This is a genomic window from Aquamicrobium zhengzhouense (assembly GCF_016124105.1).
In the GTDB taxonomy this organism is placed as follows: domain Bacteria; phylum Pseudomonadota; class Alphaproteobacteria; order Rhizobiales; family Rhizobiaceae; genus Aerobium; species Aerobium zhengzhouense.
Window position 1 is genome coordinate 55,730 of sequence record NZ_JADGMQ010000003.1, and the last position, 49,695, is coordinate 105,424.

General features: G+C 58.5%; 66 protein-coding genes (2 of these 66 only partly in view). 20 read left to right on the forward strand and 46 right to left on the reverse strand.

Features of this window, described 5'->3' with window-relative positions; translation table 11 throughout:
• From IOD40_RS06280 to IOD40_RS06295, 4 genes are all read right to left on the reverse strand, one after another.
• A protein-coding gene (locus tag IOD40_RS06280; protein WP_198475475.1) for a peptidylprolyl isomerase crosses the window boundary here: on the reverse strand, window positions 1-516 show its 5' portion. Its footprint begins 414 nt before the window's first position; 516 of the gene's 930 nt are visible here — the first part of the coding sequence; it begins with the start codon at window positions 514-516; its stop codon lies off the left edge, out of view.
• Window positions 517-600: 84 nt separating this feature from the next.
• Window positions 601-2,931 carry an LPS-assembly protein LptD gene (locus tag IOD40_RS06285; RefSeq protein WP_198475477.1) on the reverse strand — a complete coding sequence of 777 codons (2,331 nt, stop codon included), beginning with the start codon at window positions 2,929-2,931 and terminating at the stop codon, window positions 601-603.
• A 77-nt stretch (window positions 2,932-3,008) separates the two neighbouring features.
• Window positions 3,009-4,091, reverse strand: a complete 1,083-nt coding sequence (lptG, locus tag IOD40_RS06290) for an LPS export ABC transporter permease LptG (protein ID WP_198475479.1) — start codon at window positions 4,089-4,091, stop codon at window positions 3,009-3,011.
• Window positions 4,088-5,290 (reverse strand): LptF/LptG family permease, encoded by a 1,203-nt coding sequence (locus IOD40_RS06295; RefSeq protein ID WP_198475481.1) that lies wholly within the window; start codon window positions 5,288-5,290, stop codon window positions 4,088-4,090. Before IOD40_RS06295 ends, lptG begins: the two co-directional genes overlap by 4 nt.
• Before the next feature lie 300 nt (window positions 5,291-5,590).
• On the opposite strand from IOD40_RS06295, the gene IOD40_RS06300 reads away from it, so the two are divergent.
• On the forward strand, window positions 5,591-7,084 hold the full coding sequence (locus tag IOD40_RS06300; protein ID WP_198475483.1) for a leucyl aminopeptidase: 1,494 nt from the start codon (window positions 5,591-5,593) through the stop codon (window positions 7,082-7,084).
• A gap of 13 nt (window positions 7,085-7,097) precedes the next feature.
• Window positions 7,098-7,547, forward strand: coding sequence for a DNA polymerase III subunit chi (locus IOD40_RS06305; protein WP_198475485.1), 450 nt, complete (start codon window positions 7,098-7,100; stop codon window positions 7,545-7,547).
• 25 nt (window positions 7,548-7,572) lie between these two features.
• Here IOD40_RS06305 and IOD40_RS06310 read toward each other — a convergent pair whose 3' ends face one another.
• The 3 genes from IOD40_RS06310 to IOD40_RS06320 all read right to left on the reverse strand — a co-directional run bounded on the left by IOD40_RS06310 (window position 7,573) and on the right by IOD40_RS06320 (window position 10,944).
• Window positions 7,573-9,459, reverse strand: a complete 1,887-nt coding sequence (locus tag IOD40_RS06310) for an ABC-F family ATP-binding cassette domain-containing protein (RefSeq protein WP_198475487.1) — start codon at window positions 9,457-9,459, stop codon at window positions 7,573-7,575.
• A gap of 70 nt (window positions 9,460-9,529) precedes the next feature.
• Window positions 9,530-10,315 carry a hypothetical protein gene (locus tag IOD40_RS20295; protein ID WP_198475489.1) on the reverse strand — a complete coding sequence of 262 codons (786 nt, stop codon included), beginning with the start codon at window positions 10,313-10,315 and terminating at the stop codon, window positions 9,530-9,532.
• A 161-nt stretch (window positions 10,316-10,476) separates the two neighbouring features.
• Window positions 10,477-10,944, reverse strand: a complete 468-nt coding sequence (locus IOD40_RS06320) for a MarR family winged helix-turn-helix transcriptional regulator (protein ID WP_198475491.1) — start codon at window positions 10,942-10,944, stop codon at window positions 10,477-10,479.
• 88 nt (window positions 10,945-11,032) lie between these two features.
• Between IOD40_RS06320 and IOD40_RS06325 the strand changes: the two genes are divergently transcribed.
• Together IOD40_RS06325 and IOD40_RS06330 are read left to right on the forward strand one after the other, a co-directional pair.
• Window positions 11,033-12,115: a WD40/YVTN/BNR-like repeat-containing protein gene (locus IOD40_RS06325; protein WP_198475493.1), complete on the forward strand. Its 1,083-nt coding sequence runs from the start codon at window positions 11,033-11,035 to the stop codon at window positions 12,113-12,115.
• Window positions 12,115-12,381: a MoaD/ThiS family protein gene (locus IOD40_RS06330; RefSeq protein WP_198475495.1), complete on the forward strand. Its 267-nt coding sequence runs from the start codon at window positions 12,115-12,117 to the stop codon at window positions 12,379-12,381. The genes IOD40_RS06325 and IOD40_RS06330 overlap by 1 nt, the downstream gene beginning before the upstream one ends.
• Before the next feature lie 2 nt (window positions 12,382-12,383).
• Here the strand turns inward: IOD40_RS06330 and IOD40_RS06335 are convergent, their stop codons facing one another.
• Entirely contained in the window at window positions 12,384-12,896 is a 513-nt protein-coding gene (locus tag IOD40_RS06335; RefSeq protein WP_198475497.1) for a DinB family protein, read from the reverse strand.
• A gap of 117 nt (window positions 12,897-13,013) precedes the next feature.
• Here IOD40_RS06335 and ndk point away from each other — a divergent pair, with 117 nt between their 5' ends.
• On the forward strand, window positions 13,014-13,436 hold the full coding sequence (ndk, locus tag IOD40_RS06340; protein WP_198475499.1) for a nucleoside-diphosphate kinase: 423 nt from the start codon (window positions 13,014-13,016) through the stop codon (window positions 13,434-13,436).
• A gap of 89 nt (window positions 13,437-13,525) precedes the next feature.
• Here ndk and IOD40_RS06345 read toward each other — a convergent pair whose 3' ends face one another.
• From IOD40_RS06345 to uvrC, 4 genes are all read right to left on the reverse strand, one after another.
• Complete coding sequence (locus IOD40_RS06345; RefSeq protein ID WP_198475501.1) at window positions 13,526-13,996, reverse strand: molybdenum cofactor biosynthesis protein MoaE; 471 nt, start codon at window positions 13,994-13,996, stop codon at window positions 13,526-13,528.
• A 1-nt stretch (window position 13,997) separates the two neighbouring features.
• On the reverse strand, window positions 13,998-14,252 hold the full coding sequence (moaD, locus tag IOD40_RS06350; protein ID WP_198475503.1) for a molybdopterin converting factor subunit 1: 255 nt from the start codon (window positions 14,250-14,252) through the stop codon (window positions 13,998-14,000).
• Window position 14,253: 1 nt separating this feature from the next.
• Window positions 14,254-14,835, reverse strand: coding sequence for a CDP-diacylglycerol--glycerol-3-phosphate 3-phosphatidyltransferase (gene pgsA, locus IOD40_RS06355; RefSeq protein WP_198475505.1), 582 nt, complete (start codon window positions 14,833-14,835; stop codon window positions 14,254-14,256).
• A gap of 96 nt (window positions 14,836-14,931) precedes the next feature.
• On the reverse strand, window positions 14,932-16,914 hold the full coding sequence (uvrC, locus tag IOD40_RS06360) for an excinuclease ABC subunit UvrC (RefSeq protein WP_407649108.1): 1,983 nt from the start codon (window positions 16,912-16,914) through the stop codon (window positions 14,932-14,934).
• Between the two features lie 181 nt (window positions 16,915-17,095).
• Between uvrC and IOD40_RS06365 the strand changes: the two genes are divergently transcribed.
• From IOD40_RS06365 to IOD40_RS06375, 3 genes are all read left to right on the forward strand, one after another.
• On the forward strand, window positions 17,096-17,863 hold the full coding sequence (locus IOD40_RS06365; protein ID WP_198475509.1) for an SDR family NAD(P)-dependent oxidoreductase: 768 nt from the start codon (window positions 17,096-17,098) through the stop codon (window positions 17,861-17,863).
• Window positions 17,860-18,225: a dihydroneopterin aldolase gene (locus IOD40_RS06370; protein ID WP_198475511.1), complete on the forward strand. Its 366-nt coding sequence runs from the start codon at window positions 17,860-17,862 to the stop codon at window positions 18,223-18,225. Before IOD40_RS06365 ends, IOD40_RS06370 begins: the two co-directional genes overlap by 4 nt.
• Window positions 18,226-18,439: 214 nt before the next feature.
• Window positions 18,440-19,099 (forward strand): outer membrane protein, encoded by a 660-nt coding sequence (locus IOD40_RS06375; protein WP_198475513.1) that lies wholly within the window; start codon window positions 18,440-18,442, stop codon window positions 19,097-19,099.
• A 58-nt stretch (window positions 19,100-19,157) separates the two neighbouring features.
• Here IOD40_RS06375 and IOD40_RS06380 read toward each other — a convergent pair whose 3' ends face one another.
• From IOD40_RS06380 to IOD40_RS06395, 4 genes are all read right to left on the reverse strand, one after another.
• Entirely contained in the window at window positions 19,158-19,757 is a 600-nt protein-coding gene (locus tag IOD40_RS06380) for a glutathione S-transferase family protein (RefSeq protein ID WP_198475515.1), read from the reverse strand.
• Between the two features lie 34 nt (window positions 19,758-19,791).
• Window positions 19,792-20,448 (reverse strand): ribonuclease T2 family protein, encoded by a 657-nt coding sequence (locus IOD40_RS06385; protein WP_198475517.1) that lies wholly within the window; start codon window positions 20,446-20,448, stop codon window positions 19,792-19,794.
• A gap of 11 nt (window positions 20,449-20,459) precedes the next feature.
• Entirely contained in the window at window positions 20,460-20,894 is a 435-nt protein-coding gene (locus IOD40_RS06390; protein ID WP_198475519.1) for a hypothetical protein, read from the reverse strand.
• A gap of 84 nt (window positions 20,895-20,978) precedes the next feature.
• Window positions 20,979-21,830 carry a 23S rRNA (adenine(2030)-N(6))-methyltransferase RlmJ gene (locus tag IOD40_RS06395; protein ID WP_198475520.1) on the reverse strand — a complete coding sequence of 284 codons (852 nt, stop codon included), beginning with the start codon at window positions 21,828-21,830 and terminating at the stop codon, window positions 20,979-20,981.
• A 74-nt stretch (window positions 21,831-21,904) separates the two neighbouring features.
• Between IOD40_RS06395 and IOD40_RS06400 the strand changes: the two genes are divergently transcribed.
• Entirely contained in the window at window positions 21,905-24,052 is a 2,148-nt protein-coding gene (locus IOD40_RS06400; protein WP_198475522.1) for a molybdopterin oxidoreductase family protein, read from the forward strand.
• Window positions 24,053-24,089: 37 nt separating this feature from the next.
• Here the strand turns inward: IOD40_RS06400 and purN are convergent, their stop codons facing one another.
• Window positions 24,090-24,788: a phosphoribosylglycinamide formyltransferase gene (gene purN / locus IOD40_RS06405; protein ID WP_198475524.1), complete on the reverse strand. Its 699-nt coding sequence runs from the start codon at window positions 24,786-24,788 to the stop codon at window positions 24,090-24,092.
• The gene (gene purM, locus IOD40_RS06410) at window positions 24,785-25,849 is read right to left on the reverse strand and encodes a phosphoribosylformylglycinamidine cyclo-ligase (protein WP_198475527.1); all 1,065 of its coding nucleotides are present in this window, start codon (window positions 25,847-25,849) and stop codon (window positions 24,785-24,787) included. Before purM ends, purN begins: the two co-directional genes overlap by 4 nt.
• Window positions 25,850-26,041: 192 nt before the next feature.
• On the opposite strand from purM, the gene IOD40_RS06415 reads away from it, so the two are divergent.
• From IOD40_RS06415 to hdaA, 3 genes are read left to right on the forward strand one after another with little or no spacing between them, the layout of a single operon-like run.
• On the forward strand, window positions 26,042-26,584 hold the full coding sequence (locus tag IOD40_RS06415) for a CDP-alcohol phosphatidyltransferase family protein (protein WP_198475529.1): 543 nt from the start codon (window positions 26,042-26,044) through the stop codon (window positions 26,582-26,584).
• Complete coding sequence (locus tag IOD40_RS06420; RefSeq protein WP_233713878.1) at window positions 26,571-27,701, forward strand: AI-2E family transporter; 1,131 nt, start codon at window positions 26,571-26,573, stop codon at window positions 27,699-27,701. Before IOD40_RS06415 ends, IOD40_RS06420 begins: the two co-directional genes overlap by 14 nt.
• A gap of 24 nt (window positions 27,702-27,725) precedes the next feature.
• Window positions 27,726-28,403: a DnaA regulatory inactivator HdaA gene (gene hdaA, locus IOD40_RS06425; protein WP_210336813.1), complete on the forward strand. Its 678-nt coding sequence runs from the start codon at window positions 27,726-27,728 to the stop codon at window positions 28,401-28,403.
• On the opposite strand, the gene IOD40_RS20300 is transcribed toward hdaA, so the two are convergent.
• The 4 genes from IOD40_RS20300 to IOD40_RS06445 all read right to left on the reverse strand — a co-directional run bounded on the left by IOD40_RS20300 (window position 28,392) and on the right by IOD40_RS06445 (window position 32,374).
• Window positions 28,392-31,139 carry an ATP-binding protein gene (locus IOD40_RS20300; RefSeq protein ID WP_198475531.1) on the reverse strand — a complete coding sequence of 916 codons (2,748 nt, stop codon included), beginning with the start codon at window positions 31,137-31,139 and terminating at the stop codon, window positions 28,392-28,394. The genes hdaA and IOD40_RS20300 overlap by 12 nt on opposite strands.
• A complete protein-coding gene (locus tag IOD40_RS06435; protein WP_198475533.1) occupies window positions 31,136-31,372 on the reverse strand; it encodes a hypothetical protein in 237 nt (78 codons plus the stop codon). Before IOD40_RS06435 ends, IOD40_RS20300 begins: the two co-directional genes overlap by 4 nt.
• 17 nt (window positions 31,373-31,389) lie before the next feature.
• Window positions 31,390-31,779: a response regulator transcription factor gene (locus tag IOD40_RS06440; protein ID WP_198475535.1), complete on the reverse strand. Its 390-nt coding sequence runs from the start codon at window positions 31,777-31,779 to the stop codon at window positions 31,390-31,392.
• Between the two features lie 208 nt (window positions 31,780-31,987).
• Entirely contained in the window at window positions 31,988-32,374 is a 387-nt protein-coding gene (locus tag IOD40_RS06445) for a hypothetical protein (protein WP_198475537.1), read from the reverse strand.
• 163 nt (window positions 32,375-32,537) lie between these two features.
• On the opposite strand from IOD40_RS06445, the gene IOD40_RS06450 reads away from it, so the two are divergent.
• Both IOD40_RS06450 and IOD40_RS06455 read left to right on the forward strand, forming a co-directional pair.
• A complete protein-coding gene (locus IOD40_RS06450) occupies window positions 32,538-32,873 on the forward strand; it encodes a hypothetical protein (RefSeq protein WP_198475972.1) in 336 nt (111 codons plus the stop codon).
• A 72-nt stretch (window positions 32,874-32,945) separates the two neighbouring features.
• Window positions 32,946-33,938 (forward strand): YihY/virulence factor BrkB family protein, encoded by a 993-nt coding sequence (locus tag IOD40_RS06455; protein WP_233713879.1) that lies wholly within the window; start codon window positions 32,946-32,948, stop codon window positions 33,936-33,938.
• Here IOD40_RS06455 and IOD40_RS06460 read toward each other — a convergent pair.
• On the reverse strand, window positions 33,935-34,957 hold the full coding sequence (locus IOD40_RS06460; RefSeq protein WP_198475539.1) for an ROK family protein: 1,023 nt from the start codon (window positions 34,955-34,957) through the stop codon (window positions 33,935-33,937). The two genes, IOD40_RS06455 and IOD40_RS06460, sit on opposite strands and share 4 nt — an antisense overlap.
• A 184-nt stretch (window positions 34,958-35,141) precedes the next feature.
• Between IOD40_RS06460 and IOD40_RS06465 the strand changes: the two genes are divergently transcribed.
• A complete protein-coding gene (locus IOD40_RS06465; protein ID WP_198475541.1) occupies window positions 35,142-35,438 on the forward strand; it encodes a SemiSWEET family sugar transporter in 297 nt (98 codons plus the stop codon).
• Between the two features lie 67 nt (window positions 35,439-35,505).
• Here IOD40_RS06465 and IOD40_RS06470 read toward each other — a convergent pair whose 3' ends face one another.
• The 23 genes from IOD40_RS06470 to IOD40_RS06575 form a co-directional block, all read right to left on the reverse strand.
• Window positions 35,506-35,661 (reverse strand): hypothetical protein, encoded by a 156-nt coding sequence (locus IOD40_RS06470; protein WP_198475543.1) that lies wholly within the window; start codon window positions 35,659-35,661, stop codon window positions 35,506-35,508.
• 324 nt (window positions 35,662-35,985) lie between these two features.
• The gene (locus IOD40_RS06475) at window positions 35,986-37,101 is read right to left on the reverse strand and encodes a hypothetical protein (protein WP_198475545.1); all 1,116 of its coding nucleotides are present in this window, start codon (window positions 37,099-37,101) and stop codon (window positions 35,986-35,988) included.
• Between the two features lie 264 nt (window positions 37,102-37,365).
• Window positions 37,366-37,599 carry a hypothetical protein gene (locus IOD40_RS06480; RefSeq protein ID WP_198475547.1) on the reverse strand — a complete coding sequence of 78 codons (234 nt, stop codon included), beginning with the start codon at window positions 37,597-37,599 and terminating at the stop codon, window positions 37,366-37,368.
• A complete protein-coding gene (locus IOD40_RS19860; protein ID WP_210336814.1) occupies window positions 37,596-37,901 on the reverse strand; it encodes a hypothetical protein in 306 nt (101 codons plus the stop codon). The genes IOD40_RS06480 and IOD40_RS19860 overlap by 4 nt, the downstream gene beginning before the upstream one ends.
• Complete coding sequence (locus IOD40_RS06485; protein WP_198475549.1) at window positions 37,898-38,470, reverse strand: hypothetical protein; 573 nt, start codon at window positions 38,468-38,470, stop codon at window positions 37,898-37,900. Before IOD40_RS06485 ends, IOD40_RS19860 begins: the two co-directional genes overlap by 4 nt.
• Entirely contained in the window at window positions 38,463-39,050 is a 588-nt protein-coding gene (locus tag IOD40_RS06490; protein WP_198475551.1) for a hypothetical protein, read from the reverse strand. Before IOD40_RS06490 ends, IOD40_RS06485 begins: the two co-directional genes overlap by 8 nt.
• A complete protein-coding gene (locus IOD40_RS06495) occupies window positions 39,043-39,774 on the reverse strand; it encodes a Lar family restriction alleviation protein (protein WP_198475552.1) in 732 nt (243 codons plus the stop codon). Before IOD40_RS06495 ends, IOD40_RS06490 begins: the two co-directional genes overlap by 8 nt.
• Window positions 39,761-40,198 carry an HNH endonuclease gene (locus IOD40_RS06500; protein ID WP_198475554.1) on the reverse strand — a complete coding sequence of 146 codons (438 nt, stop codon included), beginning with the start codon at window positions 40,196-40,198 and terminating at the stop codon, window positions 39,761-39,763. Before IOD40_RS06500 ends, IOD40_RS06495 begins: the two co-directional genes overlap by 14 nt.
• Window positions 40,198-40,359, reverse strand: coding sequence for a hypothetical protein (locus IOD40_RS06505; protein ID WP_198475556.1), 162 nt, complete (start codon window positions 40,357-40,359; stop codon window positions 40,198-40,200). Before IOD40_RS06505 ends, IOD40_RS06500 begins: the two co-directional genes overlap by 1 nt.
• Window positions 40,356-40,874, reverse strand: a complete 519-nt coding sequence (locus IOD40_RS06510) for a hypothetical protein (protein ID WP_198475558.1) — start codon at window positions 40,872-40,874, stop codon at window positions 40,356-40,358. The genes IOD40_RS06505 and IOD40_RS06510 overlap by 4 nt, the downstream gene beginning before the upstream one ends.
• Before the next feature lie 2 nt (window positions 40,875-40,876).
• Window positions 40,877-41,290, reverse strand: a complete 414-nt coding sequence (locus tag IOD40_RS06515) for a single-stranded DNA-binding protein (protein WP_198475560.1) — start codon at window positions 41,288-41,290, stop codon at window positions 40,877-40,879.
• Between the two features lie 10 nt (window positions 41,291-41,300).
• Complete coding sequence (locus tag IOD40_RS06520) at window positions 41,301-42,035, reverse strand: hypothetical protein (RefSeq protein ID WP_198475562.1); 735 nt, start codon at window positions 42,033-42,035, stop codon at window positions 41,301-41,303.
• The gene (locus tag IOD40_RS06525) at window positions 42,032-42,718 is read right to left on the reverse strand and encodes a 3'-5' exonuclease family protein (RefSeq protein ID WP_198475564.1); all 687 of its coding nucleotides are present in this window, start codon (window positions 42,716-42,718) and stop codon (window positions 42,032-42,034) included. Before IOD40_RS06525 ends, IOD40_RS06520 begins: the two co-directional genes overlap by 4 nt.
• On the reverse strand, window positions 42,715-42,894 hold the full coding sequence (locus tag IOD40_RS06530) for a hypothetical protein (protein WP_198475566.1): 180 nt from the start codon (window positions 42,892-42,894) through the stop codon (window positions 42,715-42,717). The genes IOD40_RS06525 and IOD40_RS06530 overlap by 4 nt, the downstream gene beginning before the upstream one ends.
• Window positions 42,891-43,211, reverse strand: a complete 321-nt coding sequence (locus IOD40_RS06535) for an Arc family DNA-binding protein (RefSeq protein WP_198475568.1) — start codon at window positions 43,209-43,211, stop codon at window positions 42,891-42,893. The genes IOD40_RS06530 and IOD40_RS06535 overlap by 4 nt, the downstream gene beginning before the upstream one ends.
• An 85-nt stretch (window positions 43,212-43,296) precedes the next feature.
• Window positions 43,297-43,527 carry a hypothetical protein gene (locus tag IOD40_RS06540; RefSeq protein WP_198475570.1) on the reverse strand — a complete coding sequence of 77 codons (231 nt, stop codon included), beginning with the start codon at window positions 43,525-43,527 and terminating at the stop codon, window positions 43,297-43,299.
• Window positions 43,524-43,730: a hypothetical protein gene (locus IOD40_RS06545; protein WP_198475572.1), complete on the reverse strand. Its 207-nt coding sequence runs from the start codon at window positions 43,728-43,730 to the stop codon at window positions 43,524-43,526. Before IOD40_RS06545 ends, IOD40_RS06540 begins: the two co-directional genes overlap by 4 nt.
• The gene (locus IOD40_RS06550; RefSeq protein WP_198475574.1) at window positions 43,730-43,978 is read right to left on the reverse strand and encodes a hypothetical protein; all 249 of its coding nucleotides are present in this window, start codon (window positions 43,976-43,978) and stop codon (window positions 43,730-43,732) included. Before IOD40_RS06550 ends, IOD40_RS06545 begins: the two co-directional genes overlap by 1 nt.
• A gap of 1,665 nt (window positions 43,979-45,643) precedes the next feature.
• On the reverse strand, window positions 45,644-46,096 hold the full coding sequence (locus IOD40_RS06555) for a hypothetical protein (RefSeq protein WP_198475576.1): 453 nt from the start codon (window positions 46,094-46,096) through the stop codon (window positions 45,644-45,646).
• Complete coding sequence (locus IOD40_RS06560) at window positions 46,089-46,556, reverse strand: Panacea domain-containing protein (protein WP_198475578.1); 468 nt, start codon at window positions 46,554-46,556, stop codon at window positions 46,089-46,091. The genes IOD40_RS06555 and IOD40_RS06560 overlap by 8 nt, the downstream gene beginning before the upstream one ends.
• A 379-nt stretch (window positions 46,557-46,935) precedes the next feature.
• Window positions 46,936-47,172, reverse strand: a complete 237-nt coding sequence (locus IOD40_RS06565) for a hypothetical protein (protein WP_198475580.1) — start codon at window positions 47,170-47,172, stop codon at window positions 46,936-46,938.
• A 71-nt stretch (window positions 47,173-47,243) separates the two neighbouring features.
• The gene (locus IOD40_RS06570; RefSeq protein ID WP_198475582.1) at window positions 47,244-47,456 is read right to left on the reverse strand and encodes an Arc family DNA-binding protein; all 213 of its coding nucleotides are present in this window, start codon (window positions 47,454-47,456) and stop codon (window positions 47,244-47,246) included.
• A gap of 416 nt (window positions 47,457-47,872) precedes the next feature.
• Window positions 47,873-48,280, reverse strand: a complete 408-nt coding sequence (locus tag IOD40_RS06575) for a helix-turn-helix domain-containing protein (RefSeq protein WP_198475584.1) — start codon at window positions 48,278-48,280, stop codon at window positions 47,873-47,875.
• A gap of 86 nt (window positions 48,281-48,366) precedes the next feature.
• Between IOD40_RS06575 and IOD40_RS06580 the strand changes: the two genes are divergently transcribed.
• From IOD40_RS06580 to IOD40_RS06595, 5 genes are all read left to right on the forward strand, one after another.
• Window positions 48,367-48,600 (forward strand): hypothetical protein, encoded by a 234-nt coding sequence (locus IOD40_RS06580; RefSeq protein WP_198475586.1) that lies wholly within the window; start codon window positions 48,367-48,369, stop codon window positions 48,598-48,600.
• Entirely contained in the window at window positions 48,597-49,070 is a 474-nt protein-coding gene (locus IOD40_RS06585; protein ID WP_233713880.1) for a Cro/CI family transcriptional regulator, read from the forward strand. The genes IOD40_RS06580 and IOD40_RS06585 overlap by 4 nt, the downstream gene beginning before the upstream one ends.
• Window positions 49,067-49,195: a hypothetical protein gene (locus IOD40_RS20195; RefSeq protein ID WP_267905065.1), complete on the forward strand. Its 129-nt coding sequence runs from the start codon at window positions 49,067-49,069 to the stop codon at window positions 49,193-49,195. Before IOD40_RS06585 ends, IOD40_RS20195 begins: the two co-directional genes overlap by 4 nt.
• A 99-nt stretch (window positions 49,196-49,294) precedes the next feature.
• Window positions 49,295-49,669, forward strand: a complete 375-nt coding sequence (locus tag IOD40_RS06590; protein WP_198475588.1) for a hypothetical protein — start codon at window positions 49,295-49,297, stop codon at window positions 49,667-49,669.
• Window positions 49,666-49,695 carry the start of a hypothetical protein gene (locus IOD40_RS06595; protein ID WP_198475590.1) on the forward strand. 243 nt of this gene lie beyond the right edge of the window, so only the first 30 of its 273 coding nucleotides appear in the window; its start codon is at window positions 49,666-49,668; its stop codon lies beyond the right edge, outside the window. Before IOD40_RS06590 ends, IOD40_RS06595 begins: the two co-directional genes overlap by 4 nt.

Genomic DNA, 49,695 nt, shown 5'->3' on the forward strand with positions numbered 1-49,695 from the left:
TTCCGTTGCGCTCGGTTTGCTGCCACCCTGTTGAAGCATGCGCTGTACGGCGTCTTGCTCGCTAACTCTGCCCGCCTGGGATCGCTGAGCCATTACCTGAGACCAGCTCATCTGCGCGCGGATGAAGTCGCGGAAATGCGTTCTGGTGACGCCGGCCTGGTTCAGGACCTGGTCCATCTGCGAGGCGGACATATTGTTCGAACGCGAGAAGCGCTCGTACGCGCTAGCGACCATCTCATCGGAAATGTTGATACGGAGACGCTTCGCCTCGGCCATGCGAACCGCCTGGTCAATCATCTCCTCGGCAGCCATTTGCTGCAGATTTCCGCGACGGTTCTGCAGGCGAAGAAAAGCTGCGCGACGCTGGATGTCGTAGCTCGTAACAGGCTGGTTGTTGACGATGTAGCGGATCTCGCTCGTCTGCGCCGCTGCCGTCGCCAATGGGGCAGCGACACCGGCGGTTGCAAGCGCCAGAATCAAGGTGGAGGTGCGCACGACGCTGCGGAGCGTTCTCATCCGTTTAGTCTCCTGTGGTGCCAGACGCGGAGGATTTTCATCCCTGACGGCTATGTGCGGCAAAAGCGTGACGTACCGTACGGGTCAGTTCTGGCTTATTCCCGTCGATGTCGCAAAATCGCCCAGAGTACGCAAGGAAATTTGGAAGCCTACCGTCCGTCGCTTGTCGCTGGTGTTCTCTCTGTTCACATGCTCTGCAGCGGTGAAGGCGTATGAGAAGCATTCGTCGTCATAGGCGAAGCCAATGGCTTTGCTGACCATCACCTCATTGGACACATCGTAGGTGCCGCTGCCGAATACGCGCCAGTTTTCATGGACACGCACCGAGGCCGAGCCGCGAATCTCATGCCGATCGTCAGCGAAGCCGTAGTCGGGCTGCTTTTCGATGAATGAGTAAACAGCCGAGACGGAGACAGGGGTCGAGGTATATCCAGCGGTTAGGTCCGTACGGCGGACCTCGAAGGTGTCTTCATCAAGACGAGCACCAACGCTGGCATTGAAGCCGACGGGACTGACGACGCCGAGCGAGGCGACATAGTCGGAACGGTCAGACTCCAAACCGGACGCGGCGCCGACATTCACGAAGTCTGCGGATGCGTAAGGATTTCTTCCAGCGAGATGGAACGATTGACCGACGAGACCGTGTGCAGACCAGCCATTCGCGAAATTGCCCGAATAGCGGAGCCCCAAATTAGCGCGCACGCCGCCTTCAACGCGATCATATCCGGAGAATTTGTCACGCTCGAACAAATTTGAAGCGTCAAACACCATGCTCTGGGCGTCTTCGTTCGGAATTCCAAGACGTGACGCATGCTGTTCGTTCGGACGTGCGAAGATCTGGGCCATCGGCTCAAGCACGTGCGTGGAGCTGGTGGTCGAGAACAAGACTGGCCAGCGCGCTTCAAGACCTGCCGTCGCCATCGTGCGATAGTAGGCCGAGCGCACGTCGGACGCGACGCCTAGCTCGCCAATCCTTGCTAGTGAATCACCCTGAAAATCGACGCCAATTGCATCGCCGCGCGCATGCAGCAATGGCGTAAGCATCAGTCCGCCTTGCGTCACGAATGAACGCTTCCACTCGGCTTCGGCGGTGACGCGGCCTGACCAGCCCTCGATGCCGGCAAGGCGTCCGTAGGTTGCGCCTTCTGCTGGTGTCGCAAAGTCGGAAAGCCGCCGGTAAAGGCTCTGAGTATTGATGTCGATCGACAATTCGCCGCCGGCAATGCTCTGATCCGGAATGTAGGAATAGTCGAATGAGGGGAATACCCATGGCTGACGAGCGTCGCGTGCGTCGGGGTTGGGGACGCCGTTCTCGCGATCGAAGTTTGCTTCCTGCTCCTGGACGTCAAACTTGTAGCCGCGCAGGTCGAAGTAATTGCGGCCGTTGAGCCCCGTCAGATAGACTTGGTTGGTCCGGCTATGCTGATGATAACCGTCGATGCCGTAGCGATAGGCGAAGTTCTTGTCAGTTTGCGCCAGGACATCCCAGCCAACAACCCACCGAGAATTGAGCTGGAACGTACCCGTCGAGCCGATCATCGCGCGGGTGGTCTCGTTGTCGGAGCTCAGGTTCGCCGGAATCGACTTGTAGAACTCCTCAGGGCTCCGCTGGCGAATACCCGCGACGGTGATGGAGTACTCGCCATTATCGAACTTCTGGCGCCATTCGGCACTCGCCATGAAACCCTGCTTGGAATACCAGGCTGGTTTGAACGTGACGTCAGCTGTCGGCGATACAGCCCAATAATAAGGAACTTCTACGCCTGAGCCCAATCTGCTGCCGGATTTGAAACGCGGAAACAGGAAGCCAGACTTCTGCTTGACAGTGGGGTCTGCGATCTCAAAGGCGGGCAAGAACGCCAGCGGCATGCCGAACATTTCGAACCGAGATTTCTCGAACCGAACCGTCTTCGTCTTACCGTTCCAAATGATCTTCTGCGCCTTGATGCGCCAGATCGGTGGCTGATCCGGCTTTTCCTCGCAAGGCTCGCATGCCGTGTAAACGCCACGGGTGAAGGTCGTGATATTGCCTTCTCGTCGATCGGCGTTTTCTGCTGCGAAATAGGTGTTGTCCGCCGTCTGCACGCGGAGCGCATTGACGAAGCCATCGCGGAAGTCATCCGTGATGTCGATTTCGTCGGAATAAAGCTTGGTGCCATCCGGAGAGACGATCTCAACCTGGCCACTGGCAATCAAGCGCGCGGTTCGCTGATTGTACGCTACCCGCTGCGCAACGAGCCGGTAGCCGTCATAGTCGATCTGCACGCCGCCTACGGCAGTGACCGTCGCCTGGTCGTTGTCATAGACGATGGTGTCAGCCTCGAGCAGCATCTCGCCATTTGTCGAGACGCCTGCCGCTTCGGCCAGATCAATGGATTGAGCAAAAGACGATTCGGTGAAGGGCACGTACGCCATGATGCATACGAGCGCGGTCGCTCCCCATAGGTGCAACCTTCGAGCCGACCTGCGGTTCGCCGCCAGCGCGCCCCTCACTAGCCGTCCTCCCTGTACAAGAGAAAAGTCACCCCAAAAAAACCTGCAACTATGACCGGAAACCAAGCAGCAGCCAAGGGCGGCACGAATCCGGCGCTTCCAAACGCTTGTACCAAAACAGAAACGACATAAAGCAGAAAGCCGGCGAGGACGCCACCCAGAATTATGGTGGCGGACTGTCCCATCCGCGCAAATCTCATGGAAACGGTAGCTGCAATGAGAGTCATGGTTACCAGTAGCGCAGGAAGAGCTGCGAGTGAGTGGAAATGCATCGCAAACGCATCGGCCGATAGACCAAAAGTGCGTGCCGCGGCGATTTTTCTAGGCAGTTCGTAGAAGGGGATCGTTTCCGGATTCGCAAGGCGCTCAAGAACGAACTCAGGCGTCAGGTTCGATGGGACCTGAATCGTATCAATGCGTTCTGGCAGGCCACCCTCGCCATAGCGGGTGGCGTTCCTCAGTTCCCAATGTCCGTCGCGCAGATACGCAACTTCAGCATCGATACGTTCGGAGATGCCTCCATCCTCACCAATACGCAGGAACGTCGCGCCTCGCAGCTCCAGGCCGAGATTGAGAACGGATTGTGATCCGATGATCGTCTCGCCTTCACTCGTCCGCTGTTTGATCCAGGGGGTATCGGGCATCGCAGTCGGCTGGGTGCCGCGCAAGCCAGCCTCGATGCTTTCGCTCTTTTCCACGCCGTAAGCGGCGAGAGGATTGAGGAGCGCTAGAGTCAGGACGCCGCTGAAAAACGCGGCAAGGCCGATCGGGAACAGGAATTGCCATGCCGATATGCCTGCCGAACGGGCGACCACGAGTTCATAGCGGCGGTTCAATGACACGAGCGTCACGATGCCCGCGATCAGGCAGATGAAGGGAACGGCCTGCTGCATGATCATCGGCGTCTGCAGGCCCGCAAATGCCAGCGCATGGGACGCGCTATAATCAGGTAAACCGCCCGCGCGCCCGGCGAACTCGGTGAAGCTGATGATGAAGACCAGTGCCGCCACCCCCGCGAAGAACCAGAAGGTGATCGATAGGTAGCGCATGAAGAAATAGCGGCCGAGGGTGAAGCCGATCATGACCGACCTCCGGAAGGCGGCGTCCCGCCATCAGCTGTCGCCAGACGACGTGTCAGAAGACGGCGCTGCCAGCGGCTCCATAAATTGGCGATTCGTTCCGTCACAGTTGTTGGCAACTCCATGACGCGGTTGGTCACGATGAAGTAAATCGCCACCGCCGAAGCAAGCAATGGCACCGCGTAGATCCCGAAGGTGAGCGAGGGGTCCTTTGATATCCGATTTTCAAAGTAGAAGCCGCCCCATCTGATGGCCATTGCGATGGTCATGGTGGTCAGCAGGGGATGAATTCGGGACTCTCGGAAAGATCGGGAGTCGCCTGCTACTGCAAGGCCAATCAATGCGAAAACCATCGGATAAAGCCACTCGGTCATGCGACGATGCAATTCGGCGCTGAAGGAGAGGGGGCGCGACTGGAAGTAACTGTCATTGGGATCGGGTGAGAACAGGTAGGCAAGCGGCCGATCCTTGGGTGACAAGGTAGGTTCAGCGCTCCCTGTCTTGAACTGGGAAAGGTCGAATGCGTATGATTTGTAACGGATGACGGAGACGCCGTCGGCTGTCTTGCGGTGAACAACACCGTCCTGCATCACCAGAACCTGCTCTTCGCCAAGCTCGACCATCATGCCGTTCTTGGCGTAGTAGATCAGTTCGACGCTGTCCTCGCGGGCATCTGCAACGAAGATGCCGCCCAGCATGCCGCCCGGCAGACGTTCTCCAATCTGGATATGCAGTCCGTCGTCGATCTTTTGGAAAGAGCCTTCCTGAATGATCGTTGAGATCAGATCAGCGCGCGCCTCGGCCACCAGATAACGGATACGCTCGCGCGCAGAGGGAACGATGCCATTCTGAATGGCGAACGATGCCAAACACGCGAAGATTGCCAGCAGCAGCATCGGCCGCATCACGGTGATACGGGGGCTGCCAGCTGCGCTGATCACGATCAGTTCAGAATCGGTATTCATCGTCGTCAGCGTCTGCGCGACAGCAATTCCTACCGCGAAGGGGAGGACGATCGGAACCACGGAAGGCAGCACGAGAGCGGCAAGCTCAAGGAACGTCGCAGCCGATTGTCCGCTGGTCGTGACGATGTTGAGGCGTGCAAGAATCTGCGTGGTCCACACGATCGCCAGAACCCAGACGAGGGTTGCGGCAAAGATCGCGACGGCGCGGCGTAATATGTAGAACTCGACGACTTTCATGCGTCGCGATAATCCAGTTCATGCTGGCGGAAACACGGCAAGCAGCGGGCATATTGCATGTTCCCGCGCATGTGCGTTCCGACCTTGAAAGACGCCCGACACCCAGTACCTCGCCAAGGTGATAGACTTTGGCGAATAAATTGCCAACAAACAAGGTTAACGGAACAGTCCGCGCTGTTTGCATTCACAGGCTTGAGCCGGGCTTGCCAAACGTGTTCAAAAGGCGACTATCGCCGCAGCCCGTCGCCTTTGCGAGTTCGGGAACTGCTAGCCAGATCATGTGTCCAGACAGGAATTCTCATGTCCATCCGACCGACAATCTCGTTTTCAAAGACCTCAACACCGAAGCAGGGCAGCGTCATCGTGCTCGCAACGGATGGCGCAAAGCTTTCCGAGGCGGCCAAGGCAGCGGATCCATCCGGCGTTCTGGGACGCGCAATCGAGGTCGCGGAGTTCACTGGCAAGCTAGCGGGCTCGGTTGAGGTTCTTGCACCACACGGCTTCGATCTTGACCGTGTTGCGGTGGTTGGTGTTGGAAAACTCGAAGAGCTCGACACCAAGGCATGGACGCGTATCGGCGGTGCAATCTACTCGGCTTCGAAGAAGGCCCAGGAAGTGTCGGTCATCGTTGATCTTGAGGGCGCGACCGTGAGCGCTGACGATGTCGCGGCACTGGCCCAAGGTATCCTGCTCGCCTCCTACACTTTTGAAAAATACAAGACCAAGAAGGACGAGGGCAAAGGCGACGCTGATAAGACGGCAGCCAACATCTCGATCCTTTGTGAAAACCCTGATGAAGCCAAGTCAGCATTTGTCGCCGCAGAAGCGGTTGCGGACGGCGTATTCCTTGCACGCGATCTGGTGAACGAACCCGCCAACATCCTCGGAACCGCAGAGTTCGCTGCAAAGGCCAAGGAACTCGAAGCTCTTGGTGTCGAGGTCGAGGTTCTTGGTCGCGATGAGATGGAAAGGCTCGGGATGGGAGCACTTCTGGGTGTCGCTCAGGGCTCCGTTCGTCCGCCACACCTCGTCGTCATGCAGTGGAAGGGCGGCAAGGAAGGCGAACAGCCTGTTGCGTTTGTCGGCAAGGGCGTCGTCTTTGACTCAGGCGGTATTTCGATCAAACCGGCTGGCGGCATGGAAGACATGAAGGGCGATATGGGCGGTGCCGCTGCGGTGACGGGCCTCATGCATGCGCTCGCGGCGCGAAAGGCTGCAGCGAATGTGGTTGGCATCATCGGCCTCGTCGAGAACATGGTCGACGGGAACGCACAGCGTCCGGGCGACATCGTCACGTCCATGTCAGGCCAGACGATCGAGGTTTTGAACACGGATGCGGAAGGTCGGCTGGTGCTGGCGGATGCGCTCCACTACTGCAACGATCGCTTCAAGCCGCGCTTCATGGTGAACCTTGCGACTTTGACCGGGGCAATCATTGTTGCGCTGGGCAACGAGCATGCTGGCCTATTCTCGAATGACGACGATCTGGCATCTCAGATCACTTCGGCAGGTCTCCTGACCTCCGAGCGCGTCTGGCGCATGCCGCTCGATCCCGCCTATGACAAGCTGATCGATTCGAAGAACGCGGATATGAAGAATATCGGTGGCCGTAACGGCGGCTCCATCACTGCCGCTCAGTTTTTGAAGCGTTTCGTTGGCGAAACGCCATGGGCGCATCTCGATATTGCCGGCACCGCGATGGGCTCGCCAGAGTCGGAGATCAATCGCTCGTGGGGTTCCGGCTACGGCGTCCGCCTCCTGGATCGCCTGGTCCGCGACCACTACGAAGGCTGAGACGTATTCCATCATGACAGAAGTGCTTTTCTACCATCTGACTGAGTCAACGCTGGAGGAGGCGCTTCCCGCACTGCTGGAAAAAAGTCTGGAACGAGGCTGGCGGGCGGTGGTGCAACTGGGCACCACCGAGCGCCGCGATTCACTCGACCAGCATCTTTGGACCTATCGCGAGGATTCCTTCCTCGCGCATGGGGCAGAACATGACCGTCACCCGGAACGTCAGCCGGTACTTCTGACGACTGGACCGATAAACCCGAACGCGGCGCAGATCAGGTTCATCGCCGATGGCGCAGAGCCGCCGGATTTAGGTGCCTATGCTCGCGCGGTGTTCATGTTTGACGGGCACGACGCGTTTCAGCTGCAGCAGGCACGCGAGCACTGGAAAATGATGAAGGCCGCGGGACATCAGGTGACCTATTGGCAGCAAGGCCCCGATCGGCGCTGGCAGAAGAAGGCTTGAGTCGCGAAATCCGGGGCGGAACCGCCTAGTCTGCGGCCATACCTTCCTCATATTCAGTCGACAGTTCCAGCCACTTCTCCTCCTGCTCTTCAAGGGCGTTGGACAAGTCCGAACGCTCCTTGGCTAGTTGCGTCGCCTTGGCCGGACTCTTCTCATAGAGGGCGGGATCGGCGAGCTGCAATTCGATGGCCTCGATGCGCTTGCGGGCCTTTTCCATCAAGGTCTCGGTAGCCTTGATCTTCTTCGCGATCGGTTCAAGCGCCGCGCGTCGGGCAGCTGCTTCACGCCGCTTGTCAGCCTTGGAGTTGCTCTTGTCGGCTTCCTTCTTGTCACGCTTGTCGCTTGAGCCGCTGCCGGTAACCAGCTGACGGTATTCTGAAAGGTCGCCGTCATATGGGGTTACAGTGCCGTCGCGGACGACCCAGAGGCGATCTGCGGTGGCCTCGATCAAGTGTCGATCGTGGCTGATCAGAATCACAGCACCGGGAAATTCGTTCAGCGCGACCATCAAGGCTTCGCGGCTGTCAATGTCGAGGTGGTTGGTCGGCTCGTCGAGGATGAAAAGGTTTGGACCATCGAAAGTCGCAAGGCCCATGAGCAGGCGTGCCTTCTCGCCACCGGAGAGGTCCTTGGCCTTGGTGTCCATCTTTTCCGTCGTCAGGCCCATCTGGGCAACGCGGGCGCGGACCTTGGCTTCCGGCGCGTCGACCATGAGGCGTCGAACATGTTCGACGGGCGTTTCCTCCGGACGCAGATCATCCATCTGATGTTGCGCGAACATGGAGACCTTGAGGCCAGGAGCGATGGTCATGCCTCCGGTCTCCAGAGACAAGCGGCCGGCAATCAGCTTGGCGAATGTCGACTTGCCGTTGCCGTTTGCGCCCAAGAGGGCGATGCGGTCATCTTCATCGATCCGAAGCGTCAGGTTCTTGAGGATCGGCTTGCCGGGCTGGTACCCAACAGTACCCGCCTGCATCGTCATGATCGGCGATGCGACGGTCTTTTCAGGCTCGGGGAAGGAGAATGGCTTTACGCTGTCCTCTATTGCGGCCGAGATCGGCTTCAATCGTTCGAGTGCCTTGAGGCGGGATTGAGCCTGCCTTGCTTTGGAAGCTTTGGCACGGAATCGCTCGACGAAGCTTTCCATGTGTTTGCGGTGCGCTTCCTGCTTCACGCGCGCCTTTTCTAAATGTTCAAGCTGCTCCGAGCGCTGGCGTTCGAACTGATCATAACCTCCACGCCAGAATGTCAGTTTCTTCTGGTCGAGGTGGACGATGTTGTTGACGGCCTTGTTGAGGAGGTCGCGATCGTGACTGATCAGGAGAACCGTGTGCGGATAGCGGGCGACGTAGCTCTCCAGCCACATCGTGCCTTCAAGGTCGAGGTAGTTGGTTGGCTCGTCCAGAAGCAAGAGATCGGGCTCGGAGAACAGAACCGCTGCCAGCGCGACGCGCATGCGCCAGCCACCGGAAAACGACGAGGCGGGGCGCTTCTGCGCCTCGGCATCGAAGCCGAGGCCCGCAAGGATCGTTGCGGCGCGGGCTTCTGCCGAATGCGCGTCAATATCTGCGAGTCTGGTCTGGATCTCCGCGATCCGATTTGGGTCGCTTGCAGTGTCCGCTTCGGCCAGCAAGGCAAGCCGTTCGGTATCTGCCTTGAGTACGATCTCGATGAGCGGCTCTTCAGTTCCAGGTGCTTCCTGAGCCACCTGACCGATACGCGTGTGCTTGGGAAAGCTGATCGAGCCGCTCTCCGTCGCCATTTCGCCGGTGATCGCTTTGAACAGCGTGGTTTTGCCAGTTCCATTGCGACCAACGAGGCCGGCCTTGGTGCCTGCAGGAAGGGTCAAGGAAGCGTGATCGAGAAGGAGCCGGCCTGCGATCCGCAGCGAGATGTCGTCGATGATGAGCATGGTGCCGCTTTATTGACTGAGCGGCCTTGGGAACGCAAGACGGGCGCGGCTTAAACCGCGCCCGGCCTCATCATCGGGAAGCCTTCCAGATCATTTGACAAAGTGACACTAGGCCTTTGTCGTAGGTGTGCTGGTTGGCCAATACGTCGCCGCACCTGCGACGGTGCTGGACGAGTTCAGCGTCACCCAGGCCTGCAATGGCATCCGGTGCAACGGGATTTCCGGGCGCTGGCATACCACCGACGGGCGGCGATCCTGCGCTAGGTGGAGGAACGCTTCCGCCCCCTGTTCCGGGTGTGCTGCCGCCTGTGCCGGGCGCACCTGGAGTCGCGCCTCCACCCGATCCGCCTATCCCCAGACCAACATCGACATCAATGCCGCTTCCGCCTCCCACATTGGCTCCAACAGCTGCATTGATACCGTCGGATCCGCCGACCCCGAGATCGACGCCTGCGTTGATCCCGCTGCCGCCACCAACATCGGCGTCTACCGCTGCGTTAATTCCGTTTGCGCCGCCGATGCCGACATTGGCGTCGGCGTTAATTCCTGATCCGCCACCGATTGAGGCGTCGGCATCAGCGTTGATACCACCACTGCCTCCTACGGATGCATTGGCAGCAGCGTCGATCCCGCTTCCGCCGCCCACATTAGCTCCGACGTCGGCGTTCACGCCGTTGCTTCCGCCGACATTCGCGTTGACGTCGGCGCTCAGGCCATCACTGAGCCCGACGCTCACGTCCGCGCTGACGCCTCCTATATCCACTCCGACGTCCAACGCTCTCGTCGGTGAGGAGAGGGCGATGAGAATGGCGCTGCTGGCAAGCAGGCGCGTTGCGATAGGCAGAAGATTGGTCATGGCATGGCTCCCTTGCTGTTGCTTGGTCGTCTAGCCGGCCCTCAACCCGGTCAATAATTACGCTGCGGAAGCTGGAAGGTTGCATTGGAAACGCGCGCTGGTTGTGCAACCATGAATTGACTTGGCACAATTTGCGTCAAATGCGGTCGGATGCCTGTTTCTCAACTGAGCGTCTTCAGAACCGTGCGCAACTGTTCAGGCACTGTTCCTGACGGCAGCTGCCCTTCGATGAGATTGTGTGTCGCGGTCCAGATCGGCATGGCCTGAGTGAGGAGGGTTCTGCCTGCGTCAGTGATCTCAAGTCTGCGGCCTCGCTTGTCTCGTGGGTCCGGCTTGATTTCGACCAGCTCACGCCGCTCAAGCGGCTTCAGCATTGCAGTCAGTGAGGTTCGATCCATTGCGAGCAACTGGCTGACATCGCGCATGAGGGGAGCTTCGGGTCTGTTAAGCGACATGAGCAACGAAAACTGTCCATTGGTCAGTCCAACGGGGCGGAGCGCTGTGTCGAACTGGCGAGCAATGGCACGAGCGGCGCGCTGAAGATGCAGGCACAGGCACGTATCCCGTACAACGGGTGTCACCTGAAATGGCAGGAGAGACGGCTCGGAGTGATCTTCGTGTTTTGACATGAATTCATTAGGTTGATACCAAAGTAAATGTCCAGAGCTTGAGGCTATAGATCATCATCAACCCTACCAATCCGCATGGGAGGACCAGATGGCGGACCAGGTACTCGTCTTGATCGGCACCAAGAAGGGTGTCTTCATCGCGGAAAGTGACGAAGGACGGCGCAAGTGGCGCCTGCGGGGGCCATATTGCGAAACCTGGCCGATGCAGCATGTCATCGCGGATGAAAGGTCTGGCACGATTTACGGTGCTGGCGGAAACGAATGGTTTGGTCCTGCTGTCTGGAAGTCCGACGATCTCGGACATAGCTGGACCCATTCCAGCGCCGGGCTCGCCTACAAAGAAGGGGAAGAGCCGGTGAAGTCAGTCTGGAGCCTCGCAGTCCGCAACGGCTCAGTCTACGCGGGCGTGGAGCCTGCTGGATTGTTCGAGAGCGACGACCGGGGTGAAAACTGGCAGCATGTGGACGGGCTTCGCGATCACCCGACCCGCCCGGAATGGAACCCCGGCGGTGCCGGGTTGATCCTGCACTCTCTTGTGCCTGATCCGACTGACGAGAAGCGGATCTGGGTAGGGATCTCTTCCGCAGGTGTTTTTTACACAGACGATGGCGGCGTGACATGGGAGCCTCGCAACAAGGGCACCCGCGCCGATTACATGCCTGAAGATCAGCGCTACCCGGAATTCGGTCAGTGTGTGCACTGCCTCGTCCAGGCTCCTGGCGGCGGCGATCTGCTTTACCAGCAGAACCATTGCGGCATGTACCGCTCGGAGGATGGCGGCAAGTCCTGGGTCAGCATAGAAGAAGGCCTGCCGTCATCGTTCGGGTTCCCCGCCGCGGTGCATCCGCGGGACCGTGACACGCTTTTCTTGCTGCCCCTGAATGGCGATATTTACGGCCGCTTTGTTCCAGACGCCAAAGCCGCAGTTTGGCGCACACGCGATGGCGGCCGAACCTGGGAAGATATGAGATCGGGTCTCCCACAGGAAAATGCGTTCTTCGGCGTCTTGAGGCAGGCTATGGCAACGGATCGTCTGGATCCGTCCGGCGTCTATTTCGGCACTTCAGGTGGAACTCTCTTTTCTTCGGCTGACGAGGGAGACAACTGGGACTGCATTGCTGAGCACTTGCCGTCGATATCCTCAATCGAAACACTGGTCGTCACGCGCTGATGCGAGTTACCGTCAAGCTATCGCCCCTCCTGGTTGATCTATTCCCTGGATCAACCAGGCATGTCGGTATGGAAGCCGCGACGGTCAGTGATGCCATCGATGAGCTTGAGAGGTGCTGGCCAGGGATGCGGGACCGGATCTGCGACACCCGACCCTCTATCCGCAAGCACATGAACGTCTTTGTCGATGGGGAACGTTCGGCACTGTCGACAACCCTGCGGGAGGGGGCCGAAGTCTTCATTATCACCGCGATCAGCGGCGGATAGCCTCAGGCAAACGCGCGGCCGCCTTCGGTGCGCTGGAAGTGAATCAAGTCCAGAACAGGGCCTTCGCGGCCGAGCGTGGTGAGTATGGTGTGTGCCTGTCCGCGATGGTGCGTCTGGTGGTTGAAGAAGTGTGACAGGGCGGGTGAGAGCCTTTGCGAGACCATGCGCATGTCCGTGACCGTCAGGTACGTAAAGCGGCCAGCGAAGGCCGATTCTGGGAGTGAATCTATCCACTCCACGATCCGCTCGTCTTCAGCGATGCGTGCAGCAGTCAGCGACGGCAGGTCGGAATGCAGGATCGCATTGAGCTCACTGGGGGCGGATCCCTGACCGGTAAACCGCTTCATCCAGATGCGGTCAGCGACCAGTATGTGATTGAGTGTTCCGATCATTGAGCGGAAGAACGCTCCAGTATCACGGTTGAGCTCTTCTACCGTGAGCCCCGAGGCAGCTTCATAGACACACGCGTTCGCCCAGCGGTTATAGGCTGCGAACATCCGAAAATGTTGCCTCATCGACTTTGTCATCCCTCAATGGTGCGGCGCTTGGCTCTCTTCGCGCCTCTTCACAACATCGCGCGCCGCCTGTATAGACCCGCAACCGTTTCAACCAAAGATACCGAAGGACGAGCAATGGCGATCGAACGCACTTTTTCGATGATCAAGCCCGACGCAACCCGGCGCAACCTGACCGGCGCGATCACCAAGATGCTGGAAGACGCAGGCCTGCGCGTGATTGCTTCCAAGCGCGTTTGGATGAGCCGCCGCCAGGCTGAAGGCTTCTACGCTGTTCACAAGGGCCGTCCTTTCTTCGACGAACTGGTAGAGTTCATGTCGTCAGCTCCGACCATCGTTCAGGTTCTGGAAGGCGAGAACGCAATCGCCAAGAACCGCGAAGTCATGGGTGCAACCAACCCGGAAAACGCAGACGAAGGCACCATCCGCAAGGTCCACGCTCTGTCGATCGGCGAGAACTCAGTCCACGGTTCGGATGCTCCGGAGACCGCTGCTGAGGAGATCCGCTACTGGTTCTCCGAGACCGAAATCGTCGGCTGAATCAAAGTTTAAGGCGGTGCCCGTAAGGCACTGTCGTTAAAGATGAAAAAGGCCAGTGTTCTGCACCGGCCTTTTTCATTTGCGGGAGTTTATCGGCTCCACCGTGCCCGGGCCTCATCGTCCATTTCCTTGGCATCGACCCATGCGCCGGGTTCTCCGTTTGCGTGATGCTCTCGCTTCCAGAACGGTGCTTCGGTTTTCAGGAAATCCATCACGAAAGAAGCTGCCTCGAATGCGGCTTGTCGATGGCTGGACGCGGCAGCCACCAGGACGATATTGTCGCCGGGCCGCATCAATCCGTAGCGGTGAATGGCGAGCAAGCCAGTGAGCGGCCAGCGCTGTACAGCTTCCGCCGCGATCCTTGATATCTCCGCTTCTGCCATGCCCGGATAGTGCTCAAGCTCCAGTGCGGAAAGAGCACCGCCTTCATCGCGGCACAAGCCGGTAAAGGTCACGATGGCCCCGACGTCGGTACGGCCCTCGGTGAGCTTGGCCACTTCAGCCGATACGTCGAAATCCTCGGTCTGAACACGCACTGTCGGCGTCACCGGCTCTGCCAATTTAGCCTCCGGTCATAGGTGGGAAGAGGGCGATCTCTCGCGCTCCAGCCACCGGTTCGTCATGATCTGCGTGTTCCTGGTTGATGGCAACCCGGATCGTTTGGGGGTGCTGGAGTGCGTTGGCGTAGCCCTCATCTCGCTCCTTGAGCCAGTTGAGCAGATCGCCAACGGAGATCACCTCGTCGGGAAGGACAATATCTTCCTCTGCCTTCCCGATGCGTTCGCGGACCCAGGCGAAATATCTGACCTTGACCATCTCAATCCTCGAAATGCTTCATCCCGGCTCGGAAATAATCGTAGCCGGTGTAGAGCGTCACGATCGCTGACACCCACAAGAGTATGATGCCGACGTCGGTGGTGTAGGCAAAGATCTTGTCTCCAGCCGGGCCAGCCAGGAGGAAGCCGATAGCAACCAGCTGCAGGGTCGTTTTCCACTTCGCCAACTGCGTCACGGGCACCGAAACCTTCAAGGCCGCCAAATACTCGCGAAGCCCGGAGACCAGGATTTCGCGGCAGAGAATGATGATGGCGGCCCAGAGTGTCCATTTGTCGATGGTGCGGTCATAGGCGAGGAGCAGCAGTACTGCCGATACCAGCAGCTTGTCGGCGATAGGATCCAGCATCCGGCCGATATTGGAAGTCTGCTTCCAGATCCGCGCGATGTATCCGTCGAAGTAGTCGGTTATGCTGGCCGCGACGAACAGCCAGAACGCGGCCCAACGCCACCAGTCGGTCGGCCTCAGCCGGCCCTCGAGATAGAAGCACAGCACAATCGCCGGAACCGCGAGAATACGGGCGTAGGTGAGTATGTTGGGCAGATTGAATGCGCGTTTGGACATGGCTTTCCGCTAATATTCTTTCATCTAGTAATCAGGAGGTACGGCCTGTGGTCAACCTCACCTGGGCGCGGCAAGAAGCCCGAACTCCGTCGCGCATCAATTATGCTCGTGGAAATGACCATAAATGAGCTTGGCGACCCGTTCGGATATCCCGTCCACTGTCATCAAATCCTCGACAGCTGCACGGCTGACAGCCTTTGCGGTTCCAAAGTGATGTAGCAGGGCGCGCTTGCGTGCCGGTCCGATGCCGGCAATTTCATCGAGTGGGTTCTTCACCATCTCCTTCTTTCGCCGTGCCCGATGTGAACCGATTGCAAATCTGTGTGCCTCATCGCGGAGCCGCTGAATGAAGTAGAGTACCGGATCTCGTAGCGGCAGCATGAAAGGTTCGTGTCCTTCCATGAAAAAGCGTTCGCGGCCCGCGTCACGGTCGACACCCTTTGCAATGCCAATCGCGCGGACCTGATCCTGAATGCCCAGTTCAGTCAGAATCGTACGAACGGCACTCATCTGACCGGCGCCGCCGTCGATCAGAATCAGGTCCGGCCACGCTGGAAAAGCGTCTATCTCTGGCTCATCATCTGCGGGTGGCTGTTCTGGTGCTTCCGGCTTGGCATGTTCCTTGATGAGGCGGGAGAAGCGCCGCTGCATGACCTCGCGCATCATGCCGAAATCGTCGCCGGGCTTTGTTTCCGGCGATTTGATGTTGAACTTCCGGTACTGGTTCTTCACGAAGCCTTCAGGCCCAGCCACGATCATCGCCCCCACGGCGTTGGTGCCCATGATGTGTGAGTTGTCGTAGACTTCGATGCGTCGGGGCGCACGCTCGAGGCCAAACGTGTCAGCCAGGCCTTGCAGCAAACGTGCCTGTGAGGATGTCTCGGCCAGACGGCGTCCCAGCGCCTGTCTCGCATTCTGGAGGGCGTGATCGGTAAGGTCCTTTTTCTCTCCGCGCTGGGGTACCGAGATGGTGATGCGTCGTCCTGCCCGGGTCGTCAGGGCTTCCTCAAGAAGTTCCTGCTCGTCGACCTTGTGTGAAAGAAGGATCGACCGCGGCGTAGGCTTGTCGTCGTAAAACTGGGCCAGGAACGCGCTAAGAACTTCTGCGGGTTCAAGAAGCGGGTCTGCCTTCGGGAAATAGGTCCGGTTGCCCCAGTTCTGACCGGTCCGAAAGAAGAAGACCTCGATACAGTTCTGGCCGCCTTCATGGTGGATCGCGAAGACGTCAGCTTCATCAACGGACTGAGGATTGATCCCCTGGTGGCTCTGGACGTGGCTGAGCGCGGCGAGGCGATCACGATAGATCGCTGCACGTTCAAAATCGAGATCGTCTGATGCGCGCTGCATTGCCTCCGCAATTTCGGTCTTCACCTTGCCCGAGCGCCCGGAGAGGAACGCTTTGCCCTCGGCAACGAGTTCACCATATTCCTGATAGGAGACCTCGCCCGTGCAGGGGCCTGAGCAGCGCTTGATCTGAAAAAGCAGACAGGGGCGGGTTCGGTTCTCGAAAAACGAATCGGTACAGGAGCGCAATAGGAAGGCGCGCTGCAGCGCGTTGATGGTGCGATCAACTGCTCCGGCGGAAGCGAAGGGGCCGTAATAGTCACCCTTCCGGCTGCGCGCGCCGCGGTGCTTGAAAATGCCCGGCGCGGGATGATCGCCGGTGATGAGAATGTACGGGAACGATTTGTCATCCCGCATCAAAACATTAAACCGCGGGCGCAACCTCTTGATGAGATTCGCTTCAAGCAGAAGCGCTTCCATCTCGGTTCGGGTTACGACGAACGCCATGCCACAGGTCTCGCGCACCATCCGGCCGATGCGGTTGGTGTGGTAGCGTCCCTGCGCATAGCTGGTGACACGCTTCTTCAGGCTGCGGGCTTTTCCGACATAAAGCACGTCCCCGTTGGCGTCGATCATCCGATAGACGCCCGGAGAATTGGGTAGGCGCTTCACCAAAGCCTGGATCAGCTCGGGTCCCTTGAGACCTTGATGGTCGCCGACAAGTTCGTCCCAATCCACGGCTGCTGCCGGGACTGATGAAGCCTCATCCAGCAGCTCTTCCTCGGCATCATCCATGCCGGGAGTGGTGGGGGCGTCCAGACGATCTAAGTGGCGGTTCATAAATACGGCTCATACCAGATGAAGCTGTCCCGATATGGGCATGCATCCTTATATAGGGTAGTTTGTCCGGCATAGCGTCAGTACGAACATAGCTCAATTGCGTCCCTGTTTCTCAAGGACCTCAGCGGAGATCTATTTGTCAGCGAAAGGTGAAGTCCGACCGATCTGCCTGGTCACGGGGGCGGCCCGGAGGCTGGGAGCTGCCATAGTTCGCCATCTGGCAGGCACCTTCGATGTCGCGATCCACTTCAATCATTCGGAAGCGGAAGCCAAGGCCGTCGCCTGCGAACTAGAACACAAGGGCGCACGCGTAGGATTGTTCCAGGCCGATCTTGCAGATGCGGATTCCGCGGCAGGACTTGTGCGAAATGTTTACGAGCAAATGGGGCCAATTTCGCTCCTCGTAAACAGCGCTTCGTCATTCAGATATGATTCTCCTTCGGAATTTGATGCTGGCGAGATGAGGGATCTGCTTTCGGTCAATCTGGTCGCGCCGATGGTGATTGCGCGTGAGTTCGCGAAGGTTGCGAGCGAAAAAGCTGTCCTCATCAACATGCTCGACAATAAGGTGTTTGCGCCCAATCCTGACTTTTTCAGCTATAGCCTCGCCAAATTCGCCCTGAAAGGTGCCACGGATATGTTGGCGATGCATTTTCGCAACCGGCTCCGGGTTGCCGGTATCGCGCCGGGTGTAACGCTGATCAGTGGTGATCAAACGGAAGAGAACTTCCGAAAAAGCTGGCAGCACAGTCTCACCGGCACGGGGGCCACTCCGGAAGAGATCGCCAGCACGGTCGAATTCATCTGGAAGACCACATCCATCAACGGTGAGATCATCGTCCTTGACGGTGGTCAGCATCTGATGTCGCTCGAGCGCGATGTTGCATTCGTGGTGAAGGAATGATCGTAACCAGCACGACCGTCAGCGTCCGAAACTTGGAGATCCATCTCTCGATCGGGGTACATGAGTTCGAGAAAAAGGCTCCCCAGCGATTGCTGGTCAGTGTGGATCTGGAGGTGGACCTTGACCGCAGGCGCGCCGCTGATGACATCGACACGGCCGTAGATTACGACGCTGTTTGCGACTTCATCCGCAGCCTCCAAAATGATCCGCACGTAGAATTGCAAGAGACGGTGGCCCAGCGCGTCCTTGCTTTTGCGCTCACTCTTCCTGGCGTGGCTGCTGCGACAGTGGCAACACAAAAGCCCGACGTATTCGATGATTGCGACTTCGTCGGCGTATCTATTTCCGCGAAGAAAAGCTGACGCCCGCGCCAAAACTGTTGCTGAATCGCAACGTCCCATTCCTGCCTCAATCCAGCCAGCTAATGACCCTAATTCAGGTCAGGTTACGCCGCATTCGGGCATCAGATAGGGAGATGCAGACGCAAACGGCCGCATACCTCCCACGCGGTCGGGGACGGCTCTGCGAAGGGGGAAGCGCAAGAGTAAGCCTTCCTTGCGGCAAAGGAGTAACGATATGAAGACCAATTCGAGATTCGCTCTCGCCTCAGTAGCCGGCTTTGCAGCCCTTGTTGCTGTCCCGGCTTTTGCGGCAGACGTTGTTTACCAGGAGCCGGTAGCACCTGCTCCTGTGTTCGAACCAGCTCCGGTTGCGACCTGGGCCGGCGGATATGCCGGTGTGCACCTTGGTTACGGCTTCAGCGGCAGCGTTGATACCCCGGGCAACGACATCGAGACCGACGGTTTCCTTGGCGGTGCGTTCGGCGGTTACAACTTCCAGAACGGCCAGTTCGTGTACGGTCTTGAAGGTGACATCAACTACAACGACGCTGATGGCTCCAACGGCGGCATCGAAGCTCGTTCGCGTTATGACGGCTCGATCCGCGCTCGTGCCGGTATGGCTGTGACCGACGACGTTCTCGTTTACGGTACGTTCGGTGGTGCTGCAGAAAAGCTGCGCCTGACCGACACCGCAACCGGTGAGCGTGATTCCAGCACCATGCTCGGCTACACGGTCGGCGGCGGTGTTGACGCTCGTCTGACCGAGCAGGTCTTCGCCCGCGGCGAATACCGCTACACCGACTACGGTTCTGAAGATTTCAATCTTGGTGGCACCACCACCGAGTACGACTCCAGCAACCACCGCGTGACGCTCGGCGTGGGCTTCAAGTTCTGAGTTTAATGAACCCCGCCTAGCCAAAAGGCCCGGAGCGATCCGGGCCTTTTTCTTTTGCTTATCTGGGAAGGAGTTCGATGAGTTCCGTGAACTTCTCGTCGAAACGCTTTGCCCACCGTGTCAGCTTCGGACGACCCCGACGCCAATTGCTGTCGTTGAACCTCAAGTCCAGGTAGCCAATCGCCGCGCGTAACGCGATCTGACCGCCATCGGTCTTGTTGGTTACGCGTGGTGGATTTTCATTCAGATAGTCGAGCGCGCGGTTGACCTTTTTCCACTGCTTGTCCAGCCAGGGCTGATGCACAATTTCAGCAGGACGGAAGCGTCGCTCGTAGACGTGCGCCAGCAAGCAATCGCAGATCCCATCGGCGAGGGCCTCAAGACGCTCCGCCTCAAGCCTCTTTTCGGCATTGCGCGGAAACAGGGCGTTGCCCGATTTGCGGTTCAAATATTGGGTGATTGCTCGGCTGTCGAAAACATTGACGCCGTCATCGGTCACCAGTGTCGGAATTTTCCCAAGCGGATTGGCATTGATCAACTCTTCAGGCTCGGCGCTGGTGTCGACAATCCGTGCCTCGGCTTCAAGTTTGCACCAGAGCGCAGCCATCCGCACTTTCGCGCTGTAGGGCGATGACGGGCTGTAATAGATTATGGGCATTGGTTCCTCCCTGACCGCAGCTCACGGTGCGGCTTTAGCCACCTGAAGCAGGCAGGGTTGCGCGTGGCATCTTGCATCCCTTGCTGTCAATCTCTGCGCAGGAGCGAAATTCAAGTGATTTCGTCATGCAGATACGCACTTCGCTGATCATGCGGTTCTGGCAGGTAACCGCGATACCGTTCGCTGGAATGGACGGATTGGCGCGACGGAACACACTTTCAACTTCGGCCGGAGAGGTGGTCACAGCGCGCGCGGTATCCTCGAAAGCATCGGGAATATCAATCCTGTCCCAAGCAGCACGAACGAGTGAGAAATAATCTTCCTGGCTCAGGCCCGAGCAGGAGCCGTGCTTTCGCCATTGATGGCCGACAAGCCCTCCCGATGGCATGATGTCGGCCATTTCCCGTACCAGGTCGTTCGGCACGCGAGAGGGCTCCCGGCTCTGACAGAATTCTGGCCAGCCTTTTTCGAATTGCGGCCAAAGGCCATGGACGATGAAGTCGAAGTTCCGTCGACCACCGCATTGCTGGCGGTTGGCTCGATCGCCTTCAATCTCGCAATGCGTTGGCGACCACGAGAGTGAGAGAACGAAGAAGTCAAAGCCTTCGCCCTGGGGCAGACTGCCGGCCGTATCAGGTTGGCAGGCGCTCAGAAGAAGTCCAAGCGCCAGCGTTGCAATGCGTCGTGACATGAAAGCTCAGCTTAACGAACGGTGCGGCAGCGCCCACCATATACATGCCAGCGATCGAAACCCGACACGCAGAACTCGACGTTGCTGCCGACTCCCGCAAAGCCCATCGGCTTCTCGATCAGGTACCAAACGTCATGGGTAAGCCCGTTCGAAAGCTGGGCCTTTGCGTAGCAGTAGCGGCGATCGATTGGTCGTACATTTTTTATCTGAGGCAGATAGCGCGTCTCGCCGATCCCATGAAAATCCACGATTGAGACCTGTGGCAGATTGGGAACGTGCCGAACCTGATAGGAGAACCGGTTGGTTATGCGGTTCAGCACAGCGCTCTGCGCGCAAATGCCAGGGTCCGAATAATGAACCGCGACCATGTCCGCAGCCGAGGCGCTTACGCTGCCGCCGCCCACCGCGAGCATGGAAGCCAGCAGTAACTTGGCTAGACGGGTCATGTAGGTCCTCCGAAGTGACAGGAATCAATGGATTTCTTGCAGTGCGGTAGTTTGGTCGTACTAAGAACACCGGTCAAGCAAAGATCATGGTCTGCCGGTCAGCCAGCTTGCGCCAGCATAGGCATTTGCCTCTTCGCTCAAGATGTTGGTGAGGGCTGGTAATATCACCTTCATCTCTTCTTCGAGTACGTAAGGCGGATTAACGACGAGCATTCCGCTTCCGTCGAAACGAGCCTCATCGCGTGGCTTGCGAATCTCGAAGGCGATGTCCAGCATCTTCGGTATTCCCGTGGCGGCCAGCATATTGCGGAACTCGGCTACAGCCATGCGGTTCTTGATCGGGTACCACAATGCGTAGGTGCCGCCCGGCCAACGGCGATGGGCTTTGACTAGGCCCGTAACGAGCCGGTCGAACTCAGCTTCAACCTCGAATGGCGGATCGATCAGCACCATGCCGCGCTTCTCTTTCGGTGGCAGGTGGGCTCCGAGGGCCAGCCATCCATCCAGTTCCATGACCCGAACCTGCCAGTCGCCTGCGAAGCGCTCTTTCAGGATTGCGCTGTCTTGGGGGTGAAGTTCGATCGCGGAGAGGCGGTCGGCCTGTCGAAGCAGTTTGCGGGTCACCCAGGGGGAGCCGGGATAAAAACGCAGCCCGCCGTCGGCATTAAGCTCCTTGACCACATTCAGGTAGGGCTCCACGAGCTGCGCGACTTCAGGGAGCAGATCGGCTTCAAGCAAAGGGCCGATCCCGCCGCGCCATTCTCCGGTCTTCTGCGCCTCTTCAGAAGTCAGATCGTAAAGACCTATCCCCGCATGGGTGTCGATGACGCGGAACGCGCCCTCCTTGCGCTTCAGGTACTCGACGATGCGGGCGAGAACGATGTGCTTCATCACGTCGGCAAAATTTCCCGCGTGATAGACGTGACGGTAGTTCATCGTAGCTCCACAACTTGAAGAATTAGGAATTGGTGGCTCTACTCCGACCCGCCGAATTCCGCTAGTTTACCAAGATGAACTTAGCCTCAGAAGTCCGCATCGGCCATTCGGTGTGCCCACATGATTGCCCGTCAGCTTGCGCGCTCGACGTAGAGATCATCGACAAGCGCACGATCGGTCGCGTCCACGGCGCCAAGGCCAACGATTATACGGCAGGCGTCATCTGCGCCAAGGTCGCCCGCTATGCGGAGCGCATCCACCATCCGGACCGGTTGCTCAAGCCGCTCATCCGCAAGGGAGCAGGCGACTGGCAGGAAGCAAGCTGGGAAGCCGCGCTCGATCTGGTCGCCGAAAAGTTTCTTGCGGCGGAGGCGCGCTATGGCTCCGAAACCGTGTGGCCCTACTATTACGCTGGCACAATGGGGCTGGTGCAGCGCGACTCGATAAATCGCCTGCGTCACGCCAAGAAATATTCTGGCTTCTTCAGCACGATCTGCACCAATCTGGCCTGGACAGGTTATGTGATGGGCACTGGCCGCCTCGCTGGTGCCGATCCGCGCGAGATGGCCAAGTCTGACTGCATCGTCATCTGGGGAACCAATGCGGTTGCGACACAGGTGAATGTGATGACCCACGCGGTGCGCGCCCGCAAGGAGCGTGGCGCCAAGATCGTCGTCATCGACATTTATGACAATGCGACCATGAAGCAGTCCGATATGGGCCTGATCCTCAAGCCAGGCACGGATGGCGCACTCGCGTGCGCGGTCATGCATGTTCTCTTCCGGGATGGCTACGCCGACTGGCCCTATCTGGAGAAGTATACCGACGACCCGCATGGATTGCGCGCGCACCTCAGCTCACGCACGCCGGAATGGGCGTCAGCCATCACTGGCCTCACCACAGACGAAATCGAAGACTTTGCGCGGCTGATCGGTACGACAAAGCGCACGTTCTTTCGGCTCGGTTACGGGTTTGCCCGGCAGCGCAATGGTTCCGTCAACATGCATGCGGCCGCGTCCATCGCAGCCGTTACCGGCAGTTGGCAGTATGAAGGCGGTGGGGTCTTTCACAACAGTGCAGGGATTTACAACCTCGATCTCGCAACGGTCGACGGCGCGAAGCTGAAGGACCCCCGCATCCGCCATCTCGATCAGTCTCAGATCGGCCGGGTTCTGACGGGCGATGCTGAGGCGCTACGTGGCGGTCCTCCGGTGACCGCTCTGCTCATCCAAAACACGAATCCCGCGAATGTCTGTCCTGAGCAGCGCCTTGTAAGGCAGGGATTTCTCCGCGATGACCTTTTCACCTGCGTCCATGAGCAGTTCATGACGGACACTGCAAAGCTTGCAGACGTTGTTCTGCCAGCAACGATGTTCCTGGAGCATGACGACATTTATCGCGGTGGCGGCCATCAATACATTGTGCTCGGCCCGAAGCTTGTGGACCCGCCCGAGGGCCCACGAACGAACGTCTACGTCGTCGAGGAACTGGCGAAGCGGCTGGGAGTGTCCGATCTGCATGGCTTCGGTCTCAGCGAGCAGGAACACATCGACCGGATCCTGGCGCGGCAGAATTACGGCACTTACGAATCGCTCAAGAAAGACCGTTGGTTTGACGCCCAACCTGACTTCGAGACCTCGCACTATCTGAACGGCTTTGGACATGCGGACGGCAAATACCGGTTCCGTCCGCAATGGGCCTCCACATCGGTGCCTAATTCTCCGCCTCGTTCGCTCGGCCCCCAGGGGCCGATTGATGCACTGCCGGTATTTCCGGATCACGTTGATCTGATCGAAGTTGCCGACGAAGCTCACCCGTTCAGGCTGGCGACGTCACCAGCGCGTACATTTTTGAACTCAACCTTCACCGAAACGCCGGGATCGCTGAAGCGGGAAGGGCGCCCGGAGCTCCTTCTCCATCCTGATGACGCCGCAGCTCTGGGAGTGATGGATGGCAGACGGGTTGAAATCGGAAACAGACGCGGAGAAGTGGTTCTTCACGCCAAGCTGTTCGACGGCGTGAAGCGCGGTGTGGTGATAGCGGAAGGCATCTGGCCAAACGAGGCGCATGAGCGGGGCGAGGGGATCAACGTCCTTACCGGAGCCGACGCTGCCGCACCATGCGGCGGTGCAGCTTTCTATGACAACCACGTATGGGCCAGAGCGCTTGAACCTGTCGAACCGACCGAAATGCCAGGGGTGACAGAAGTTTTCGCAGGATGAGGCGAGAGCAGGGCATTCCAGCCTGCCCTCGAGAACCTCAGGGGGTCATTCGCGCAAGGCTTTCAATGTCGATGGCATCAGGCGCTGCGCCCGGAGACATCAGCGCACCTTCTGCGGTCACACCAGACAGAATTGCCTTATCGCCTTGCATCCGCACCTTGCCGGTAGCCAGCATTCTGACGGCAAGAGGGTAGAGCTTGTGCTCTACGGTCAAAACGCGCGCAGCCAGCGTGTCAGAATCGTCCCCAGGGAGAATGGGAACCACCGCTTGTGCGATGACCGGGCCGTCATCGAGCTCTGGCGTAACGAAGTGCACCGAGCAGCCGTGGACCCGCATACCGCTTTCGATCGCGCGATTATGCGTATCGAGACCCTTGAATAGCGGCAGGAGCGACGGGTGGATGTTGATGATCTTGCCAGCCCATTTGCTGGCGAAGTCCGGCGTGAGAAGGCGCATATAGCCAGCGAGGCAGACAATGTCGGCCTTCAGGCGGGTTAGTTCAGCATCAATGGCGGCGTCGTGCGCTTCCTTGCTCGCGTAGCTGCTACGCGAGAATGAAGCGGTGGAAATGCCTTGAGAGGCAGCGGTCGTCAATCCCATGGCGTCGGGATTGTCAGAAATAACTCCGACGATTTCCGCTGGGAAATTGGGATCGCCTGCCGCGTCAATGAGCGCCAGCATGTTAGAGCCGCGCCCGGAAATGAGAACTGCTACCCGCTTTTTCTGCCTGCTCAAAGTCCGATCTCTCCCCGATACACCACGCCTTCGCCGCGGCGTGGCATGATACGGCCGATGGTCATGACGTCTTCGCCTGCCTGGGTCAGAACGGCTGCAACCTGTGCCGCTTGTCCTGCCGAAACGACGAGCACCATTCCGACGCCGCAATTAAACGTACGCATCATCTCATGGTGCGCGACGCCGCCCTCGCTGGCAAGCCAGGAGAAGACCTTCGGGACGTTGATGGCCTCGAGGTCGAGTTCGGCGGAGAACTCCTTGGGGAGCACGCGCGGAAGATTTTCCGGGAAACCGCCACCGGTGATGTGCGCGAGCGCTTTGACGCCGTGCGTGGTCCGGATGACTTCGAGGATCGATTTCACGTAGATGCGAGTGGGCGTCAGCAACGCTTCGCCAAGGGTCTTGTGCGGGTCAAACGGTGCAGGATCGCTCCAGTTGAGCCCTGAGCGCTCGACGATCCGACGAACCAGCGAATAGCCATTTGAATGGACGCCTGAAGACGCGAGGCCGAGGAGCACGTCGCCTTCAACGATGTCGTTCGTCGGAAGAAGCGTTCCACGTTCCGCAGCGCCCACCGCAAAGCCAGCGAGGTCATAGTCACCGTCGGCATACATGCCGGGCATCTCAGCAGTCTCGCCGCCGATCAGCGCGCAACCTGCCTGACGGCAACCTTCCGCGATACCCGAGACGATCGACGCACCTTGTGAGGGATCAAGCTTGCCCGTTGCAAAGTAGTCCAGGAAGAAAAGCGGTTCTGCGCCTTGGACGACGAGGTCGTTGACGCACATCGCTACCAGATCGATCCCGACAGTGTCGTGCTTGTCAGCTTCGATCGCGACCTTCAGCTTGGTTCCAACGCCGTCATTGGCGGCGACGAGGACAGGATCTGTAAACCCTGCTGCCTTGAGATCGAAGAGGCCGCCGAAGCCACCAATTTCACCGTCCGCGCCGGGGCGGCGCGTTGAACGGACCATGGGTTTGATTTTCTCGACCAGGTCATTTCCCGCGTCGATGTCGACGCCTGCCTGGCTGTAGGTGAGACCTTTGTTCTCGTCGCTCATGGCGCGTCCACCTCGATGGTATTGCCGATGCGGGCTCTTCGCATGATCCATTCGTGGCCGCAAGCTGCGCCAACGACACGAACAGGTTTAAACCCGTGGAAAGCGGGGAGCGCTCCCCTACCTTGATCCATGCCGGGCACTTTCTCATGTATAGGCATGAACTAATATCCGCGCGAGGGACGAGTTGCCAGCTTGACCATACCAAATCTGATTACGGTCTTCCGGTTTTTGCTGGTGCCAGCTGTGATCTGGGCGCTCGTCACGGACGAGGTGTTTTGGGCGCTCGCATTCTTCGTGACTGCGGGGCTGTCCGATGCCGTCGACGGCTTCATTGCTCGCAAGTTCAACCAACGCTCGGAACTCGGTGCTTATATGGACCCGATGGCCGACAAGATCTTGCTGGTCAGCGTCTTCATCGCGCTGGGGCTCATGAAAGAGCTGCCACTCTGGCTGGTGATCGGTGTCGTTTCCCGCGATGCGCTGATCGTCTTGGCGGTCTTGCTTTCGAGCATAATGAGCAGGCCGGTCGCGATGAAACCGCTGATGATTTCGAAGGCGAACACGACGGTACAGATCGTATTGGCGATCATTGTTCTCGCTGAACTTGCGTTCGAAACGGTTTTAGGCCCGTTGAGGCCCGGACTCGTGATTTTGTGCGGCCTCTTGACCGTTGGTTCGGCAGCGGCCTATCTCGTCCAATGGCTAAGGCACATGGGTCACCATGAACAAGCGTAACGCTGAGATCGAAAACCAGATGGCGGAAGCGATGGTGGCCTCAGCATGGCGCCGTCAGCTCTTCTTCTGGGCGGCTGCGACAGTGGTCTTCGTCGGCTTCCTTTACATCTTCTCCTCGATCTTGCTGCCGTTCTTTGCCGGCATGATCCTGGCTTATTTTCTAGACCCTGTGGCCGACCGCCTACAGCGCTGGGGTCTTTCTCGCATCGCTGCAACCGTTGTGATCCTGGTCGTGTTCCTGATCCTGCTGGTCCTGGGGATGATGCTCGTGATCCCGATCCTGTTCACGCAGCTGACCGACTTCCTTGCGAAACTGCCGGAATATCTTTCAGGCCTACAATCGCTGGTAACCGGTTTCGACCCGGAATGGATAAGCGAGCGTCTGGGGGTGAACCCGGAAGCATTGCGAGATGGCATCAACTCGCTGCTGACCCAAGGCACGGGCTTTATCAGCACGTTGTTCGGATCGATCTGGAGCTCCGGAAAGACCCTGATCGACATTGCAGGGCTTTTCGTCATCACGCCCGTCGTCGCATTTTACATGCTCATCGATTGGGACAAGATGATAGATCGTGTCGATAGCTGGGTGCCCCGCGATCACCTCCACACCGTGCGAATGCTGGCGCGCGAAATCGACTCGGCCGTTGCCGGGTTTGTTCGCGGACAAGGCACAGTATGCCTGATCCTTGGCGTCTTTTATGCTCTTGGCCTCACGCTCGTTGGTCTGAACTTCGGGTTGCTCATCGGGCTATTCGCTGGCCTGATCAGCTTCGTTCCTTATGTGGGGTCGCTGATCGGGTTGGTTCTATCGCTCGGTGTAGCGGCAGTGCAGTTCTGGCCCGAGTGGCAGTGGATCGCCGCGGTCGCTGCCGTCTTCTTCGCAGGGCAGTTTTTCGAAGGTAATATTTTGCAGCCTAACCTGGTGGGCAAGAGCGTGGGCCTTCATCCGGTGTGGCTGATGTTCGCCTTGGTCGCCTTTGGTGCTCTTTTCGGATTCGTTGGCCTGTTGATAGCGGTACCAGCCGCCGCTGCAGTCGGTGTGATCGTTCGATTCATGATAAGGCGCTACCTGGATTCGCCCATGTATCGCGGCCATGGCGTGGCAAGCGAAAATTAAGAGCCAATTGTCGTGCACAAGCCTTTGCAACTTCCTCTGGATCTCGTTCTGGACGCCGCCCACAATCGCGACGATCTGGTAGTTGGCCCGTCGAACGAGCAAGCAGTCGCTTTGATCGAGCGCTGGCCCGATTGGCCGGCACCTGTCGCAGTTCTTGCCGGTCCTCCCGGATCGGGAAAGACTCATCTCGCAGCAATCTGGCGGGAGATGAGCGGAGCGCGCAGTTTGACGGCAGACCAGCTCACCGAGGGCGTTGATGCAGCGGAGCAGGGACCTGTCCTCATTGACGATCTTGATTCTGCGCCGCTCGACGAGGTCGGTATGTTCCACCTTATCAACGCTGTCAGACAGAATGGCACCAGCCTGCTGATCGTATCGCGCCGGTTCCCACAGGCCTGGGGTGTCAAGCTTCCGGACTTGGCTTCGCGTCTCAAGGCGGTGACGACTGTCGAGATCCATGAGCCTGATGACATGCTGATGATGGCGGTCGTCACGAAGCTGTTCTCCGACCGGCAGGTCGAGGTGGAGCCGCACGTGGTACAGTTTCTCGTTCGGAGGATCGAGCGGTCTCTCTCGGCAGCGATGGAAGTCGTCGCTCGGCTGGATCGTGCCGCTCTGGAGCGTCAATGCCGGGTCAGCCGGGCGCTTGCCGCTGAGATTGTCGCCCAAATGGATGGCGGCCAGCAGAGCCTAGACGTTTAGCTTCGCGTCAGATTTTGGATCCGCGAACTCCGCCTGAGCCAGCGGCAGTGTAACCCTGAAGCAGGTCCCGGGCTGGGCACGCGCAACAAGCTCAAGTTTGCCGCGCATCCGCGTGATGATTTGCTGGCTGATCGGCAAGCCCAGACCAGCCCCGGCATAGCTGGCGGCCTCTCCCTGTCGTCCGCGATAGAACTTGTCGAAGATCCGCTCCCGGTCCTCTTCGAGGATGCCAGCACCATTGTCTGCGACTTCGATGATGTACTGCTCGCCGACAATCCTCGAATGGACCGTGACTTCAGGATTGGCGGAGCCGTTATATTTAATGGCGTTTGATATCAGGTTGATCAGGACCTGGCTCAGACGATCTGGATCAGCAAGGACCGTCGCGGCGATTGCGCGCGAGGCTGTCTTCATGAGCACCTTGTTTTGACGCGCGAGAGCGTCGCATACCCGCATTGCCTGATCGAGTGTCTCTTCCGCGTCAGTTGCCCGACTTTCCCAAACACGCTCGCCGCGTTCAAGGGCAGAGAGGTCGAGGATTTCATCCAGCAGAGAAGTCAGTCGCAGGCTTTCCTTATGGATCGTTGATATGAACTTCTGGCTCGCGCTTTGATCCAGATCTTTCTCGGACAAAAGGATTTCTGAGAAAGCGCGTATCGCTGTCATGGGTGTGCGGACTTCGTGACTCACCTGACTGAGGAACTCGTCCTTCTGCAAATCGACTTCGCGCAGCTGACGGTTCGCATTTTCCAGCTTTTCTGCGGTCGCGCGTAACTGGGCGGATGCGCGCTCAAGCGCTTGGGAGTGCTCGATGGCCTGCTGCGTCTCGTCGGCCATCTGCATCACTTCCTCAAGTGAGACGACGCCACCGGAGACGACCTTTGAGAGCATGACGTGCGCAGAAGCCGCGCCGATAGAACCAGCGAGCTCTCTCTCGAGTCTATCGATAAAGGTTGGGCTGGGTTCGATGCTGCTCCAGGCAGTTCCCTTCTGGCGCGCTTCCTCACTGAAGAGTTCGAAGGCGCGCTGATGCCCCAGGACCCTTCGTGCGACGAGAAACAGATCGTCTGCGGTCGCCGATCCTCGGAGCGGATTCGTCTCGCCTGATCCGGGACGCGAGACATTGAGGAATATTGCGGCCTGTACGTGCTCCAGAGCCGACTGGCTCGTGCAAAGCGAGCCGACCACGAGCACGATCGTGTTGAGGAAAAGGCTCCAGAACACTGCATGGGAAAGCGGGTCGAGCCAATCCAGGCCGAATAGCGCCTGTGGACGGAGCCAAGATATACCTCCCGGGCCGTGCGCCATGATTTCAGCAATCATCGGCGACGATGACGCGAAAGAGGGCATGAAGCTCGACCAGAGCCAGATGACGTATCCCAGCGTGACGCCGGCTACGGCAGCTTTGGTAGACGCATCGCGCCAAAAAAGCGCCGCGATGATCGCAGGGAGAAATTGAGCGACCCCCGTGAATGAGATCAGGCCAATCGGGGCGAGGGCATCCGAAGCCCGCGTCAGCGAAAAATATCCGAAGCCAAGGAAGAGGATCAGAAGGATCGACAGCCGCCTCGCGTTGAGAATGAGGCGCCTGACCCCATGGCCATCGCCTTGGCTGTCGTCGGCGCTGAACCGCAGCATGACCGGCACAACGATGTGGTTCGAGACCATGATGGAGAGCGCGATCGACTCAAGAATGATCATCGATGTGGCTGATGAGAAACCGCCGATGAAGGCGAAGAGTGCGAGCCCGTCCTGACCTGCGGCAAGCGGCAGGGTCAGCGTAAACATGTCGGGGTTCGAGCCTTCGGGCATGGTCGTGAGCCCGTACAGCGCAATGGGCAGAATGAAGAGGCTCATCGCCAGCATGTATGCGGGGAACGCCCAGGATGCGGTTCGCAGGTGGCTCTCGTCAGAGTTCTCGACCACGGTCACTTGAAACTGGCGCGGCAAGCAGATGATCGCGGAGGCCGCAAGGATCATCGTGGCGATCCAGCGATCGCCGAAAGTTTCGGTCGCATGGATGTTCAGGCCAGCTTCCGCTGCGCGGCTGAAGATGTTCTCCAGCCCTCCGCCAGCGTAGAGCACGAATATTCCAACCGCGATCAACGCGGTGAGCTTAACGACAGCCTCCAGCGCAATGGCGGCGACAACGCCATGGTGCTGTTCCTTGGCGTCCACGTTGCGCGTGCCGAAGAGGATGGTGAATAGCGCCATGCCGGCGGCGACGCCGAAGGCCAGACCGACTTCGTCCCAGCCCTCGATACTGCCGCGACCGAACTCGGACGATCCCGCAATCGCTTCAATCGACGAGGTTACGGCCTTGAGCTGCAGCGCGATGTACGGCGCAATGGCAATGACCGCCAGGATGGTGACAAGGACACCAAGCTTGCTGGATTTCCCAAATCGGGAGGACAACAAGTCGGCAATGGACGTGATGCGCTGGTCATGGCTGATGCGCACCAGCCGACGCAAAATGAACCACCAGCCAATGAAGACGAGGGTCGGCCCCAGATAGATCGTGGCAAATTCGAGCCCGGTTCGCGCCGCTGACCCCACCGCTCCGTAGAACGTCCAACTGGTGCAGTAGACCGAGATCGACAGGGTGTAGACAAAGGGAGAGCGAAGGAAACCGCCGTGGCGATTGCGGGTATGGCGGTCGCCAAGAAAAGCGACGACGAAGAGGAGCCCTACATAGGCGACAGCGGAGGCAATGACGAGGTCGGCGGTTAGTGTCACGGCTCGCGGTCCTGCCTGTGACGTAGCGCCGTTTCATCATCAGGCAGCACCCTGCTGAACCAACGTGCGCCGATAATAAGGATGGCCCAGAACGCGAAGACGTAGACAATCTCAACCGGCACGCCGCCGAAGCGGGAATCGAAACGAGACAGTCGAACCAGTGGAGGTAGTAGCGCCACCACACCGAATAGCGTGAAGAACAATGCTGCAGCGATGATCTTTCGGCGGGTCATAGCAGCGCCCCCCGCAACTAGCTGCCTGCAATCGCGGATTTGACGTCAAGAAGCCTTCGGACCGCGTCGACGACATCGGTGTTGGAGTAGGGCTTGGTGACAAACATGTCAGCGCCCAGTTCTTCGGCAATGCGCCGGTCCTGTTGTTGCCCCTTCGCCGTCAGAACCAGCACAGGCAAGTCCTGCGTCTGCCGATTCGTCCTGATCTGCTTAAGCACGTCGAAGCCTGACAGCTTTGGCAGCATTACATCGAGCACCAGAATGCGCGGTCGAGTCATCAGAATTGCATCAACGACGGCTGACCCGTCTGTTACGGAGTGTACCGTCCAGCCTGCTCTCTGAAGAACGAAACTCAGCGCCTCTAGGATGCTCGGCTCGTCTTCTGCAATCAGAATGTCCGTAGCCAAACCGTTACCTCCACCCCCTTCCTCCCAAGGGGCCCCCCTTCAGTCACTAAAGCGTAATAGTTTCAGTTCGCCAAGGGGTAAGAGCAACAAACGTTAAGGAGATCATTTCCTCAGTTTGCCTCCGCGTGAACAGCGAGCGCAATCCGAGATGGTTTGGCAGGCATTCGGGTGAGAGGCCACTGACGAGGACACCCGAAAGATGGCTGGATCAGGCGCTGGCGACGGCACCCTTCAGGCGCTCGACAAATTCACCTGCCCGCACCGTCATCATCTTGATGCGGACACCTTTGGCCTCAATCTCCAGGATTTCTGACAGCGTGCCCGGTTTCAGGGAAACGTCGGCAATTTCGTTGAACGGAACCGACCAGCTAGCACCGTTGCTTTTGGCCTTGGATTTGACGAGGCGGCTTTGGGAAAAGCGTATCTCATCATTGAGCAGCTCAAGCGTGCCGTTGATCCAGACACCGTTCTGCCTCTTGAGCATGAGCGCGGTGGCCGGCAACAAAATCCAACGCCAAATCGGTATCCGGTACCCCTCAGGCAGCGGCTGCAGCCAAGAGACGGGGATGGAGTTTGAAGAGGCGGGCTGGGTCAATTGGCTGTGTCCGGATGAGAATTTCTGAGTGCGATGCCATCTATCTCCCCGAAACGCAACATGATCGTTACCTGCGACTGGTCCCGTGTAGAACCTCTTCTGGGCCCTTTCTGGAGGGGAACAAAATTCATTCCCAAAAGCTCGGAGCAGAAAGGATCTACCCATGGCGACATCAAGAGAGACAGCCGCAAATGTTCGCGGCGATATTCAGCAGGGGAAGAGCGGCGACAAAAAGCCCGGCTTTGACCCCGCTGCAGCCCCAATGGAAACCGATTCCGAGGCGGGGGGCGTTTCGCTGGACAGCGAAACCATCCGCCTCTCGCGCTCCAGCCAATACAACCCTGATATGCCCGACCGGCAGGAAACCGATGCCACGGCAATGCGGTTGTTCGAGCCGCAAAGAGCCGAGAGGGACGCGAAAAGGCGTAGTGTGACAATGATTGCCGGAGGCATTGCCGTTGCGCTGGTGTTGATCGCGTCGGTGATCTTTTTGTCCTAGGGCGCGTCGCACTCGACCCTTGCATAGAAGCTCGATCAGGGCGAACCTCCATGCGCGCGAGCTGGTGCACGCATGAGCAGAAGTTGGGGTGACAACATGCCTTCTAACGGTTCCGTGGACCGCGACGCGCATGGACGCGATGCGACCAGCCCGGCGCGCATACCTGCAAAAGGCTGGTGGTCCGTTATAAAGCGCGTGGTCAGCGAAGTTTCTGCTGATCGGATCATGCTTACGGCGGCCGGCGTCACATTCTATCTTCTACTCGCGCTTTTTCCTGCGCTGACGGCATTCGTGTCGATCTATGGTTTCGTATCCGATCCGGCGACGGTCGCGCAGCATCTCACATTGCTTGATGGCGTGCTTCCGTCCGGGGGAGTGGAACTTATTGAAACACAGCTGCAATCTCTGGCGCGACAGGATCCGAGCGCCCTCAGTTTTGGCTTCGTGTTCGGCCTGTTGGTTGCCTTGTGGAGCGCAAACAGCGGAATGAAATCGATCTTTGATGCGATGAATGTGGTCTACGAGGAGGATGAGAAGCGGGGCTTCATCAAATACAACCTCATGTCGCTTGGCTTCACGCTGGCGGCCCTCGTTGCAGCGATGTTCTTCATCGCGCTGATAGGTATCGTCCCTGCAGTTCTGGCGTTTCTATATCTCGAGGGCATGACCGAATTCCTCATCCGATTTTCGCGCTGGCCGCTCATGTTGTTCGCGGTCGCCTTCGCATTCTCTGTGATCTACCGATGGGGGCCGAGCCGGAGAAAGGCAAAATGGCGCTGGGTGAGCTGGGGCTCTGGTTTCGCGGCTATTGCGTGGCTTCTCGTGTCGATCGGTTTCTCCTGGTACCTGGAGAATTTTGCCAACTACAATGCCACCTATGGATCGTTGGGAGCGGTCATCGGCTTCATGATCTGGACGTGGATTTCCGTGATTATTCTTCTGGTCGGGGCCGAGCTTAACGCCGAACTCGAACATCAGACCGCGGTCGACACCACGCGAGGGCCGGACAGACCGATGGGGGAGCGTGGTGCCGAGGTCGCGGACAGTGTGGCCGCGGAAAGTTAGGAACTACCTGGCCGGTTCAAATAGACGGCGTTTCCCAGCCCCGTCCCAATGGTGATGACAGCCCACACCTCGGTTTCATGCATCTGATCCGCTTCGCTCAATCCCTGCACGACCGCGTCGTTGTGCATCACTATATCGAAACGATTACCCAGATGCTGCGAAAGCGCTTCCGGAAGCCGAAAGTCACATGCTTCCCAATCGCCGGGTAGATTTTGCGCCCCCTCTCGAATGCTGCCATCCTCAAGGACCCGTCCCGGACAGGCGAGGGTAATGAGCGGTGCGAGATTTTTGTCGGCCTGCTTCTGTAACTCCCCGAGCATCCGTGCCAGTCTTTCCACCGCGTCGTCGCGGCTTGGCTCGGCCTCTTCGTCTGAGTATTTCCATTGGTCTAGGGCAATTACTGATGCGGCGGTGATGTCATGTGGCGTATCGGGTGAGAATTCAATCAGGCCCGCACGAATGCTCGATCCACCGATGTCGACGGCGAGCATTTGCGAGAAACCGCATAGTTGGTCTTCCTCAACAAGGCGCAAGCCGCCCACAAGTGCAGCCTCGTCGGGGTCCTGCGTGATCGGCACCAGATCAATGGCGATGCCTTCAAAACGAAGGATCGCTGTCGTCCGCCCGATTGCGATCTCTCCAATGCGGCTGTCGCGCAAGCCTCCTCCGACTGCAATACGCCTCACACGCGCCCAATGCTCGTCCGACAGGCGATAAGAGCGCACCACGCGCGCAAGCCGCTGCGCAAATTCTTCGACGGCCGAGAAAACCACTCCGGCCGCGAACACGTCTCCCGAATCCCATGCAGCATCGATGTCGTTAAGTGTGAGATCTTCAGTCGCGATGTTGTTGAACGGGTCGGTGCCAGCCTCGCAGAGCGGTTCGCGTAGCTCATCCAGAATTCCGAAAAACGCCCGACTGCTCGCGCGGTCGCCGATGAAGCCGCTTCGGTCTTTGAGAGTGAGGCTGTAGCTGGAAATTTCAAGGTGAGGGAGGGTAGGGCGCCCGTGGGTCATCATCTTCTTCGTGCGGATGGATCGTCCACAGCAACTGTCTCGGGCCGCCCATGGTTCCACCGGTACGATGAGGTCTGAAGGTCTTCTTCTCGAGTTCGGAACAATGCCTTATCTGGGCTGTTCAGGCGCTGAGACTGGCAGGTGAAGCGGCTCGCTACGCCATCGCCTGAAGATGCGGGGCAATATAATGGATCTCACTCTGGTGGTCGGCTACCTGGCTTCGATCTGCTCGATGACCAGCTTCATTCCTCAAGCGTGGAAGGTCATCAGGACTCGGGATACCCAGGCCATATCGCGGCGCATGTACACGGTAACCGTTGCCGGCTTTGCGCTCTGGACGGTTTTTGGCCTCATGAGCATGGAATGGCCGATCATTATCACGAATATAGTATGCTTTTTCGTTTCCGGATTCATTCTCACCATGACGCTTCTCCCGAAGCCCAAGATGGAGAAGGTGGCGGAAGCGCTGGATCGGAAAGGATAGGGGGGCAGTCAGCAAGACTGGCGGTAAAGAAAAAGGGCGCTGTGAAAAGCGCCCCTCTGATTCGGTATCAGGCGGAAGCCTGACGAACCTTCTGAATTGCATCAGCCTTGGTGAGGCTGTCATCTTCAGTCATCAACTTCAAAGCCAGCTGTTCCATCTGTCGCCAGGCACGATCGGCCTGCTTGCGGGGAAGGCTGTTAGCACACGGTGCGTTGAAACCCATCGCGAACCTCCAAGTTAAAACAGGAAGCCCGACCATGGCCGTTTGCCAATTTAAATCAAGCACGTAGCTGTGCGACCGAATGCCCTTTGGGAATAAGCGTCGCGGCGTGAGGAAGCAGACAGCACGCTATGGCGAGTGCAGATTTATTTGAAATGTGTCTGAAGTCGAAGAGCTGTGCTCTGACGAATTGATGGCGATCCCGGCAGGATTCGAACCTGCGACCATCGGCTTAGAAGGCCGGACGAAGTTCAATAAAATCAATGGAAGTTCCGACATTCACCCGGTCATTTAGGGGTGAACAGACCGTGAAACTTGGAACAACTATCACTTTGCCTTCCGCATTCGCTGGCGCCCGATCTTGCGGGCCTCATCAGCTTGGCGAACAGTCTCCAAGTCTACAGGTTGATAGGTCCGGTGTATAGCATTCGCTGAGGAAATTGAGTTCGCCATCTTCGCCGCTGTCGTCTGGGGTGCGGCCCCGCCAGCTGAGAGCTCGATCGCACCGGAGCGGCGCATGTCTGCAAGTGTGCGCTGATCTCCGGGGAACACTTTCTCGCGGATCACCGCAAAATCATCGGGCATCGTGAACCTGGAGTACGGCGTTCCTGACCGGTTCCGCAGGATGTTCCCAATGTCACAAGGCTCTTTGGCAAGATATGCGTCGAGCAATGCAAGTGAGCGCTTACCCAGTGTCCCTATAGCCGCCCGTCCAGATTTGGCGCGCGCCACCGGGAGATACCGGTTCTGACCATCGCCATGAATTCCGGAGATTGTGAGACCGCGAAGGTCCACCGGTGAGAACTGCGTATCCCATGCGAATGCAATCGCTACAGCGAGCCCATGATAGCCGCTGCGCCATGCCTCTTTTGTGAGGCGAACCACCTCCCCTTCACGCCAAGATTTGGAACGCGGTTCTGGCGCCTTATTGGCTAAGCCTAGCGACGGGTCCGTTTTCCCGTGGCAGTAACCGAGCGCTGCATTGACGTTCCAAAGCGCACGCCAAATCTTGATAACGCGCCATGCTTCACGGGGCGATACGGTGGCTTTGATGTTGCGGCGGAAGATCGATAGGGTCTCAAGTGTGATTTCCGGGCTGGTCGGTGGCAAATCGCCAAATACCGGATCGATGCGCGCCCATGCGCGCTCCCATTCCTCACGAGTACGCGGCTTCTTTTCGATCAGCCATTCATCGGTTGTTTTATACCTTTCGAAAGCTTCGGCTATTGACCCCGGTGCCGCGCGCAATGGCACATCTTGATTACGACCGTGCCGATGCCGCTGCCAGCGCTCGTTCCATTCGGTAGCAACTGCCCAGGCCGAAGGCCCGTCTATCCCACACCGAACCGGTCCGAAGCCTTGTGCCTTCATTTCCTTAGTTGGCTGCCAATACCCGTACCTGCCCTTCTTGACGATATAGTACGGGATCTTCACTCTACCCACGCATTGCCTCCAGGCGAGCTGAGACCACTCCAGAAGACTGCGTAGGACTTTGAACGCTCTGCAAGTATCGGGAATGGCGAGCGGAACGCCACGCGTCGATCGCGTCTAAGTCATAGTTCCCGGTGTCTGGATCGGACGCAGGGAAACCCCGCCTCAGCAGCTGTGGCAGGAGCTCAAGGAAGCGCTCAAGCGTCAGCCCAAGTCGGCGCGCAGCTTTCTCAGGCGGGATGTCGCGCGGATCAACCGAGAAACGTAGTGCTCTGCTCACTCCTTCCCCTCCTGTAGCGCGGCGCGGCCTGCGTCGGTTATGTACCAACTACGCCGGAGAACAGTCGTTTCGCCGGTCGCCTGACGCCAAATCGCCCCGGCCAGACCAAGACCTTCCATGTTAGCGAGCGTGATCGGTGACACGCCCAAGTCGCGGAAGAATTTTCCGGACTTCCTCGGGGTGTCTGCCAGGAGTTGCAGCGCTGCTCGCTGCTTCGGCGTCAGCTTCATGTACGCTTCTCCTGTAGGGCGCGGATGGCAGCAGGTATCGACTGCCGAAGATCTCCATACCACTTCCGGCTTATTGCAAACGGCGTGTCTGGACACGTTTCAGCCACCTCCGCACACTTCTCCACGGTCGGTCCGTCGATCTCATCAGGGCCGAGGATGCGGAAGCCGGAGTCGGTTATCGCCTCAACCATTCCAGCCGCCGTGGTTCGGTATGCTGCCCGATCGAGCTCTGAAATGCCGGACCACTCCTGCGCTGCCATCGTGCATAGGTGCCAGGCTATAATCTCACACGCGTCTATCATGGCTTCCCTGCCTCCTGTGCTGCGGTGAGGGCGGCGCGAACCTTGACAGCAACTGCATCGAATACGGTAAGCTCTCCGATGATTTGCTCGTCCGGGTTCGCACCCATTGCCCTGATCGTCTCCGAAACAGTCATTCTCACCATCTCGGTTTCCACCATCGCCTCCGTCACCTTCGGCGCGGGCGGGGCGAACCTCCCCGGAGCAGTCGAGTTCGCATAGTGCACAGGCCAAGGGTCCTTCGGCACGAGCGGGGTATCAGATCCAAGAATGCCATCAAATGCGCCAGGGTATGGCTCATAGACGCGCGTAGGCTCGCTAACCTTCGGCGCGGGCGGGGTGGCTTCAAGGGCAGCAGGGAGTGCCTGAACAAGAATGTCGTGAAGAACGTCTCCGTTCGGACACGGCTCACCGGCTCGGTCCAGCATTTCTGCAATCACGTGCGCAAGAGGTCCAATCTTCACCCTCTCGGCAAGCTTCGCCTCTAGGGCGGCGTAGTCTAAGTGGCGAACCCACGGACCCTCGTGTGCGACGACCATACCAGCGCGAGTGTGCATGAAACGCTCAACCATCTACCTTCCCTCCTTCGAGTACACGGCGGGCTAGTGCATCGCGTGCAATGTCTTTTGCCCGATAGCCGAGAATTTTTGTCTCATGCTTGTCGTGATCTTCACGGGCATAAAGTGGGCGGCGGTGTTCGTCGCATATCCCTCTTTGGATCGGGTGGTCTGCGTATCGCTTGCACTCTGGACACACAGCTATCTGCTCCCGCCAGTCGGCAGGAAACTCTTCATAGGGGCGTTCTTTTAGGTCTCTAATTTCCTCCAGTGCCTGCCTTGCCTCATCCCGCTCACCCCGCAGCCTTGCGTTCTCGGCCTCAAGCTCTGAGGTGGCGTCGCGCTTTGCGTCCATTGCTCCGCGCATGTAGGCAATAGTTAGGAATTCGCTCTCGTCATACACCGGCTCCCGCTCCGCAACGGCGGCAGAGGAAAGGGCGGCGACCTTGAGCCAAAGGGCCTCTATGTCGGTCTTGGCGTCAGCTAGAGCATATTCGACTTGCGCCATCGAACCAGTCACAACCACTGACGGAACCATATTGCGCCACTGATCAATCGAGCGGACCATTCCTTGAATTCGCTTGATCTCACTCATGCTCGCCTCCCCGGGGTGAAGTGGAGAGGGATCGGAGTGTTTCACCGTCGCAGCATCCGCACTCGCCAGCCGCTACGCACTCACCAACGGTAAAGCCGTATTCCCGCGCGTTGACTGGGCGAGGGCAAAAGCATCCGCTGAGCGCCTCCCTCAACCGCTTCACCTCCCGCTCTAGCTCGGCGTTCTTGCCTAGCAAGCGGATGGCAGTATCTACAGCGCCTTGGTTCTCGGATGGCTCGCCCGGAACATTCTCCATGATGTAGGCGGCAAGCCGATCAATTCCCCGCTCTAGCTCGGCGTTACGGACGGAGAGGGTGGTGAGGGTGTCGCGAAGTTGATCTTCTGTGAACAGACGCTCCACCTTGACGTTCGGATGATTATAGTTCGGCGTTGACCAATGTTCGCTGTAAGCGTGTCCGTACCGATCTCCATGTTCAGGGTGCGTCTCTCGATAGGCGGCTACACGCAGCCCGAAAACGGTTTCTCCGGCTGCGTCCCGCCCCACCAGCTCGCTCACTGGCGAGGAAGGAAGGGCGGGTGACGCGCGGCGGTTCCATGTGTTGATCGCGTCGGATCGATATTCGTCACCGATTTCGATTGCACACTCTTCACAGCGGACGTGGAACCATCGATCAAAGTTGTCATCTTCGACTGTGCGGGTGAAGATTGGTTCTTTGCCGCAAAATGGGCAGGGCAACAGCGCCTTCTCATCAAGATGCGTCATTGGTAGCCTCCTTGGGCTGGAAGAGGGGTGACTTGCGCGGTGGCAGGGGCAGCTTGGTCGCTGCATGCTGCTCTCGGCGCGCGGCCTTGCGTGTCTTGGGAAAGGGAGCACCTCGAAGCTTGGGCGCGTCCACGATGCCGAGGTGCTTCTTGCGGATCGCCGCGACTTTGGCCTTCTCCGCTACGTCCTTTGCCGTCTTGGCGACGTGGCAGTGACCGTGCACCGGCGCGAGATTGGCTTCCCTGTGTTCGCCGCCGTTGATGAGCGCGACCTTGTGGTCAGCCTGCCAGGTTTCGGTCGGCTTGATCGGCAGACGGCACAGGTAGCAGATGCCCTTGTGGGCGTCGTAGACGCGCAATCGGACCCGAGGCGGGATGTTCACGCCGTCGTGCTTGCCGATCCATCCCTTCGTCGGGCGGGCCATCACGCACCTCCCAGCGGGTTGGGCTTGCCAAGCTCTCGCGCCAGACGAGCCGTGGTCTTACGCCTCTGCTCCTCAAGATCGGTCTTGCGTACCTTGTAGTGGGTGACGACTACCTCTCGACGGGAGAGCAAGCGGGTGAGGGAGCGGAAAAGGCGGGTCATGCTGCCTCCGATTTCGCTGATGCGCCGCGATCAAGCCCGATCAGGTCTTCAATGTATTCGAGGATCGCGGTCTTGCTCTCCTGAAAGCGTTTGGCGCCCATGCTCCTCTTGGATTGCGATTGCGCGATGAAGCGGTGAACTGTGGTGCCTTCGACGGCCACGACGCTGTACTCATCCATCGGGCGAAGGTTCGCCGCCCAGCGAAGCGCCTCGGCCTGCGAGCCGCATGCGAAGGTCTGCGTGTCGCAATAGCGGCACATGATGAGCGCGTACTTGCGAAGGTGTTCAGGCGTCTGAGCCCACGGCTCCAGTTTGAAGCGCTCAGGCAAGCTTGCCCACATATCCGCGATGACAGCGAACTCGTGATTGTGGCTGGCCTGGCTGCGGTCTTCGTGAGGCGCGAGCTTGTAGACTTCCCCGACCACGTAGGCCAGATCAGCGCGCCGCCCCCAATATTCGGAAGCTGGCTTGAACTCGCCTTCGCCTTCATACCGGAACAGGAGCGGCGTCGTCATGTCTACCTCCACTCTGGGGAAAATGGGATATCATCGTCCAGATCACGCCCGCCGCCGTACCCGCCACCAGCAGGCTCGCGGTCGTACATGCCCTGATCTTGGCGGGAGGAAGTGCCTTCGCTCGAGCGGCCGCCTTGCAGCGTCAGTTCGTTCACGCGTACGGTGAGGTACGTCTTGCCGTCATGCTCGCGGGTGGAAAGATCTCCCGAGACGGTGACTTCCTTGCCCTTCGGAAGCATGTCCTTGAGGGTTTCGCCGCGCTTGCCCCATACGGAGCAGTCGAACCAGAGGGTTTTCTTGTTCTGGCCAAAGCCGTCATCTACTGCGACGGAGAAGGACAGAACGGCGTCGCCATTCTGGGTGCGGCGTAGCTCAGCGGGCTTGCCGGTGCGACCGGCGATAACGATAGTTTTCATTGCGCGGCTCCTATTGCTGCATTTCCAGCGGGCGCTGGTGGCTTTTGTTGAGGTCACCGGGGAATACGGCCTCGGCTTCGGTGGCTTCCTTCAATTCGCGGCCGCGCGCCTGAATGCGCTCTCGGGCGATATCGATGTAGTCTTTCGACCACTGCTGGCTCTTGAAGACATCAACCCACGCCTTCCAGATTTTCTGAGCGTCGTTGGGTGTGCGGCAGTCGAGAAGCTCTTGGGTGATGTTCTCCAGACCGCGCTTCATTTCGGCAGCGCTGGTCTTCTTTGGGTCCCCGCCTTGGCGATCACGGAATTCCTCTGCGACGTTCGCCACGTATTTCTGGTCGTCCCAGCGACCAAGGAAGATGTTGGCGGCAATGCCAAGATGAGAGGCGGCTTTGACGATGGCGTCAGTGAGAGACTTCTTCGGCGCGTCCTCGTCGGTCATCATGCCATTGCGCGTCTTCATCAGCGCCTTGGTCTGCCCGTAGGATTCAAACCAGTTTGTACGGTCGCCATGCCAGAAGCGGACTCGGCACCAGTGTAGGACTTCCTCACCCAGCGGCGTGAAGTTCTCCTCGATGACCTCCCAGCCAAAGCCCTTCCCAACCGGCCCGAACATCTCCGTTAGACACTGGACAACATACTGCGGGTTAGGAGACGTGCCCTTGTACGCTTTGCCAGTGATAGGCTTGGTGAATGCCGGATCGATATCGGCAAAGCGGTTCCATATTTCGAGATTGTCCGTCATGCCGCTTCTCCGAACGCTACAGCCATGCGCTTGTGAATGGCGCGGGTGCGCTCCACGTCGTCGCGGCAATACTGTGCAATTTCCTGATGACGCCCTTCGGCCCACATCTGGCCGACCATCGAGCCGTCAACGTCCGACTTGCCGTCCATGCCGAGTGCCTGACAGAGACGATCCATGCTGATCGTGCCGCGCTGGCCGGCGAACGCTGTCATCGTGTCGAAGGCGTCATTGCCCCACGGTTTGGGATCGCGCGGGAACCAGTGCGGGACGCGGACGCCAAGGATGATGGCGCGCTGCCAGATGAAGCGGATATCGAAGTTAACGACGTTGTGGCCGACGATGCAGATCGGGGCGTTGTTGCCGCGACCCAGATCATCAACCGCTGTGAAGAAGTCGCGCAGGATTGTCGCTTCACCTGTAGCCGAATAGCTGTCCAGATAGGTCGTATCCGGCTGCATATCGTTGAGAGCGAAGCCAATGCAGCAGATGTGGCCGTATACGCCGTCCAGTGACGTCTTTGCTATCGCGTCCTGCACCGCCTGCGCCCTGTCGTTCTGCTCCCATGCGGCAATCGTCTCTGCCTTCTTCATTGCGGCAGGCGGCTTGACGTTCTCCGCGATGGCGGCGTGGGCTTCCGGCGATTGCGCAGGTATCGTCTCGATGTCAAAATAGAGGTAATTCATTGAGGCCTCCTGTCGGCTTCATCCATCAAAATTTCCGCGACCTTCTGGCGAGCGCCTTCGAAGCCGTAGCGACGGATGAGATTGCGGACGGTTTCTGCGGCTTGGAATTCGATGTAGCCATCCGGGAAGGTGAGGGCGTCGAGGTGCGCCCGGTGTTCGATCTGTTCCGGGGTCATGCTGCGCTCCCGTTGCGGGCGGCCATGAAGGCGTCGGCCATTCCGTAGGCGTCCCGTGCGATAGCGGATGCGATGACCACATCGCCTTCTCGCATTTGGGGATGGTGCTGCCCGGCGCTCGTCGCTGCGATGATTGCGGGAAGGGCAGCGATCGCGATTTCGTCCCGGAGTGTCTTTGCGCTACCTTCAAGCCGCGCGACGATCTCCGCGTTCATGGAGCGGCCATTGGCTTTAGCGTCGGCATTGATCTGGTCGCGGAGGCCGTCAGGAAGGCGGATTTGAAATCGCTCAGCGGCTTCACTCGGGTACTTGCTCATGCTGGGATCTCCCAATATCCGACCCACAGGGCTGCGAGAGCGATGAGGGTCCATGCGGCTTTGATCTGGAATGGAGACAGGGTGATCATGGTCGGCCCCGCTGAATTGCGCGCCACTCATCAAGTTCACGCTCTAGCCGCGCGATCTGACGGCCTGCTTGCTGTTTCAGAGAGCGATACTCATAGGTGTCTGGCTTGGGTCTACGGTCGCGCCAGTATTTGAGCTCGGCATCCGTTGGCTTTCCCCAATCGGCACGCACTGCCGGGTCCGGGAACAGACCTCGGAATGTTGGCGTAGGCGCGAGAGGCTTGCTCATGCTGCTGCCCTTTCCTTGGCTCCGTCCTGCTCAAGTCGGGCAAGAGCGGAGAGGCTGATCGCGGTGAGTGAATGAGCCGATGCGAGCGACGACGGCGTAGGGGCGAGGTTGCAATCTACGTCTGCTTGCCAGTGCTCGATCCAGGCCTTCACGCTGATGAGGTTGTCTCGGATGAGATGGAGGTCGTGGGCGTCGTGGGGCATCAGGCGTCCTCCTCGACGGGGCTCAGTTCAAGCTCGTCAGGCGTCCAGCCGGCCAAAAGCCGCTCGTAATCGCGTTGATCGACCTCGTAGACCTCGCCATCCACCAGGACGGTGATTGCCTGCATTGGCTTGCCGGAGAGGTCGCTGGAGTAGAAGCGGCGGCTGCAAACATGGATGCGCTGCTGCTGTGTGGCGATGCCGACCAGCGTTGAGGTCAGGTCCAGCGTTGTGCGGCTTAATGCGTTCATTGCTGCTTCCTCCGTTGATCTTCGCATCGGGCCTTCTCGTGGGCCGGTTCCCGACGCTGTCTCCGGCCAGTGGTTCACATGGCTTGCCTCCCGGGTTGGGGTGGCTCCGGCAGATCAGCGGGGGCTTCTTCGTGCCGGTGGTGTGATTTAAACCTAGTCGGGAAATTTCCCGGCGTCAACACAAAAAGGGAAAAATCCCGATTTAGGTTGATGGGCCGGGAAAATTCCCGACTATTTTATTGACGGAGAGAAAATGGGCGGGTAGCACTACGGTTGCCGGGATGGTTCTGAGTTCCCGGCGCCATGGGTTGCCTACCCCGGAAGGGATGGCCTCACGGCAGAAATGAAAACGAGATTAAGCGGTGACCCGGGGCAATCCCGGTGAGCCGAAACCAAGAAGCCCCCGGGCGAACCGAGGGCTTCGAGGTCAGCTGAGAGCTTCAATGATGGCGGCAATACCGAATAGGCACCAGCCAATGTTGAGCCTGATGCTGACAGTGAGTCGAAGGTTCTTGCGCATTTAGCAATATCCCTCGGCCCGCTGCGCAGCGAGGCCGGAAAGGTTTCGCTGGAGTACTTGTAAAGCGCCCTTGCTGGCGCTTGGCCTGATCGCGCTAGCAGCGATTTCGGCCGTCCGGCGGATCGTGAGTGGTTCTACCAAGCGTCCCCGCCATTAGCCCTCCCGAGCAAGGGAGGACACAGGCCCTGCTCTGGGCCTACCTGTGCGGCGGTGAGCGAACCGAGGTCGTCCCGCAGGACTCCCGCGAACTTCATCGCTGCACAGGTGGCTCATATCAGCACGGTCCGGGCTCCATAGCGAGTCCAAAGAAAAGCCCCGCTGGGATGATCCATGCGGGGCGCAACAGGCTAGAAAACACTGATTGTTATAACGTTACGTTCTTCGTTTTGCAATCAGAAAAGCCGGTTGTGTGGTGGTTTTGGCTACGAATTGCGTGTCTGCTCGGAGGCTCCCGGCGCAATTCAGATCCAGGTCATCAAAGCGACGGTCTTCAAGGGCGATTGCCCCGTCCGCCGATCATCCGGTGCATGAATCTCCCAAACGTTGCCAGTGGCGTAAATTCACTGGACCGAACTCAACGGGGCATGACGGGCCCGACCGGGAGCACGAGGAAGGCACCTCGCCGGTAAACCATAGGCACTGAAGCACCACTAAACCTCACGCGCTGTGGCGCGGAGCCGGCTGTAGGATCGGGCGACTTTACCCATCGCCATTGTGATCGCCGGGTGCAGCGGAGAGGCGACCTCCGACATCAAAGATCGAGCCTATGGGGGAATTTGAGTTCAATGCTTGCTAGGTGGCCTCTTGGTGGGTCACGCCTTCGGGCTCCTGCATCCGTGGTGGTGCAGTACCCGTCCATAGGGCAAGCTATGCCTAAAGTTCTGAGGGGGAGTATTATATCTCTAGGGGGAGGATCACAAAAACGGCCCCACGTCCTATCGGGGAGCGAACGTGGAGCCATCTGGCCGAGTTATAGGCTTGGGGCCATGGCCAGAAGGCTAGTTTACGAGAAACGCTACGCGCCGTCGAGCGGCCAAAAAATAAGCCCCGCCGAAGCAGGGCAAGGTGTCAGTGGGGTCCGGGGTCAGCACTGATGGCTCAAGGTAGCAGCGTGCCGGCAAAAAGAAACCCCGCCGGAGCGGGGGTTAGGTCATTGAGTTCCTAGCGGCTTCTGCGGCGAGGGAGCCGAGGCTCACGTTGCTGAGGTCTCTGTCTTTGAAATGCCTGAATGCCCCGACAATAAGCACGACTGCGAGGGTGGTTATGGAAATTACAGGGGCGAGGAACATCGCAATTGCAACCGATTGCGGCACAACAATAAGCCGACCCCAGTAAAAACTATGGGTTACGTGGCCGAGGAGCATTGCCATAAAAATCATGACCACTACCGCAATGCTGATTGCTGTCTGTCGGTTCGTGATGCGCTGTTCAATCTCTTTGATCAGTAAGTCCCGAGCTTTACCCTCTTGGGTGAGTTGCTCTTGCGCCAGCCTATCCTCTAGGCTCGCAAGACGTGCTTCATATTCTGCTAGCGCAGCAGGTTCAGCCGCCCTCTCTGGCATTTCTTGGGGGACTGGCTGGGGGTATTCATTAGGCATTCGTCTGCGACAGCCCAGCTGATTGACGCTTCGCCACGTAATGAGGGCGTATCAGCTCATTCGGGATTGGAGCGAACCATCCCCACATTTTCGTGGCCGTGTCCCACGGACCGCCCGGCTCGTGCGTCATGTCGGAAAGGCGGGTTGCGGGCAGATGACCGTAGAGCCGATATACTTCCTCAAGGAGATGCGCATCATAGGCGGAGATTGCTGCGCCTTCCACTGGCACAACATCCCGAATATTGATGCCTTGACGACGAAATGAATTGTACACGTCCGGGATAACCGGACCGTGTTTCCAAGCCTCGATTTTGTTTCGGATTAACGGCGCGTTGCGCATTTCCAGGTGCCAGCCATGCGCGATGTAGACCAGCTTCAGAACTGACATAATTGACAGTATCCGCTTATCCCGGCGCGCGCGTTCCACGAACCAGTTGGCAATCTGGCGTGCGTCGTACATCTTACCCTCCGGTCGTTAGAGTTAATCTCAGTGTCTCTTATATAGAACGGACCCTATCAAGATTCTAACCGTGTGTCTTTAATTGGCTGCGGCCCGACGTTCTACGCCTCTCCCACCGTCTCCGTATCCTCATCAATTTCCGGCGGTAGGTCCAGTAAACCGGCACCGACTAGGAATTCGCGCAGTGCGAGATGGGCGGCTAGCTCTATGTCCCCTCCCATCATGCTTGCCAAGCGCTGCAAGGCGGTGAGTTCAGCGTTCGATAGCGTGAGGCGGACTTCCATAGCACATATCCCGATGTTGGCGGGATATTTTGCTAGCAGTCCAATGAAGCGCAATTAGCAAATAGGACTGTTTCGATGCCAGAGAATGTTCCGCCTTAGTTGAGCGAAAACCAAGTCGCGCGTTTCCCGCGTATTGATCGGGGCTTGTCGCTTTCGAGGGCGATATGAACGGTAGCTAGGGCGTGAAGCCATGCCGCTACTTTCGGCGGGATCTCTTCCAGACCCATCGCCCAAGCCTCGATTAGACTTTCGTCGCATTCGAAGACCTCGGCCAGTTGGTCATTGGACCAATGCAAGGCTTCCATGCATTTGACAAACCGCTCTGGCGTCATTGCGATATCTCCCCGTCAGGTCGATCGCTATGAGAGCAGTTTGCGACTTATCCACACACTCGGCAAGCCTGCTAAGAGGTGCCTCGATCAAGGATCGTGAGTGCTTGGCTTAGAAGGCGGGCAGCTTCGGCGCGTGCCTGGTCGTCATCGCCGAAAGTTCGCTCAAGCCGGGCTACAATCTCAGCGTTGATGCTGCGGTCATTGTCGAGTGCTGCGCGCTTTATCTGCTTCTGCAGGGCAGGCGGCATGCGCAAATGAAAGCTTGAGGGGTCTGGCTGAGACATGCCGACTTTATGGCTTAAAGGCCGCAGTCTCGAAATGGTCCCACACCTGGCACAAAGATACCACCGTAGTGCCACAACGGGGCAAGCTGACATCTTGTGCCACGATGGCACAGAGCACAACGGACATTGACTCTGGAGAAGAGACAATGTTCCTATTGTGTTCTCGTTCTTTATTCGTGTCCGGGAGGGCTTGGCTTGGCAAGTGCATGCGTGGGGCGGGATAAGATCAGTATGACTTCAAGTAAAATAGGATCGCACGAGCGGGAGGCGTATCGTGGCGATCGAGCATAGAATTAGGCCGCGCTACGCGACAAAGGTCGAGGCAACCGTAGCGCAACTACGTGCTGAGGCAGGCGCTGACGCCCCCATCGACCCTCATATGAAAATCAAAAAGAAGGTGGCGGACCTCGCCTATCTCATGGCGTTGGTTCACGGTGGCGAGTGGCGGGTAGAGGTTGATCCTCACTCGACGTTTGTTCTGATCTCTCGTCGTCAACGTCGGGCTCATCGTGCACGTAGGTCTTGATAACCCGTAGAACCTGGTCAAGCTCATCGCGGTCCACCCCGAACGCGATGAGCGCATTCCGCAGAGTTGTTTCGGCGGAGGGGCCGTGTCCGACTAGCAAAGACTCGGGCGTGGTTTGCAGGACAGCGGCTAGCTTGGCGATGTTCGCTGCCGAAGGGCTCTTGGTTTTCCCGCGCAAGATGTCCCGCACAAAGCTCTCTCCGAGATTTGCGCTTCTTGCTGCCTCAGCGGCTGTCAGATTGAGCGCTGCCAGCCTTTCTTTAATCCGGTAAATCAAGGGCGATTCCATAATCGGCATCTTGCACTCCGGGAAAAATCACGTCCAACGGGAATAATCCCGCCTCCGATGTTGACAGTGTCGGGAATTTTCCCGATAGTGGTCGCATGGCTACGGACATCGAAATCACAAAAGAGCGCATTCGGGAGCACCTTCTCGCTCGCGCAAATGCTTTTGCCGCGTCCCACGGGACAAGCCTGTCGGCCATCTCTGCCGAGGCTATCAGTGACAGCAAGTTCCTCCCGGAAGTGGCGAGCGGAAAGAAGCAGAACTTCACGCTCAACACATACCAGCGCGTGATCGATTGGATCGATGCGCGAGAGAGCGGAGAGGCGGCATGAGCGGCTTCGTCTACGCGGTCGAATGTGCTGGTCGCATCAAGATTGGCTATTCCAGCTATCCAGAGCGTCGCTTCACCAAACTTATGGCAGACGCGCCATTCCCTAGCACGCTTCTTGGCTTCTGGCCGGGTAGCAGAGCGGACGAAATGGCCGTCCACAAGCGCTTCGCAAGCACGAGAGTCCACGGCGAATGGTTCACCGCAACCGATGCGCTCTTGGCTTTTGTGGCGGACAATAGGATCGAGCCCCCTGCACGGCGAAGCGTGGTGATCCTCTGCGGTCACGAGGTGACGCGCGGGTCGCAGAAGGCGATTGCTCAGGCTCTGGGCGTAACTCAAGGCGCAATCTCGCAGTGGACGCAGGTCCCTGCTGATCGAGTGATCGCTGTTGAGCAGATAACCGGCATCTCCCGCCATGACCTTCGACCCGATGTGTTCGGCCCCGCCCCGAGGAGGGGGAAGGCAGCATGAGCGACCTCGCGATCACTCTCCTCGCGGTTACATCTGTTCTGGTGGTGGTCATCGTTGCCGGTGCTTTCTCCCTGCGCTCGATTATCAGCACGGTGTCTGAATTTGACGGGATCGGGAGGCGCTGAGTGTCCTGCTTTTCCGCTCCCGTTTCCGCTTGTGACCTGACCTTCTTCGCCGCTGGCGCGCTGTTCACGCTGCTGTGCGTGAGCGGATGGAGGTTTTAGGTGGCTATCCGTTCCACTGGCATCCGACCGATCGAGCGCAATGGCTTGAAGGGCTTTGGCCTCACGATTTCCATAGATAACACCAATTCGCACGGCCTCTCCGTCCGTGCGGATGCTGGCGGCGGTTGCTCCTCCCCCGCTGCCACTCCCGGTGACGCTGCTCTCCTCCTCCCCGGCGGCGTCACCGGACCTCTTTCTACCCGACCCGCACCTTTCGACGGTTCTGGCGACGAACCGAGTGTCCCAAGCTTTGCTGCTGGCGGTGCAAAAATGCGCGACGACACTCGCGCAGGTCGGGGTGATGAACGCGCCGAAGCAAAGCAAGTCGCCATCAATTCCGAGTCTCACGGCCAGCGTCCCGAGGTGGACGCATGACGACGGTTGTCGTTTTCCGCGCGGCG

What these genes read in the sequence shown, in the direction of transcription:
- IOD40_RS06285 (WP_198475477.1), bottom strand. Translation starts at nt 2,931, where the DNA reads ATGGCGTACGTGCCCTTCACCGAATCGTCTTTTGCTCAATCCATTGAT.
- lptG (WP_198475479.1), bottom strand. Translation starts at nt 4,091, where the DNA reads ATGATCGGCTTCACCCTCGGCCGCTATTTCTTCATGCGCTACCTATCG.
- IOD40_RS06295 (WP_198475481.1), bottom strand. Translation starts at nt 5,290, where the DNA reads ATGAAAGTCGTCGAGTTCTACATATTACGCCGCGCCGTCGCGATCTTT.
- IOD40_RS06300 (WP_198475483.1), top strand. Translation starts at nt 5,591, where the DNA reads ATGTCCATCCGACCGACAATCTCGTTTTCAAAGACCTCAACACCGAAG.
- IOD40_RS06305 (WP_198475485.1), top strand. Translation starts at nt 7,098, where the DNA reads ATGACAGAAGTGCTTTTCTACCATCTGACTGAGTCAACGCTGGAGGAG.
- IOD40_RS06310 (WP_198475487.1), bottom strand. Translation starts at nt 9,459, where the DNA reads ATGCTCATCATCGACGACATCTCGCTGCGGATCGCAGGCCGGCTCCTT.
- IOD40_RS20295 (WP_198475489.1), bottom strand. Translation starts at nt 10,315, where the DNA reads ATGACCAATCTTCTGCCTATCGCAACGCGCCTGCTTGCCAGCAGCGCC.
- IOD40_RS06320 (WP_198475491.1), bottom strand. Translation starts at nt 10,944, where the DNA reads ATGTCAAAACACGAAGATCACTCCGAGCCGTCTCTCCTGCCATTTCAG.
- IOD40_RS06325 (WP_198475493.1), top strand. Translation starts at nt 11,033, where the DNA reads ATGGCGGACCAGGTACTCGTCTTGATCGGCACCAAGAAGGGTGTCTTC.
- IOD40_RS06330 (WP_198475495.1), top strand. Translation starts at nt 12,115, where the DNA reads ATGCGAGTTACCGTCAAGCTATCGCCCCTCCTGGTTGATCTATTCCCT.
- IOD40_RS06335 (WP_198475497.1), bottom strand. Translation starts at nt 12,896, where the DNA reads ATGAGGCAACATTTTCGGATGTTCGCAGCCTATAACCGCTGGGCGAAC.
- ndk (WP_198475499.1), top strand. Translation starts at nt 13,014, where the DNA reads ATGGCGATCGAACGCACTTTTTCGATGATCAAGCCCGACGCAACCCGG.
- moaD (WP_198475503.1), bottom strand. Translation starts at nt 14,252, where the DNA reads ATGGTCAAGGTCAGATATTTCGCCTGGGTCCGCGAACGCATCGGGAAG.
- pgsA (WP_198475505.1), bottom strand. Translation starts at nt 14,835, where the DNA reads ATGTCCAAACGCGCATTCAATCTGCCCAACATACTCACCTACGCCCGT.
- uvrC (WP_407649108.1), bottom strand. Translation starts at nt 16,914, where the DNA reads ATGGATGATGCCGAGGAAGAGCTGCTGGATGAGGCTTCATCAGTCCCG.
- IOD40_RS06370 (WP_198475511.1), top strand. Translation starts at nt 17,860, where the DNA reads ATGATCGTAACCAGCACGACCGTCAGCGTCCGAAACTTGGAGATCCAT.
- IOD40_RS06375 (WP_198475513.1), top strand. Translation starts at nt 18,440, where the DNA reads ATGAAGACCAATTCGAGATTCGCTCTCGCCTCAGTAGCCGGCTTTGCA.
- IOD40_RS06380 (WP_198475515.1), bottom strand. Translation starts at nt 19,757, where the DNA reads ATGCCCATAATCTATTACAGCCCGTCATCGCCCTACAGCGCGAAAGTG.
- IOD40_RS06385 (WP_198475517.1), bottom strand. Translation starts at nt 20,448, where the DNA reads ATGTCACGACGCATTGCAACGCTGGCGCTTGGACTTCTTCTGAGCGCC.
- IOD40_RS06390 (WP_198475519.1), bottom strand. Translation starts at nt 20,894, where the DNA reads ATGACCCGTCTAGCCAAGTTACTGCTGGCTTCCATGCTCGCGGTGGGC.
- IOD40_RS06395 (WP_198475520.1), bottom strand. Translation starts at nt 21,830, where the DNA reads ATGAACTACCGTCACGTCTATCACGCGGGAAATTTTGCCGACGTGATG.
- IOD40_RS06400 (WP_198475522.1), top strand. Translation starts at nt 21,905, where the DNA reads ATGAACTTAGCCTCAGAAGTCCGCATCGGCCATTCGGTGTGCCCACAT.
- purM (WP_198475527.1), bottom strand. Translation starts at nt 25,849, where the DNA reads ATGAGCGACGAGAACAAAGGTCTCACCTACAGCCAGGCAGGCGTCGAC.
- IOD40_RS06420 (WP_233713878.1), top strand. Translation starts at nt 26,571, where the DNA reads ATGAACAAGCGTAACGCTGAGATCGAAAACCAGATGGCGGAAGCGATG.
- IOD40_RS06435 (WP_198475533.1), bottom strand. Translation starts at nt 31,372, where the DNA reads ATGACCCGCCGAAAGATCATCGCTGCAGCATTGTTCTTCACGCTATTC.
- IOD40_RS06450 (WP_198475972.1), top strand. Translation starts at nt 32,538, where the DNA reads ATGGCGACATCAAGAGAGACAGCCGCAAATGTTCGCGGCGATATTCAG.
- IOD40_RS06455 (WP_233713879.1), top strand. Translation starts at nt 32,946, where the DNA reads ATGAGCAGAAGTTGGGGTGACAACATGCCTTCTAACGGTTCCGTGGAC.
- IOD40_RS06460 (WP_198475539.1), bottom strand. Translation starts at nt 34,957, where the DNA reads ATGATGACCCACGGGCGCCCTACCCTCCCTCACCTTGAAATTTCCAGC.
- IOD40_RS06465 (WP_198475541.1), top strand. Translation starts at nt 35,142, where the DNA reads ATGGATCTCACTCTGGTGGTCGGCTACCTGGCTTCGATCTGCTCGATG.
- IOD40_RS06470 (WP_198475543.1), bottom strand. Translation starts at nt 35,661, where the DNA reads ATGGGTTTCAACGCACCGTGTGCTAACAGCCTTCCCCGCAAGCAGGCC.
- IOD40_RS06480 (WP_198475547.1), bottom strand. Translation starts at nt 37,599, where the DNA reads ATGAAGCTGACGCCGAAGCAGCGAGCAGCGCTGCAACTCCTGGCAGAC.
- IOD40_RS19860 (WP_210336814.1), bottom strand. Translation starts at nt 37,901, where the DNA reads ATGATAGACGCGTGTGAGATTATAGCCTGGCACCTATGCACGATGGCA.
- IOD40_RS06485 (WP_198475549.1), bottom strand. Translation starts at nt 38,470, where the DNA reads ATGGTTGAGCGTTTCATGCACACTCGCGCTGGTATGGTCGTCGCACAC.
- IOD40_RS06490 (WP_198475551.1), bottom strand. Translation starts at nt 39,050, where the DNA reads ATGAGTGAGATCAAGCGAATTCAAGGAATGGTCCGCTCGATTGATCAG.
- IOD40_RS06495 (WP_198475552.1), bottom strand. Translation starts at nt 39,774, where the DNA reads ATGACGCATCTTGATGAGAAGGCGCTGTTGCCCTGCCCATTTTGCGGC.
- IOD40_RS06500 (WP_198475554.1), bottom strand. Translation starts at nt 40,198, where the DNA reads ATGGCCCGCCCGACGAAGGGATGGATCGGCAAGCACGACGGCGTGAAC.
- IOD40_RS06505 (WP_198475556.1), bottom strand. Translation starts at nt 40,359, where the DNA reads ATGACCCGCCTTTTCCGCTCCCTCACCCGCTTGCTCTCCCGTCGAGAG.
- IOD40_RS06510 (WP_198475558.1), bottom strand. Translation starts at nt 40,874, where the DNA reads ATGACGACGCCGCTCCTGTTCCGGTATGAAGGCGAAGGCGAGTTCAAG.
- IOD40_RS06515 (WP_198475560.1), bottom strand. Translation starts at nt 41,290, where the DNA reads ATGAAAACTATCGTTATCGCCGGTCGCACCGGCAAGCCCGCTGAGCTA.
- IOD40_RS06520 (WP_198475562.1), bottom strand. Translation starts at nt 42,035, where the DNA reads ATGACGGACAATCTCGAAATATGGAACCGCTTTGCCGATATCGATCCG.
- IOD40_RS06525 (WP_198475564.1), bottom strand. Translation starts at nt 42,718, where the DNA reads ATGAATTACCTCTATTTTGACATCGAGACGATACCTGCGCAATCGCCG.
- IOD40_RS06530 (WP_198475566.1), bottom strand. Translation starts at nt 42,894, where the DNA reads ATGACCCCGGAACAGATCGAACACCGGGCGCACCTCGACGCCCTCACC.
- IOD40_RS06535 (WP_198475568.1), bottom strand. Translation starts at nt 43,211, where the DNA reads ATGAGCAAGTACCCGAGTGAAGCCGCTGAGCGATTTCAAATCCGCCTT.
- IOD40_RS06540 (WP_198475570.1), bottom strand. Translation starts at nt 43,527, where the DNA reads ATGAGCAAGCCTCTCGCGCCTACGCCAACATTCCGAGGTCTGTTCCCG.
- IOD40_RS06545 (WP_198475572.1), bottom strand. Translation starts at nt 43,730, where the DNA reads ATGCCCCACGACGCCCACGACCTCCATCTCATCCGAGACAACCTCATC.
- IOD40_RS06550 (WP_198475574.1), bottom strand. Translation starts at nt 43,978, where the DNA reads ATGAACGCATTAAGCCGCACAACGCTGGACCTGACCTCAACGCTGGTC.
- IOD40_RS06555 (WP_198475576.1), bottom strand. Translation starts at nt 46,096, where the DNA reads ATGCCTAATGAATACCCCCAGCCAGTCCCCCAAGAAATGCCAGAGAGG.
- IOD40_RS06560 (WP_198475578.1), bottom strand. Translation starts at nt 46,556, where the DNA reads ATGTACGACGCACGCCAGATTGCCAACTGGTTCGTGGAACGCGCGCGC.
- IOD40_RS06565 (WP_198475580.1), bottom strand. Translation starts at nt 47,172, where the DNA reads ATGACGCCAGAGCGGTTTGTCAAATGCATGGAAGCCTTGCATTGGTCC.
- IOD40_RS06570 (WP_198475582.1), bottom strand. Translation starts at nt 47,456, where the DNA reads ATGTCTCAGCCAGACCCCTCAAGCTTTCATTTGCGCATGCCGCCTGCC.
- IOD40_RS06575 (WP_198475584.1), bottom strand. Translation starts at nt 48,280, where the DNA reads ATGCCGATTATGGAATCGCCCTTGATTTACCGGATTAAAGAAAGGCTG.
- IOD40_RS06580 (WP_198475586.1), top strand. Translation starts at nt 48,367, where the DNA reads ATGGCTACGGACATCGAAATCACAAAAGAGCGCATTCGGGAGCACCTT.
- IOD40_RS06585 (WP_233713880.1), top strand. Translation starts at nt 48,597, where the DNA reads ATGAGCGGCTTCGTCTACGCGGTCGAATGTGCTGGTCGCATCAAGATT.
- IOD40_RS20195 (WP_267905065.1), top strand. Translation starts at nt 49,067, where the DNA reads ATGAGCGACCTCGCGATCACTCTCCTCGCGGTTACATCTGTTCTGGTG.